Genomic DNA, 56,717 nt, shown 5'->3' with positions numbered 1-56,717 from the left:
CGCTGTCGGTCTCGTAGCGGCAGTGGCCGTCGTGCAGTCCGGCGACGATGCGGCGTACGGACTCCTCGGCGTTGTCCTGGACGTGGCCCATGTAGGCGTCCACGACGTCGGAGCCGAACTGGTCGGTCATGCGCCGCAGTTCGGCGATGCCTTTCTCGTTGGCGGCGATCTGGGCGCGCAGGTCGGCGAGGTTGGTGTCCGGGTCGCGGGAGGGGTACGGGGCGGAGGTGAGCAGGTCGCGGGTCTCGTCCTCGCGCAGTCGGCCGTCGCGGACGAGGGTCCAGTTGTCGAAGAGCACGCCCTCCTCGTGGATCGTCCGGCTGAAGGCAGGCATGGAGCCGGGGGTGATGCCGCCGATCTCGGCGTGGTGCCCGCGCGAGGCCACCAGGAAGCGCAGGCGGTCCGGTTCTCCTGCTTCGCCCTCGTCGAACACGGGGGTCACCACGGTGACATCGGGCAGGTGGGTGCCGCCGTGGTACGGGTCGTTGACGGCGTACACGTCGCCGGGGCGCAGTCTCCCCTCGTTGCGCCGCAGGACCTCCTTGATCGACTCGCCCATCGAGCCGAGGTGCACCGGGATGTGCGGGGCGTTGGCGATCAGGTTGCCCTCGGCGTCGAACAGGGCACAGGAAAAGTCGAGTCGTTCCTTGATGTTGACCGAGTGGGCGGTGTTCTCCAGGCGGACGCCCATCTGCTCGGCGATCGACATGAAGAGGTTGTTGAAGACCTCCAGCATCACCGGGTCCACCCGGGTGCCGACGGCGGTGCGTTCGGGGCGGGGGCTGCGGCGCGTGAGGACGAGATGTCCGGTGGGGGCCGCTTCGGCGCGCCAGCCGGGGTCGACGACGGTGGTGGCGTCGTCCTCGGCGACGACGGCGGGACCGGTGACGGTGTCGGCGGGGCGCAGGTCGGTGCGGCGGTACAGCGGGGCCCGCTGCCATCGCCCCTCGGCGTACAGGTCCACGGTGTCGGCGGGGTCCGGCGAGGTATCGCGGTGGCCGTCGCGCGGACCGGAACCCGTGGCGGGCGCGGCATCACCGGTCACGCCGGCGGCTCCGGTGGCCCCGGTGGCTTCGGCGGCTCCGGTGCCTTCGGCGGCTCCGGCTCCGGCGGCTCCGGTGGCTTCCACCGTGACCGTCTCGACGACGACGGGCTTGTCCATCGTGAAGCCGAACCGGGCCCGGTGGGCGGCGGAGAACGTCTCGGCCATGGCGGTCTCCGTGTCCAGGTCCACCGGCAGCGCCGCGTCCGTCCCGGCGTACCTCAGCAGGACGCGGGCCTGTGTGGTGATCGCGGAGTCCGGCGTTCCGTCGGCGCGCAGGGCTTCACGGGTACGGTCGGCCAGCTCCGCGCAGAGCCTCTCCACGCGCTCCCGGGCGGCCTCGTCGAGCTCCTCCTCCACCGACTGCTCGCGCATCGCGGTGGCGTCGGCCAGGCCGATGCCGTACGCGGAGAGCACCCCGGCGAGCGGGGGGACGAGGACCGTGTCGATGCCCAGGGCGTCGGCGACCGCGCAGACGTGCTGGCCGCCCGCGCCGCCGAAGCCGGTCAGGGCGTAGCGGGTGACGTCGTGGCCGCGCTGCACGGAGATCTTCTTGACGGCGTTGGCCATGTTGAGCACGGCGATCTCCAGGAAGCCCGCCGCCGCTTCCGCCTCGTTTGGCCGTCGCCCGGTGGCGCGCCCCACCTCGTCGGCGAGGGCCGCGAACCGCGTCCGCACCAGGTCGGCGTCGAGCGGGAGGTCGCCGCCCTCGCCGAAGACCGCCGGGAAGTGGCCGGGCTGGACGCGGCCGAGCATCACGTTGGCGTCGGTGACGGTGAGGGGGCCGCCCCGGCGGTAGCAGGCGGGGCCGGGGTCGGCGCCGGCCGAGTCGGGGCCGACGCGGTAGCGGCTGCCGTCGAAGTGCAGGACGGAACCGCCGCCGGCCGCGACGGTGTGGATGCTCATCATCGGGGCGCGCATCCGGACCCCGGCGACCTCGGTGCCCAGCTCCCGTTCGAACGCGCCGGCGTAGTGGGAGACGTCGGTGGAGGTGCCGCCCATGTCGAACCCGATGACGCGGTCGTATCCGGCCTGCCGCGATGTGCGGACCATGCCGACGACGCCCCCGGCCGGGCCGGAGAGGACGGCGTCCTTGCCTCGGAACCGGGCGGCTTCGCGCAGGCCGCCGTTGGACTGGAGGAACATCAGCCGGATGCCGTCGAGGCGGGCGGCGACCTCGTCGACGTACCTGCGCAGGACGGGTGAGAGGTAGGCGTCGACGACCGTGGTGTCGCCGCGCGGGACGAGCCTGATCAGCGGACTGACCTCGTGGGAACTGCTGACCTGGGTGAAGCCCGCCTCACGGGCCGCCTCGGCGACGGCCCGTTCGTGGGCGGGGTGGCGGTAGCCGTGCATCAGGACGACGGCGGCGCTGCGCAGACCGTCGGCGTGGGCGGCGCGCAACTGTTCCTGTACGGGGGCGAGTTCGAGAGGGCGTACGGTGCGGCCGTGGGCGTCGAGGCGTTCGGGGACCTCGATCACGCGTTCGTGGACGGACTCGGGCAGGACGATGTGCCGGTCGAAGAGGTGGGGCCGGTTCTGGTAAGCGATCCGCAGTGCGTCCCGGAAACCCTCGGTGATCAGGAGCACGGTCGGCTCGCCCCGTCGCTCCAGCAGGGCGTTGGTGGCGACCGTGGTGCCCATCCGGACGGCGGCCACCCGGTCGGCGGGCACCGGTTCGCCGGGGTCCAGGCCGAGGAGCAGCCGGATTCCGGCGACGGCCGCGTCGTCGTAGCGAGCGGGATCGTGGGAGAGGAGCTTGCGGGTGATCAGGCGGCCGTCGGGGCGGCGGCCGACCACATCGGTGAAGGTGCCGCCCCGGTCGATCCAGAACTCCCAGCGTCCGGTCATGGCGCCATTCTGTGCCCGCGCCCACGGGCTCGCAGGCCCGAAGCGTCCGCAAGGCATCTCGCGGGCATCTCGCGGGGCGCAACGTCCGTCGGGGGTTCAGTCCTCGAAGAGCGCTGCCAGTCGGGGCAGTCGGCGGCGGTTCGCGGCGGCGTCCTCGGCGTCCCAGCTCTCGCCCGCCGGGTCCGCCGGGCGTATGCGGTCGCGCAGCGCCGCCTCGACCGCGGCGTCGAGGGAGGCGGTCTCGCGACGGAGACGGTGGTAGGCCTCGGCGATCGGGGCGTTCAGGGACTCGTATCCGATCCAGCCGCGCTCTCCCCGGCTCATCCGGATCACCACCGGCAGTCCGGCCAGCGTGTCCGGATCGGCCACCGCCCGGGTGAAGGTCTCCCGGCCGAGCAGGGCGAGCCCGTCACGGAAGTCCATGAAGCCGTCGTCGCCGCAGCCGCCCTCGATGAGGTAGGCCGCGTTCCACAGGGGCCACCGGTAGGCGGACCGGTTCACGTCCACCGCGGTGACGGCGAAGGCCGCGATCCGCTCCAGCTCCAGGGAGGCGAGCACGTCGGTCAGGGCTCCGGGCAAGGGGTCGTCGGGCGGGTCCCGGTCGTCCGCCCGGTCCCCGACCGCGTCGCGAGCCCGCTCGACGAGCCCCCACCACTCGTTGATGTCCATGGGGAGAAGCCTAGGAGGAGGGTCTGACAACGCCCCCTCCTCCTCGGCTGCCGCGTCCTCCCGGGCCGCCGCGTCCTCCCGGACTGCCGCGTGCTCCCGGACTGCCGCGTGCTCCCGGACTGCCGCGTGCTCCCGGGCTCGTCCTCCCGGGCTCGTCCTCCCGGGCCCCCGCGGTCAGAGAGCCGGTGCGTCCGGCCCGATCCGGCTCCGTACCGCCGTCTGGACCTCGGCCTCCTCGGCCGGGTCGGCGGCGAGGCGGCGCAGGCGTTCGGCGACGCGGACGTCTCCGGTCTCGGCGTGCAGGGCGGCCACCTCGCGGGTGGTCTCCTCGCAGTCCCAGAGGCACTCCACCGCGAACCCGGTCGGGTAGGACGGGTCAGTGGCGGCCAGGGCGCGGGCGGCCCTGCCCCGCAGGTGCGAGGAGGACGTCTCGCGGTAGACGTGGCGCAGCACGGGCGCGGCGCAGCCGATGCCGAGGCGGCCCGCTCCGTCGACCAGCGTCCACAGCCGGGGGGCGTCGGGTCCGTCGCCGCGTACGGCCTCCCGCAGCGCGCCGAGGACTTGGGGAGCGTCCTGGGCGGTGCCTCGGCAGGCGAGCACTCCGGCGGCCGAGGCCCCCAGCGCGTCGGGGCGGTGGGCCCAGCGCCGGGCCCGTTCCACAGCGTCGTCGCAGGTCATCCGCTCGAAGGCGGCGATGGCCGTGTCGGCGACGGTGCGGGCGGGGCTGACGGCGGCGGCCTCGATGAGGTCGAGGACGGCGGGGTCGCCCGCCTCCGCGAGGTAGTGCAGGGCGGCGCAGCGGGCGCCTTCGGGGCCGCTGCGGGCGGCCCCGACGATCACGGGCAGGTCGTCGGGTCCGGCGACGGCGGAGAGGCAGCGGGCCGCGGGGACGTGCAGTTCGCTGCCGCGTTCCAGGGCCTGCTGGGCCCAGTCGAAGACGGCCTGGACGCTCCAGCCGGGGCGGGGACCCCCAGGGCGCATCTGGCGTTGCCATCGGTCGAACGAGCCCTGTTCGCCGGCGGCCCTGACCCGGGCGCCGACCGCCGCGCGCGGGTCGTCGGCCCACAGCCGCCAGGGGCGCGGCTCGAAGGAGTCCCGTACGGCGGCGGCGAGGTCAGCCGAGCCCTGGTGGGTGGCCGGGAAGCGGGCGAGGACGGGCAGCGCGAGGGAGCGCAGGCCGGCGTCGTCGTCGCGCAGGGCGAGTTCGTCCAGGGCCCAGGCCCAGTTGGCGCCGGTCGCCGCGTAGCGGCGGAGCAGGGCCAGGGCGTCGTCGCGCCCGTAGGAGGCGAGGTGGCCGAGGACGGACAGCGCCAGACCGGTCCGGGAGTCGTCGGTGTCGATGAGGTCGTCGGGATCGGCGAGGTGTCGCTCGATCTCCTCGATACCGCCGTCGAGGTCGAGGTAGAGGCGCGCGTAGTAGAGGGAGCGGTTCTCCACCTGCCAGTCGTGACGGGGGTCGCTCACGACGCAGTGGTTGAGAGCCGCGAGGGCCTCGGGGCGCGGTGCGGCGAGCGCGTGGAGCGTGCCGTCGCCGCGGCCCCTCTGCAACAGGCCGAGCAGGGTGCCGCTCGGCGCTATGAACGGATCGAACATGGGAGAAAGCCTCACATCAAGCTGTCGACGCAACCGGGACTGTGCAGTGCCCCGTGCCTCTCGGCACGTGGGGATGTCCGGGGGGACACCGTTACGCCGCGCAGTGACATGATCGGCCGACCGCCGTCTTTCGCCTGGTGTAGAGCATCTTCCTCTGCCTCTCGTCGGTGGCCCTGAGCGGGCCCGCGACGTCATGATGACCCAGCCATTTCGCCACCGCGACCACATTTACGACGGACCGGTCAGCGGAGCCCACGGCGGACGCGCGACGGGGCGCGCCCGCCGGCGTCTCACCGGGCACCGAAGCGTTCCAGCAGGTCGGTCTTGCCGAACATCCGGGCCGTGTCCAGCGCGGACGGCGTTCCCGCGGCCGGGTCGGCGCCGGCGGCGAGCAGCGCGTCGACGACGGCGTCCTCGCCCTTGAAGACGGCTCCGGCCAGCGGGGTCTGGCCCCGGTCGTTGGCCCGGTCCGGGTCGGCCTCACGGGCCACGAGGGCGGCGACCGTCCCGGCGTGCCCGTGGTAGGCGGCGAGCATGAGCAGCGTGTCGCCCCGGTCGTTGGTGAGGTTGGCGGGGACTCCGGCCTCGACGTACGCGGTGAGCGCCTCGGTGTCGCCGGCGCGGGCCAGGTCGAAGACCTTGGTCGCCAGCTCGACCACCTCGGGATCAGGGGTTTCGCTCATCGGACGGACCGCCTTCCTTGACTGCTGCCACGGCTGTCACCGCCGCGGTTGACCTGGTGGGGAGTACGGCACGGGACCGTACGAGTGAATCGACAGGGTACTGCTCCCGGGCCGACATGACCCGGCCCGGATACGGCAAGGGATCACCGCGGCTGATCCTGCCCGGCACGGACGAGGTGATGCCGCCCCTCGGGTGCCTACTTCTGTGAGCCAGTCAAGTGAAAGTGCAGGATATTCACTCGATTGCACCTTTTGTCATATAGATACTTCTCGTGATCCTGGAAGGACTCATGGTGACTGTCCCCTTCGACCAGGAGAGAACCACTCATGATCCTTTCCATCTCGGGCGTGGTACTGCTCGCCATCGTCGTCTTCCTGTTCTTCAAGAAGGACGGGCTCAAGGCCTCCCACGCCATCGTCTGCGCCCTGTTCGGCTTCTACCTGGCCGGCACCGCCATCGCCCCGAGCATCACGGCGGGCGGGGCGAGCCTCGCCGGCCTACTGGGCGGGATCAAGTTCTGACGCTCCGCGACCGCTCCCACCCCTACAGGAGACCGATGTGGCACGGCGACCACTCCCCCGCATTCTGAGCAGCGGCAGCGCTTCGATCACTCGCGGCAGAGAGATCGCGCGCACGGCCGCCGACAGCGCCACCGATGTCCTCCATCCGCTGATCACCGTGGTCCGCGGACTGCGGCTGCTGGCCGTGTCCGGCCGGCGGAAGTGGGTCGCGACGCCCAAGGAGCGGCGTGGGCCCAGGCTGCTCCTCGGCGCGGCCTGCGTGCTCGTGGTGGCGCTCGTCCCCTACGGGCCGATCCTGGCCCTGGTCACGGTGATGGGCGCTGCCGCGTGGAAGGGGCGGGAGCGGATCCCCGTGCGGACCGGGCCCGACGACGCGGAGACCGCGCGTCTGCGGTCGCTGTACGAGGCGCTCGTGCCGTACTTCTCGACGCCCGACGACCCCGATCCGCTGTTCGCCCACGGCGGCGACTGGGGGAAAGCCTTCGACGGGTACGCCTTCGACGCCGACGGGCGGCTCACCCGTCTGCGGGTCTCCTACCCCGCGTACTTCACGGACGGCGAGCCGGCCGCCCGCTCCCGGATCGAGCAGTTGCTCCACACCAAGTCCGGCCGGGGGCGCGAGTACCACTTCGGCTGGGACGAGGAGGCCAACCGTCTCGTCATGACCGTGCTGGACGCGCTCCCCACGACGATCGCCGCCCAGCGCTTCGTCACCGCCGCCGGTGAGACGGTGCTCGGCTTCACCGACCCGGACGCCGTCTCGCGCACCGTCCCCGTGCGCGACGGCGACATGACGGTGGACGCCTCGCCCGTGGTCTGGCGGACCGGCGGCCGCTCCACCGAACCGCACCTGCTGGCCGTCGGGCAGCCCGGCGGCGGCACCACGACCCTGGTCCGCTCGATCGCCCTCCAGGCGCTCCGGGACGGCGACGTCATCGTGGTCGACGGCAGCGGCACCGGCGAGTACGGCGCCCTCGCGGGGCGCGGCGGCGTCCTCGCCGTGGAGTCCGGCCTCGGCGGGGCGCTGGCGACGCTGGAGTGGGCGGCGCACGAGACGGAGCGCCGGCTGATCGCCGCCAACCGGGCCCGGCAGAGCGGCCACCCCGTGCCGGACGACATCCGGCGCCCGCTGTGGATCCTGCTGGACCGCCCCTGCGCGCTGGGCCATCTCGCGGCGGCCGACGGCAGGCCCGATCCGCTGGAGCTGCTCCGGATCCCGCTGCGGCACGGCCGGGCCGCCCAGGTCACCGTCGTGCTGGCCGAGCAGTTCGACGCGCTGGACACCCTCACCGAGACCGTCACGACCCACACGCGCGCCCGCGCGGTCCTCGGGCCGGCCTCCCGCGAACAGATCGCGGCCGTCCTCGGCGCCGAACCGCACACCACGCCGCCGCCCGAGGTCCCCCCGGGACGCGGTTACGTCCGCCTCGGCGCGGGCCCGGTCCTGCGGCTCCAGGTGCCCGCCACCCCGGACCCGTACGACGACGCCACGAGCGACGCGCACCGGCAGGCGGTGCTCGACCTGCTGCCCGACCGACACCCCCCGATGGAGGCGGCCCCGGCGAGGGAGCCCGCCGACGAGGGCCCCCCGACGGAGCAGGTCCCCGTGGCAGTGGAGGCGGCGGCCCGTCCGGGCGAGGCCGTGCCGGTGGAGGCGGTGGTCGCCGAGGCCAGGCCGTCCGAACCCCTGGCGCGGGCGCAGCCGGCGGGCGCCGAGAGCTGAACGGGGAGCACCGCCGCGGGCGGGAGGCGGACCATCGACGGTCCGCCTCCCGCCCGCGGGTGTCCGTGCCCGGCCCAGAAGGCTCAGGCCACGAAGCTGCGCGGGGCGTCGGCCCCCACGCCCGCCCCGGAACGCACCAGGTCCACCGCGGCGGCCAGCCGTACGGCCGCCTCGTCCGCGACGGGCCCACTGACCGTGAACGGCAGCCGTACGTACCCCTCGAAGGCCCCGTCGACCCCGAAACGGGGGCCCGACGGCACCCGGACGCCGACCCGTTCGCCGGCCACGGCCAACCGCGATCCGGAGAGGCCCCCGGTGCGCACCCACAGCGTCAGTCCGCCGCGCGGCACGGCGAACTCCCAGTCCGGCAGCTCCCGGCGCACCGCCGCGACCAGGGCGTCCCGGTTCTCCCGCGCCTGGCCGCGCCGGACCTCGACGGCCTGTTCCCAGCCGCCCGTGCCCATGAGCCAGTTGATGGCGAGCTGTTCCAGGACGGGGGTGCCCATGTCGGCGTAGGCGCGGGCGGCGACCAGGCTGCGGATGACGTCGGGGGCCGCGCGCACCCAGCCGATGCGCATACCGGCCCAGAAGGCCTTGCTGGCCGAGCCGACGGTCAGGACCGTGCTGCCCGCCGGGTCGAAGGCGCAGACACGGCGCGGCATGTCGATGTCGGCGTCCAGGCGCAGTTCGTTCATGGTCTCGTCGACGACCAGGACCGTTCCGGCGGACCGGGCCGCGTCCACCAGGTCCCGGCGCTGCTGCTCGTCGGCGAGCGCGCCGGTGGGGTTGTGGAAGTCGGCCACCACATAGGCGAGCCGGGGCGCGGCGTCCCGCAGCACCTGGCGCCAGCGGTTCATGTCCCAGCCGCCGAGCCCTTCCTCCATCGCGACCGGGACGAGGCGGGCGCCCGTCTCGCGCATCAGCTGGAGGATGTTGGCGTAACTGGGGGACTCGACCGCGATCCGTTCGCCGCGGCCCGCGAAGAGGTGACAGATCGCGTCGATGGCGCCCATCGCGCCGGTGGTGACCATGATCTGTTCGGGCATGGTCGGGATGCCGAGCGCGGTGTAGCGCTCGGCGATCATCTGCCGCAGGGCGGGCAGTCCGGCCGGGTAGTCGCCGTGCGTGTGGGCGTACGGCGGCAGCTCCTCCAGCGCCCCCTGGACGGCGCGGGTCAGCCAGGGCTCGGGCGCGGGCAGGGCCGCACAGCCCAGGTCGATCATCGAGCCGAGCGACTCCGGCGGCAGTGGTTCGAGACCGCGGGCGGGCAGCGGGTTGCCGGCCGGGACGGCGGTCCAGCTGCCGGCGCCGCGCCGGGACTCCAGGAAGCCCTCGGCGCGCAGCGCCTCGTAGGCCGCCGCGACGGTCGTACGGCTGACGGCCAGGGCGAGGGCCAGCTCGCGTTCGGCGGGGAGGCGGGCGGCGACCGGGACCCGGCCCTCCAGGACGAGCAGCCGCACCCCGTCGGCGAGCGCACGGTAGGCGGGCGGCTTGCGGCCGCCGGGTCCGATGGGCCGGGCCTGCTGCGACCCGAGCTGCCGGGCGAGCTGTGCCGCCCCCACCGTCGATGTCCACTGCGCCATAAAATTCAGTCCACCTTCCTCGGATTGGCCATAGTTGGTGACCGATCCCCTGCCACAGAGTGGCACGAAGCAGTCCACTACCACTACAGCAGGAGGCACGACGTGGCCAGGACCACCGGCCGGAGCACCACTCACCTCACCCGGCGGCTGGTCCAGCTGTACGTCGGCCTGACGCTGTACGGGGCGAGCTCCGCGCTCCTGGTGCGGGCCGAACTGGGCCTGGAGCCGTGGGGTGTGCTGCATCAGGGCCTCGCGGAGCTGACCGGGATATCGATCGGCGTGGTGTCGATCGTCGTCGGCGCGGTGGTGCTGCTGCTGTGGATCCCGCTGCGCCAGCGGCCGGGGCTCGGCACGGTCTCGAACGTCTTCGTGGTCGGGCTGGCGATGGACGGGACGCTCGCCGTGGTCGGCGACGTGGACGGGCTCGGGTTCCGCGTTCCCGTGATGGTCCTGGGCATCGTGCTCAACGGGGTGGCGACCGGGCTGTACATCGCCGCCCGGTTCGGGCCGGGGCCTCGCGACGGGCTGATGACCGGGCTGAACCGGGTCACCGGGCGTTCCATCCGGCTGGTCCGCACGGCGATCGAGGTGGCGGTCGTGGTGACCGGGTTCCTGCTGGGCGGCTCACTGGGGGCGGGCACGGTGCTCTACGCGCTGGCCATCGGCCCGCTGGCCCAGTTCTTCCTGCGGATGTTCGCGCTCCCCGAGCCCGCCGGACCGGGTGCCACCGTCGCCTCGGGCGAGCCGTCCACCCCCGCGCCGCCCGCCGGTTCCGGCCCCGTTGCCGACCCGGCGTCCGGGCAGGCCATACTGCCGCAGTGAATCCGAGCCACCCTTACCTGGACCACCCGGCGCCGATCGCCTTCGCCCATCGCGGCGGGGCGGCGGACGGCGTGGAGAACACCGCGACCGCCTTCCGCCGGGCGTCCGAGGCGGGCTACCGCTACTTCGAGACCGATGTGCACACCACGGCGGACGGCCGTCTCGTCGCCTTCCACGACGCGACGCTGGACCGGGTCACCGATGCCCGGGGCCGGATCTCCGCGCTGCCCTGGAGCGAGGTGCGCCGGGCCCGGGTCGGGGGCAGTGAGCCGCTCCCGCTCTTCGAGGAGCTCCTGGAGGAGTTCCCCAAGGCCCGCTGGAACGTGGACCTCAAGGCGGAATCGGCGCTGGAGCCGCTGCTCGGCCTGATCCGTCGCACCGATACCTGGGACCGGGTCTGCGTCGGCTCGTTCTCGGAGGCGCGGGTGGCCCGCGCCCACCGCCTGGCGGGCCCCCGGCTGGCCACGTCGTACGGGGTGCGCGGCGTACTGGGGCTGCGCCTGCGTTCGTACGGCATCGGGGCGGCGCTGCGCGCGGGCGCGGTCTGCGCCCAGGTCCCGGAGCGGCAGGGCGGCGTCCCGGTGGTGGACGCCCGCTTCGTCCGCACGGCGCACGCGCTCGGGCTCCAGGTGCACGTCTGGACGGTGAACGAACCGGAGCGGATGGCGGCGCTCCTGGACCTCGGCGTGGATGGCATCATGACCGATCACATCGAGACGCTGCGTACGGTGCTGAGCGAGCGGGGGGCATGGTCCTGACGCCCGGTCCGTCCACGTCCACAGGGGACGACCGAGGGGGCGCGGCTTGAGCACCGGGACCACAAAGGCCGATCCGGCCGGGCAGCCGCCGGACGACGGGACGGCGGCCGCCCGCAGACGCGAGCAGCACGGCTGGTACTTCTACGACTTCGCGTGCTCCGTCTACTCCACCAGCGTGCTGACCGTCTTCCTCGGTCCGTATCTGACGTCGATCGCCAAGGCGGCGGCCGATCCCGACGGGTTCGTGCACCCGCTGGGCATACCCGTGCGCGCGGGTTCGCTGTTCGCGTACTCCGTCTCGGCTTCCATCGTGGTGGCCGTCGTGCTGATGCCGATCGTGGGCGCGGCGGCGGACCGTACCGGGCGCAAGAAGCCGCTCCTGGCGGCGGCGGCCTACACGGGGGCCGCGGCGACTGCGGGGATGTTCTTCCTGGACGGCCACCGCTATCTGCTGGGCGCGTTCCTGTTGATCGTGGCGAACGCCTCCATCTCCGTTTCGATGGTCCTGTACAACGCCTATCTGCCGCAGATCGCCGAGCCGGAGGAGCGCGACGCGGTCTCCTCGCGCGGCTGGGCGTTCGGCTACACCTCGGGCGCCGTCGTACTGGTCCTCAACCTGATCCTCTACACCGGCCACGAGTCCTTCGGGCTCGCGGAGTCCGACGCGGTGCGGATCTGCCTCGCGTCGGCCGGTGTGTGGTGGGGCGCGTTCACCCTCGTACCGTTGCGCCGGCTGCGTGACCGCCGGATCCCGCCGGGCGGTGAGGGCGCGGTCGGATCCGGGTGGCAGCAGCTGAGAGCGACCTTGCGCGACATGCGGCGCCACCCGCTGACGCTCTCCTTCCTGCTCGCCTATCTCGTCTACAACGACGGGGTCCAGACGGTGATCTCGCAGGCCTCGCTGTACGGCTCCGAGGAGCTGGGCCTGGATCAGACGACGCTGATCGTCGCCGTGCTGCTGGTGCAGGTCCTGGCGGTGGCGGGGGCGCTCGGCATGGGGCGGCTCGCCCGGACGTACGGGGCGAAGCGCACCATTCTGGGATCGCTGGTGATCTGGACCCTCATCCTGATCTCCGCCTATCTGCTGCCCGCCGACGCTCCGGGGTTCTTCTTCGTTCTGGCGGCGGCGATCGGCCTGGTGCTGGGCGGCAGCCAGGCCCTGTCGCGGTCACTGTTCTCGCACCTGGTGCCGCGCGGCAAGGAGGCGGAGTACTTCTCCGCGTACGAGCTGAGCGACCGCGGACTGAGCTGGCTGGGGCCCCTGGTGTTCGGTCTGGCGTACCAGCTGACCGGCAGCTATCGCGACGCGATCATCTCGCTGATCGTGTTCTTCGCGCTCGGCGCGGTGCTGCTCGCGCGGGTCCCGGTGAGGCGTGCGGTGGAGGCGGCGGGCAACCCCGTGCCGGAACGGATTTAGACGTTGAAGTCAAAGGGCGGTAGTATACGTCTTTGGCCTGCCCGGGAGGACCGTTACTGCCAGTGGAAGCGACTCAACCGTTGAGTGACAACTTCCACCAGAGGTGACAAACCGGGCAAGCGCGGGTACTCAACCCAGATAAAGCAGCGGCACGACGGGCGACGCATGACCGGCAACGGGAATCTTTACCGCCGACCGGACGTTGACCGGATGACGACGACAGCGACATTTTGTCCTGTGGGCGACAAGCCCGGGAGGCACGATTCATGAGTGAGCGAGCTCTCCGCGGCACGCGACTTGTGGTTACCAGCTACGAGACGGACCGCGGCATCGATCTGGCCCCGCGCCAGGCGGTGGAGTACGCATGCCAGAACGGACATCGATTTGAGATGCCGTTCTCGGTAGAAGCAGAGATTCCGCCGGAGTGGGAGTGCAAGGCGTGCGGCGCCCAGGCACTCCTGGTGGACGGGGATGGCCCCGAGGAGAAGAAGGGCAAGCCGGCGCGCACGCACTGGGACATGCTCATGGAGCGGCGCACCCGCGAGGAGCTGGAGGAGGTGCTGGCCGAGAGGCTGGCGGTTCTGCGCTCCGGAGCCATGAACATCGCCGTGCACCCGCGGGACAGCAGGAAGTCTGCCTGACCGCGTAGTACCGCACAGCAGCACAGCACCAAGAGCCGCGGGCCGTGACACAGAACATGTGTCACGGCCCGCGGCTCTTGGCATACCCCCAGGCATGGTCCCGGCCGCAGGGCTCGCCGGCACGCCGGGAGCCCCCGTCAGGGCGTGAGGGGCGGGCGGGGGCCCCGGGGGTCGTCGTCGGGCCCGGACGGCGCCTGGGAGCCGTCCTCGCGGATGACCTCGCCCTGGACGACCTTTCCGTCCGGCCGGCCCATCCTGGCCTGCTGAAAGGCGTCCGAGAGGCCCCCGGGCGCCGCGGCCCGCATACGGCGCTCCAGCGAGCGCTCCGCGTACCGGCTGACCATGGTGCGCACCGGCGGCACCAGCAGGATCAGGCCGGCCGCGTCCGAGATCAGGCCGGGGATCAGGAGCAGCAGCCCGCCCAGCATCAGCAGCCCGTTGCCCCGGGAGCCCTTGCCGCCCGCGGGGGCGGCCGGCGGCGTGGCCGGGGCGCCGGGCTGCCCCGGCATCTGCTGGAGGGTCTCGGTCAGGTTCTTGAAGGCGCGTCGGCCCGCGCGCTTGATGACCGCGGCGCCGAGCACGGCCCCGGCCACCAGGATCAGCAGGACGACGAGGCCGCCGGCGGCCGAGGCGACCAGGGTCAGGAGCCAGATCTCCAGGACCAGCCAGGCGGCCAGGGCCAGCGGCAGGAATCTACGGGCGCGCGAGCGCCGGGGACGGGTCGGGGGCGGAGTGCCGGTCGTCATGTCCCCAGTGTGCCTGTACGGGCGTGCGAACGGCGTAAGCGGGTGATCATGAAGCCGGTCGGGCCGCGCCCACGTTCTAGAGGGTCTTGCGGCCCATGACCTTGTTCGCGCGGGAGCTGATGCCCCAGCCGGTGACCCGCCACAGCGCCTCGACGAGGATGTCCCGGCTCATCTTGGAGTCACCGATCTCCCGGTCGACGAAGGTGATGGGGACCTCGACCACGTGATAGCCCGCCTCGACCGCACGGCGGGCGAGATCCACCTGGAAGCAGTAGCCCTGCGAGGCGACCTCGTCCAGTCCGAGGCCGTCGAGCGTCCCGGTGCGGAAGGCGCGGTAGCCGCCGGTGACGTCCCGGACGGAGAGACCGAGGGCCAGCCGGGAGTAGAGGCTGCCGCCGCGCGAGATCACCTCACGGCTCTTGGGCCAGTTGACCACGCGGCCGCCCGGCACCCAGCGGGATCCGAGGACCAGGTCGGCGCCCTTCAGCGCGGTGAGCAGCCGGGGCAGCTCCTCGGGCTGGTGGGAGCCGTCCGCGTCCATTTCGACGAGCACGCCGTAGCCGTGCTCGGAGCCCCAGGCGAAGCCCGCGAGGTAGGCGGCGCCGAGTCCTTCCTTGCCCTTGCGGTGCAGGACGTGGACCTGGTCGTCGGCCGCGGCGATCTCGTCGGCCGCCTTGCCGGTGCCGTCGGGGCTGTTGTCGTCGGCCACCAGGATGTCGGCATCCGGGACGGCGGTACGCACCCGGTCGACGATCGGCCCGATGTTCTCGACCTCGTTGTAGGTCGGAATGATCACCAGAACCCTGCCGAGCGGGCCGAACTGCCTCTGACCGCCGTCGTTCACTACTGCCCCTTAGAGTCCGTACACAGGGGGACACCATATCCAGCGCACCGCCGTCGGGCGCCGACGCGGTCGCGCGGGCGCGTGGCGCGGCGCGGACAGACCCGTGGAACTGCGGACAGAACACGGGCCCGGGACCCCTCCGGGAGAAGACGCGGGACGAAGACGCGGGACGAAGACGCGGGAGAAGACGTGGGTGAAAGCGTCGGAACTTCGGATCGGGGCCCGGCGCGCCCTTCGGGCCGACCTGGGACCCGCTGGCTGCGGGTCGACCGAAAGCCGTTGTCTACTGAACGTCCGGGCCCCACCCGGGTCCCACCCTCCGTCCGGCTGCAACCTTCCCTCGCCCCCGAGGCGCGGGCGCTGAACCTGGCTGTCGGCGGTGGTGGGCCGGTGCGGCACACCACCTCATGACCCAGCGGCGTTCGACGACTGCGTGGAGGTTTAACCGGACGGACGTCCTGTGGTGGACCCGGCCGAACCTACCGGCCCGTGGGCGCTTTCTGTCAACACCCGTGCGACCTGCGACTTTTTCCGGAACCGCCTGGTCAGTACGGAAGGGCCGCAGGTGGCGGACCAGCGATCGGGCCATCGATCGGCGGTACGAAATGTCCCGACGTCACTCGTTCGGTCGCACGTAGACAGTTTGTCCGAAGACCACGGTCCGCAGGCAGACGGGAAGGTCGGCCCCGGGGGTGAGATCCGGCAGGCCGGGCGTGCCGGACCGGGGGTCGGTGGACCATCGGGCGACCCGGTCGTCGGGGGTCTGGACCAGGAGTTCGGCGGTGCGCCAGACGGCGTAGTCGGCCGGGGCGCCGGGCACCAGGATGCCCGCGTCGTCGCGGCCGACGGCCCGCCAGCCGCCGCGGGTGTGCGCGGTAAACCCGGCACGGACCGAGATGCGGTGCTCCGGGGTGCGGTGGTGGGCGGCGGCCCGCACGGTGCCCCAGGGGTCGAGCGGGGTGACCGGGCTGTCGGAGCCGAAGGCCAGCGGCACACCCGCCCGCAGCAGCGCCGCGTACGGGTTGAGGGTGGCGGCCCGCGCCGTACCGAGGCGCTCGGCGTACATCCCCTCCGGGCCGCCCCAGGCGGCGTCGAAGGCGGGCTGGACGGAGGCGGTGAGGCCCAGTTCCGCGAAGGCCGCGATCGTCTCGGGGGTGAGCATCTCGGCGTGTTCGACGCGGTGGCGGGCGGCCCGGATCCGGTCGAGGCCGAGCGCCCCCGCGGCGGACCGGATCCCGTCCACCACGGCGGTGACCGCGGCGTCGCCGATGGCGTGGAAGCCCGCCTGGAGGCCCGCCTCGGTGCAGGCGGTGACATGGGCGGCGATCCTGGCGGCGTCCAGGTGGGCGGTGCCGGTGTGCGGGTCGTCCGCGTAGGGCCGGTGCAGGCAGGCGGTGTGGGAGCCGAGGGAACCGTCGACGAACAGATCGCCGGCCGCGCCGATCGCGCCCAGTTCGCGGATGCGCCGGGCGTCCTTCTCGTCGGCGATCTCCTCGGCCCAGAGGCCGAGGACGCGGGGTCCGGGCCGCTCGGCGGCGAGGGCGAGGAGCGAGGTGAAGTCCTCCTCGTCGGAGATCTCCGGCCCCCCGCACTCGTGCACGCTGCCGATGCCGAGGGAGGCGGCGTGGTCGAGGGCGGCGCGCTGCGCGGCTCCCCGCTGGGCGGCCGGGAGCGCGCCGTGGGCGGCGGCCCGTACCGCGTGGTGGGCGTCGCCGGTGAGCGGCGCGTCGGGGTGATAGCCGGTCATCGCGGTGACGCCGGGGACGAGGTCGAGCAGAGCGGTCGTGACGATCGCGGAGTGCACGTCGATCCGCGGCAGGTACAGGGCCCGGCCGCCGGCCGCCTCGTCGAGTTCGGCGCGCGAGGGGTGACGCCGCTCGGGCCAGCGGGCGGCGTCCCAGCCGTGTCCGAGCAGAACGTCCCCGGCAGGGCGCCCGTTCGCGAACGCACGGACGAGGCCGAGGGCCTCGGGCAGGGTGCGGGCGCCGGAGAGGTCGAGCCCCGTCAGGGCCAGACCGGTGGCGGTGGTGTGCACATGGGCGTCGGTGAAAGCCGGGGTGACCAGGGCGCCTTCGAGGTCGACCACCTCGTCCACGCCGCTCGCGAAGGCGTCGGCGGCTCCCTCGGACCCCACCCAGGCGACATGGCCGCGTTCGACGACCATCGCGGTGGCGAACGGGTCTGCGGGGCTGTGGACGTCTCCGCCGCGCAACAGCACGGTGCGGTGTTCGGGGGCGCTCTGGGGGGCGGTGCTCTGGCTCATGGGACCAGTCTCGCGCCTGCCGGCCGCCGCCCGGTCCTCGGCCCCCTCCTCCGCGGCGGGCGGCCCGCCGCTCAGATACGCGGGGGCCGGGCCTCGTACGGGGTGGACAGGACGACGGTGGTCCGGGTGGACACACCGGCGAGCGTGCGGATCCGGGTGAGCAGGTGCTCCAGCTCCAGCGGGGTCGCCACGCGCACCTTGAGGATGTAGTTCTCGTCCCCGGCGACGCTGTGGCAGGCCTCCAGTTCGGGCACTCCGGCGAGCCGTTCGGCGATGTCGTCGGGTGCGCTCGGGTCGAACGGTTTCACCGAGATGAACGCGGTGAGGGGCAGCCCGACGGCCTCGGGGTCGACGACCGCGGCATAGCCGCGGATCACCCCGCGCTGCTCCAGTCGGCGGACGCGCTGATGAACCGCCGAAGTGGACAGGCCCGTGGCCTTGCCCAGGTCGGTGTAGCTCATCCGCCCGTCCTTGACGAGCAACTCAACGATCTGACGGTCCAGCTCCTCCATGTGGATCAACCTATGGCCCAGGGCGCCGCTCGGCACAGTCGCACGGGTCACGGTTCGGCACCTGCGGGCCGCATGTGACGAATGCCACATGCCCGCGGGTCGGTAGCGGGCCGCCTCGCGGTTATCGGGGATGCGCGGCGGGAAGTGCTTGCTGTGGTCGAGGCCGTGGCGCCTTGTCGGCCCACCCGAGGGGGGAATTTCCATGCAGAGCCTGAAGCTCACCGAACGTACCGAACCGGAGCCTGTTGATCCGGACGACGACGGTAGCGCCGACGCGTACGACATGTTCGAGATGGTCCGGGTGATCTGCCCGGACTGCACCCAGCCCATCGCGCTGCTGGCCGACGAGGACGTCCTGCCGGAGCACGCCCGGTGCCCCACACCGTGGAACCCGTTCGTCCTCACCGTCTGCTCCGGAACCGGCCGCGGCGTGAGCGACGCCCGGCCCGCGGACGAGACGCTGGAACTCCAGGAGCAGGAGGCGGGGCTGCTGTTGACGCTCCCCCAGGGACTCGACTGGCGGATGCAGCCCTTCTCGCACGCCGGGGGGTCCGGCTCCCGTCCGCTACGCGTGCCGGGGATGCGTCGCGAGGCCGCCTGACCCACAGGCCGTACACGCTGCCCGGCACCACGACGGCCCGGGTCCTGTCGTCGAACTCCCGTCGTCGCCCGGAGGGCAGGCAGGAGTTCGACGCCGCGGCGCCCGAGGCACCGCATCCGCCGGTCGTCGGCGACCGGGGGCGGCGTCCGCGAACGAGCGCTCGAATCGGCGTGGCAGTGACCCCGGCCCGCCCCGCCGCGTTGGCCCCGTATGACCACGCTGCATGCACCAGTCGGTTCGGGTCGCCGCCGGCTCGCCGCACCCCCGCCCGAAGAATCGGTTCCGCACCCGGGAACGCCCACACAGCCGCTGCCTCGCTCCACGGGGACCTCGCCCATGGGCGCCCCCGCGGACCCGCCGATCTACAGCGCGCTGCTCAGGCAGTGGGAGAGCGACGGCCGCACACTGCCGGGCCGCCGCGACCCGGAGTGGCGCCAGGCCGCGGCACTGCCCCCGTGGCCCGAGGCGCCGCCGCGGTTCAGCGCGTCTCGGGACCCGCGAGGTGGCGCGCGATGACCATGCGCTGGATCTGATTGGTGCCCTCCACGATCTGGAGCACCTTCGCCTCGCGCATCAGCCGTTCGACCGGGAAGTCGAGCGTGTAGCCGTAACCGCCGAGCACCTGGACGGCGTCGGTGGTCACCCGCATGGCCGCGTCCGTGCAGAACAGCTTCGCCATGGCGGCCTGCCGGGAGAAGGACTCCCCCGCGTCCCGCAGCCGCGCCGCCTCCAGGTACAGCGCCCGGCCGGCCTCGATCTGGGTGGCCATGTCGGCGAGCATGAACCGCAGCCCCTGGAAGTCCGCGATGGGGCGGCCGAACTGCCGCCGGTCCGTGGCGTACCGGACGGCCTCGTCCAGGGCCGCCTGGGCGACCCCGACGGCACAGGCAGCGATGCCGAGGCGCCCGGAGTCGAGCGCGGACAGGGCGATGGCGAAGCCCTGGCCCTCCTCACCGATGCGCCGGTCGTCGCCGACCCGTACGCCGTCGAAGTGGAGCTGGGCCGTCGGCGAGCCCTTCATCCCCATCTTCTTCTCGGGGAGAGCGGCGTTCAGCCCCTCGGCGTCGCCGGGGACGAGGAAGGCCGTGATGCCGCGGGGGCCCTCGACGCCGGTGCGGGCGAGCACGGTGTAGAAGTCCGCGACCCCACCGTGGGTGATCCAGGCCTTGGTCCCGGTGATGACCCAGTCGTCCCCGTCCCGCACGGCCTTGGTGCGCAGGGAGGCGGCGTCGGAGCCCGAGGCTGGTTCGGAGAGGCAGTAGGCGCCCAGCAGGCCGCCGGAGAGCATGGCCGGCAGGTGCGTGGCGCGCTGCTCGTCGGTGCCGTATCCGGCCAGGGCGTGGCAGGCGAGGGAGTGGACGCTGACGCCGAGACCGACGGTGAGCCGGGCGGCCGCCAGTTCTTCCAGGACCTGGAGGTAGACCTCGTAGGGCTGGTCACCGCCGCCGTGGGCGGAGTCGTACGGGAGTCCCAGGAGTCCGGCCTCGGACAGGAGGGTGAAGACCTGACGGGGGAAGACGCCCGTTTCCTCCTCCTCGGCCGCCCGGGGAGCGATCTCCTTCGACACGATGTCGCGGACGAGCGCGACGAGCTGCCGGGACTCCTCGGTGGGCAGACGGCGTTCCACCGGCTGCGGGGCACGGTCGGACATGACGGCGCTCTCCTCCCTGTCGGGCGTTGCGGCGGTCACTCGCTCGGGGTGGGAGAGGCGCCGCCGGGTGATCTCCCGGAAGTGGCCCGGGAAAAGACAGACTGCCCGGCCGATCCTGCCTTCCCGGGTCACGGGGGGCGCGGTGATCGGCTGTGGCGGGTTGAGTATGCCCGATCGAATGGCTCCCGTCACGGGGGGGGCAACCGCGCAGGCCGGAAGGCCCGCGACGGCCGCGAACCATCGGCGAATTGGTCCGAACCATTGGCCCGACTGCGTGCTCCGACGGTTCCACCGAACGACCATCGCGCCCATGTCACGTCGGGTGCTCCTGGCCGCCTCCGGTGCAACGGCGGAGGGCTTCCGCTCCGGTGCCGCGATCTCCACGCCGAGGGCCCTCGGCATCCCGCCGGAGAAGCTGCTGCCGGGCATCGGCTGAAACGGACGTCGAGGGCTGCGGGGTCCTACCGCGAGCGGGCCGTCACAGCAGGCCGAGCTGGGTGACGAGCATCGCGAACACGACCACGAAGGCCCAGCCGGCGATGTGCTCCATCAGCTTCGAGCCGTCCTCGGGACCGCCGGTGCGCGCGCGGCGGGCGTGGTGGGCGTTTCCTGCGGCGGTGGTCGCGGTCATGGCGTCTCGCTCTTCGTACGGCTTCGGCTGGGGTCCCCCGTGACCCGACCAGAGTGCCAGCACCCGGCGCCGCGGAGAACGAGATCCCGGTCACGGTCCCGGGCGGGCCGAGCCTCCGCGGGCGTCGCGCTCCGCAGGTACGGCAAGGAAATCGGGCCGGGACGGGCCACGCGGGCGGAAGCGCGCAGTGGGGCACGCCACACCGGCCCCGCCGCCCGGTGGCCCGACGGACCACCGGGAGCCGTCCTTCACTTACGGCCGACGCCCGCGTACATCGCGACGTCGGGCTCCGGTGTCTCGGCCCGCCACGCGGAGCACGGCACGACCCCGGGCTCCAGCAGCTCCAGGCCCTCGAAGTAGCGCGTCACGGCAGCCGGGGTCCGCTGCGTGAGCTTCGGTGTCCCGTGCTCGTTCCAGAACGCCACCGCCTCGTCGACGTCCGGCATGTCGGGGTGTGTGACCGTGTGGGACAGGACGAGGTAGCTGCCGGGGGCGAGCGCGGCCATCAGCCGGCGGACGACGCCGTACGACTCCTCGTCGTCCTCGATGAAGATGACGACGCCGAGCAGCATCAGCGCCACCGGCCGCGAGAAGTCGAGTGTCTTCGCCGCGGCCGCCAGCATCGCGTCGACGTCCCGCAGATCGGCGTCCAGGTAGTCGATGCGCCCCTCGGGCGTCCCGACCAGCAAGGCCTGGGCGTGCGCCAGCACGAGCGGGTCGTTGTCCACGTACACGACACGGGCGTCCGGCGTCACGCGCTGGGCGACCTCATGGGTGTTGTCGGCGCTGGGCAGCCCCGTTCCGATGTCCAGGAACTGCGTGATGCCCTCCCGCTCGGCCAGGTGCCGGACCGCCCGCCCCAGGAACAGGCGGTCCTCCTTGGCGTACGCACCGATCCCGGGGTGCAGCTCCCGGATCTCGTCTCCGGCCTGCCGGTCGACGGGGTAGTTGTCCTTGCCGCCGGTCCAGTAGTTCCATATCCGGGCCGTGTGCGGGCGGGATGTGTCGATGCGCGAGTTGAGGTCGGTCACCTCTTCAACATAGCGCGGCCCTCCGGCAACTCCTCTGCGGGCATGGCACTTTGGCCGCGCGCCCGGCGGGTGCGGCCGCGGGGCCGCACCCGCTCACAGCAGGCCGAGCGACCGCAGCACGCGCCACTGACCCGGTGTCGTCCGGGTCGGCCAGTAGACGTAACACACCCCGCCCGTACCGCTTCTGACCTTGCCGGCCGCGTCGTAGCGCTTGGTCCGCAGCCAGATGTTCTCCACATGGGAGAGTGCCGCTCACCACGCGACACCCTTCCACACAAACATGCAGGTGAGAGGCGTGGACCGCGCGAGCCACATTGGGGCAGGATGCTCGTCCCCTGGCCCTGACGACCCTCTCCGACGTCCGGCCGCCCGGTCCGGCGCAGCCTCCGGCGTCCTCAACTCCACCCAGCAGGTCGGCGGCTCGCTGGGCCTCCCCATCCTGGTGACCGCCTTCGGCACCGCCAGCCGCAACGAAGCAGACCAGCAGGTCCCGACCTTCCTCGCCCGGGCCGACCCGGCCGAGAAGGCCCTCTTCGCCCGCACCGGCCGGCTCCCGCCCGCCCGAGGCAACCAGATCCTCACCTCCGACGTCTCGGCCGACTTCATCGTCGCCGCCGCCTTCGCCTGGTCGCCCTTTTCGCCATCCAGGTCCGCCCCTCCGAAATAGGACGGCTCAAGGGCGGCGGGATGACGCCGAGCGGTTAGCCGAAATAACTCGGCCGTTCTATTTGTGATGCGCGCACCGACTTGTGAATTCCATGCCCATCCAAAGTTTTTCTCCTCTAGCTTGACCGCATGAGCGAAGATGACTCTCTTCCATCGGCTCCTCTGTGCGCTCTGGTGCCGGACGAGGAGTGGGCGCGACTGGCGCGATATCCGGAGCAGACTTACCTCGCGGGCCGCGCCCTGCTGCGGCAAGGGGACCAGGGGACGCATGTGCTTGCCCTGGTGGAGGGGCTGGTGAAGGTCGTCAGGACGGAGCCCGACGGGCGGCAGCGAGTGCTCGGTTTCCGAGGGCGGGGCGAGATCCTGGGGGAGATGGCTCTTCAGCCCGGTAGCGTCCGGATGGCCGACGTGCGGGCGCTGAGGAAAAGCAGGGCATGCATTGTGCCCGCACAGGATTTCCATCGCTTCGTCCGGGAGAACAAGCTCGCACGCCCCATTTTTGAATTGGCCTGGAATCGTATGCGCGAACAGGTCGAGCTGTGCGAGGGGGCTGTTCACGAACGTCTCGCCCTGGCCCTGCTCCGCTTGGTCGCAGCCGCCGGTGGAGGGAAGCCCTGCTTCTCACTCACGAGGGAGGAGCTGGCCCAGCACATCGATGTGGGCCGCAAAGCCGTCAGCAAGGCGCTCGAACGGCTCGGCCCCGACTGCGTGAGAGTGGGAAACCGCCGGATCGAGGTGGTCAGCGTGGAGGGCCTGCGCAAGGCGGCCGGCGGCCACGTGGGCGGCTAACACCTCCCGTCGAGGATGTGGCCCACATCACCCCTTATCGGGTCCTGCGGAACGGAACGGCTACCCGCCCGCTGTGAAGCTCGGCGTGCTCGACACCGCACGCGACAGCGTTCCCGCTCGGCCCGAGAGCGGCCGGGCGGGCTTCACGGAGGAGTGACATGCCCGAGTTCAGCAGCGCCCTGCCCCAGCAAATCGCCGCCCCGTACACCCACAGCCGGCCGCTGCCTCCCTACCGGGGCATTCTGGCTGTCGACGCGAAGGACTTCACGGGCCGCCCGGCGATCGAGCACGAGGCCGTCAGCCGGGTCCTCCCCGAACTCCTCAAGACCGCGCTACTCAGGTCCGACCTCGGAGACCTGTGGGAGGCCCGTACGTTCCCGGCCACCATCGGGGACGGCTATGTCTTCGGGTTCGACCCGGCACACATGCCCTTCGTCATCCACCCCCTGCTGCTCGCCCTCCAGGAAGTTCTGACCGAATTCAACGTCCTCTCCTACGGGGCGGTGCCGATCAGGCTCCGCGTCAGTCTGCACGTCGGCCCGCTGCCGGAGACCGGGGACGAGTTCGGCGGCAACGGCACGGCGCGCAATGACACCCACCGGCTGCTCGACTCGCGCCCCGTCAAGGCCGTGCTCACCTCTCACAACGAGAACATCACCCACGTAGCGGCCATCCTCTCTGAGCGGTTCTACGAGGACGCGGTCGCCGGCGGGTACACGGGGCGCCACCCCGACCACTTCGTGGAGGTGGCCGCGACGGTCGAGGGCAAGTCGTTCTCCCGACGGGCATGGCTCTACGTCCCCCAGCCCTCCGGCCCCCTCTACGAGGGCACTCCCGTCGACAGCGCCGCTCCGGAGCCTGTACGGGAGCCCTCCCCGCGGTCCGCCGAATCGCCAGGCGACGACATGGCGGCCCGCCGCACGGATGCCATCGCCGCCCCCCGCGGCAACATCAACACCGGTACCGTCCACGGCGGTCAGAGCGTGCGCAATCACCACGTGGCCGGTGATCACGTGGCGGGCGACCGGATCGCCGGTGATTACGTAGAGGGCCACAAGATCGGCAAGATCCGCCGCTTCCAGGGCGACCAGGTCCGCAGCGAGAAGCGCCAGGGGCGCAAGTGACGGGGGACGGGAGGGTGGGGGCGGCCGGGCTGCCCAGTCCCGGACTTCTGCCCGAGGACGGGGCTCCGCGATCCGAAGCGGAGTACGACATCACCGAGTTGATCGGCGGGGCCAAGGAGTGGGCGTCCATCATCTACGCCCCCGGAGGGAACATCAACAACGGCTCCGTGTACGGCGGGCAGGGCGTACGCAACGGCTCCGGGCCTGAAGGGCGGCTATGGGAAAGCAGGGTGCGCGAGGGGCCGATCCCGGACATGGAGAGGGAGGCCGCCGCGCACGGTTTCGCACGCCCCGACTGGTTCGAAGCAGCCCTCGCGAAGCTGAAGCAGGGGCCCCTGTTCCTCGCCGGCCGGCCAGGAACAGGCCGTCGTACCGCAGCGCTCAACCTGCTAAGGGAGAACTGCGGGGCTGATGCGCCGCTGCGGGCGCTGGACGGCGTCACCGAACTGGACCGCTGGAAGCCCACCGACGCCTCGGCGCGGGGCTACCTGATAGACGGGCTGTTCCCCTGCCGGCCGCTTTCCCCGGTCATGCTGAGAAACGTGCGGGAGTTACTCAAGAAGGCCCATGCGTGCATGGTGATCGTCCTGCCCGACGACACGGCCCTGCTGCACCGCCTCGAACGGGACCTCCACATCAGCCCCACCGTGTGCTCCCCGCCGTCCCCCTCCCTGGTGTTCGGCAGCCGCTTCGAGGCGGTGGTGCCGGACCGATGGGAGCGGGACCGGCTGCTGTCCGCGTTCGCCGACCGTCATGACCTGGGCGAACTTCTGGTGCCGGAGCTGGTACCCGCTGAAGTGGTGGAGCTGGTGACGGCCCTCGTCGAGGCCGACGGCGATCCGGAGGCTCTCGGCGACCTGGGACTCCGGCTGAGCTACCGGGCCGAGCGGGAGGTCCCGGAGCTCATCAAGAGCTTGTGCGACGAGCCGGAATCGCTGGCCTTCCTGCTGGCCGTTTCGGTCTACGAAGGACTGGACCAGCAGATCGTCAGGAATGAGGCCGACCGGTTGACGAAGCTGGCGGGCGACCGGCTGACGGCGGTGCTGCCCGGCGCAGACGTCGATGGGGCCGCGAAGCCGGACCGGCCCAATCCGAAGTTCGTCTTCCGGCACTCCCTGACGGAATTGCTGCACGCCGTGCGCGCGGTTCGCCAGGACCGCGAGATCCGAGCGGAGGGAGCCTACTCGCGCAGTGTGGAGGCTGTGGCGTTCATCAGGCATCGACAGGCCGAAGCCGTTCTCAGACATGTGTGGCGCGAGTACGGGCAGTTGTCAGAACTGCTCGTCGAATGGTTGCGGGATGTGCCCCGCTCCGGCGGGCTCGCCGGACCGGCGGGCCGGGCCATGGGACGGGTGGCAAGCTGGGGCGGCGGGCACAACGCCCTGGTGCACCTCCGGGAGCTCGCCCGGTCGGACCGCGCGACCAGTCGGCTCGTCGTGGCGAACGCGCTGGGCGTCGCGGCCGAGGACCCCGTGCTCGTCGCCGAGATTCGTTACCGACTGCATCACTGGAGCACGGCGACCGACTTCCGTCTCAGGACGACGGTGGCGCACGCGTGCGGCGAGGAATTCGGGCTGGCCCGCCCCGACCTGGCCCTGCGGCTCCTTCAAAGTCTCTTCCGCGCGGCACAGGTCCGGAAGGAGGAGGAGCACCGGGTGAAGGTGGCGGTGGAAGCGGCGATCCTGCGGCTTTTCCAGGCCGGCAACGAGGCGAAGGTATTCGGCTTGCTCCGGAAGTGGCTGGACGACGAGGGGTACGACCAGGAGCAGGTGCTCTCGCTCTTCAGCCGCATGCTCTGGTCTCCCCAGTGGTTCATGAGGAACCTCGCCCTGTGGACGCCGGAGGCGCAGGTGCTGGCCGACCTCACGGGCCGCGCCCTGAACACGGAGAGTTCCTTCGAAACGACGTGCAGGACATTGCTGCGCTGGGCGGAGTCGGGCCAGTGGGACGACGAACAGTTCCGGGCCGTCGAGAACCTGTTCGCGGCGATGGCCCGGTCCATGCGGTCCGGTGAATTCCGATTGTTCGTGGAAATGGACCAGGCGGGTGCGAACGGCTGGCCCGGCCTCGTCACCGCCCGCGACGCGCTCCATCGGTGGCGGACCGGCGTGCACAGGGAGGCGGCATGAACGACGACACCACCGACCGCCTCTTTCACCGGCTGGACAGGCCGCCCTGGCGGGAGATCCTCGGCCACCGCTGGTCCGCGTCCAAGGACTGGGCACTGGTGCTCAGGGACGAGGCGGGAGAGTACTCCTTTCTCGGCCGTCGAGGGGACCCGGAGGGTTCCAGCGCCTATCCGTCCCTGGCGGACGAGGCCCCCGCTCCCCACCTGAGCAGGAAGTACAACGACGTCTTCCGGGTGGACACGACGGAGCACGTGGACACGCGGGCGGTCGGCCTCCCCACGGTCTACGGTACGGAGTCGGTCGACCTGTGGGTCTCCTGGTGGGTCCACGACCCCGTACTCGTCGTCCGTGCGAGGAGTCTGCACGGCTGGCACCTGGTACGGACCCATCTCGCCTCTGTCCTGCGTTACTTGGCGGATGCGCAGGACGCCTCCGGCAACGGGCTGGGGGCACCGGAGATCATGCAGCATCTCGGTCTGCCGCAGCGCCTGGAGGAACACGGTCTGAGCTACCGGGTGTTCGACGTGCGGCTCCGGGAGAACGGTGAGGAGCTGCTTCTCGGCGGACGGGAAAGCGACGGGGTCCGTTACTCCTGGACGGCCAGCCGTCGGGGCGAGTACGAGTTCTGTCTCCAGGCCCTCCACGCCGGCCCGGTGTCGCTGGCGGCACTGTGGTTGCTTCGTCACCCCGAAGAGGTGCGGCAGGTCCTGGACTGGGCGGTCGGCCACCAGGATCTGCTGAATCCGCCGCGTTCCGACTGGCAGGAGGAGCTGGCCTCCCTGCTGGGCACATTGACCGAACAGGAGCGCAAGGAGCTCTCCAGCCTGCTGCGTGACCGGATCGGGGCGCTCGGGAGGCCAGTTCCCGGCGAGTACATCTGACTTTGGGAAGTATATTCGAATATTGAATTTCTGAGCGGGTGTGTCGCCTTTCGGTGACACACCCGCTCTTCTTCTCCACGCCGTTCCGTAAACCCATTCCGTGTGTGACTGGGGTTACTCGATTCCTGGTCCTCCGGAGCTGATTCGGGGATGAGTCCGCGGGAATCTCGACGTGTCCGAAAGGAGGGCGGCCGCACGATTCCCGGGCGCCCACGGAAGGAAAGGGCGACATGCGACCAGAGGAACCCCAGGCCCCGGACAATGTCCTCGCGTTCCGCCGGCGACGAGAGACCACAGGCCCGGCACACGAGCCCGAGGCAGCCCCGGACGCCGCTCCCCCTGTGGCGACCTCCCCCGCGACGGTGCTGAACGCCGAGCGCGGCATCATCAACACCGGCACCGTCCACGGCGGTCAGCACGTCACCACCGTCGGACTCTCCGGCCACACCGACGGAGGAACCGATGGCGACAGCTGATCTCCCCAGCGAGACCGAGCCCGAGACCGATTTCGCCGAGTTCGCGATGGCTCTGGCGGGTCGGGGGCCGGCGATCTGGGCCCCCAACGGCGTCATCAACACCGCATGGCTGACAGGCGGCCAGCACCAGCGGCTCGCGCCTTCGGCGGAGAGCGGCGCGGTCCCGAGGCCGGTACAACAAGGCCCTGTACGGGCGAAGCATGTGCAGGCGGCGCGGCGGCGCTTCGTGACGCCGCCCGGCTTCGAGGAAGCCCTCACGGTGCGCGAATCCGGCATCGTGGTGCTCGTCGGCGAGGCCGGGACGGGGCGGGAAACACACGCGCTCAACTTGCTCGCGCACGGCCACGAGGCCCCCGTGCTCATCCAGGTCGACGGAACGGCCAGCCTCTCCCGGTGGTCGCCGCGCGCCCAGGGCGTGGACGGATACCTGGTGACGGAGCCCGCGGATCCCTTCGCGCTCCGGGCGTGGGACCTGGCCCGCCTCGAAGGGCTCCTGGCGGAGGCGGGCGCCCGCCTCGTCATCGTCCTGGTGGAGGCCCCCGGCCTGGTGGGCGCGCTCGAGGACCACCTCGGCGTGCCGGTCGTGCGCCACCGGCCGCCGGACCCCCGGAAGGTCTTCACCACCCACCTCGCGGACGGCTGCCCCGACGAGGCGGTACGCGTCCGGTTGCTGCAGGCCCTGGCACCCGGCGATCTCGACGAGTTGTTGCCCGACGGCCTGCCGCCACGCCACGCCGCACAGGCCGCGGACACCCTACGGCGCCTGGGTGCGGCGGGCGGTCCGGTCCCGGGGGAGCTCATGCGCACCCTGGCCGGGGCCGAGGGCCCGGAGATCCTGGCCCGCGCCCAGCGCGATCCCGCCCTCCTGGCTTGTCTGCTCTCCCTCGGCGTCTACGGAGGGCTGCACCGTGCCGTCGTCATGGAACAGGCGCGGGAACTGCTGCGGCTGGCAGGCCCGGACAGAATGCGGGGTCCCGGCTCCTACCATCATCCGGGCGAGGGCCCCCCGCCAAGGCCACCGGACGAGGTCCTGCGGATCCTCGGAGCCCATCGCGTGAGCCGCGCCGATGACGAGGCAACCGACACGGTGTCCTTCTTCTGGCCCGCCGTGAGCGGGTCCGTGTGGGAGAGCCTGTGCCGGGGCCGAGCGGACCTCGTGCCGGTGGTACACGCCTGGCTCGCCGACCCCGGTCCGGAGGAGGACCAGATCGAGCGGGCCGGCCGGGCCGTCGCCGCTCTGGCGGAGGCCACGAGCGGCCAGTCCCTGGAACTGCTGCCCGCGCTGGCCTCCACTCCGGCCCTTCCCGCCCCGCGAGTGGCTGCGCGATGCCTGGCGACACGCTTCCGGGACCGGGCGGTGGCACAGACGGCGGCCAACCTGCTCGACCTGTGGAGCGTCACGCCCGAAGCCCCCTTGAAGCACGCTGTGGCGTACGCCTGTGAGCAGGCATTGCGACTGCTGGAACAGCTCACGGAGACCCTGGGCGCCGGGCCGGACGACCTCTCCGTCTTCGAGGCTGCCAAGGGGGCACTCGTACGACGCTTCAACAGAGGCGACCACACCACCAGGTTGACCGTCCTGCACCGGATGCGGGACTGGGCGCGGACCGACGCCACGGCCGGCCTGCTGACCGCCCGTGCATTTCCCGTCCTGGCCCGCACCGACTTCCTGTGGTGGAGCGGACGGGCTCTGGCCCGCGCCAGGTCGGCGGCGGTCGCCGTCCACCTCGTCGGACACTCCCTGAACGAGTCGGTCGCCTTCTCCAGCATGGGAGACGCCCTGCTCACCTGGTGCGCCGGGGCGGCTGGCGCCAAGGGTCGGTCGCGGGCGGTCGCCCGGCTCCTCGACGGGCTGGTGACCGCCCGGGAGCCGGGCTTCCTCCGCTGGCTCCTGGCCGTGGAAAGAGGCCCGGACACGATGCCCGGCAAGGTACCCGCCGCCCGCGCACTGAAGACCTGGCGAGACAACACCCCGGCCCCACGGGCCGGTTGAACAGGAGGCAACCCATGACTTTCTTCTCTCGCCACGGCATCCTCACCACCGTCGAGCGCCGGTGGGCCGACAACGACCCCACGCCCCAGCTGCGTTTGTTCGACGGCACGGAACCGGCGGGCGTACCCCTTTCCCTGGACCGGGCCCGCGCGTTGCTCTACGACCGCACCGCATGCTCCCTGGCACAGGCTTCCCTGTGGCACCAGGTTGCGGAGCGCTTCCGGGCCGGAGGGACCGACTGGCGGGAGGCGGTGGTGTGGCTGGGACTCCAGGGGTTGCGCCGCAACGCGTCCCGGATCACCTCGTGCCGCCGTGCCGACCGCGAGGACGTCGAGGCGGAGCTCGTCACCTGCTACCTCGAAGAGCTGGCGAAGCTGGACCCGCGGGACCCGGAACCCGGGAGGACGGTGCTGCGGTCGGCCTGTTCCCGCACCTGGGAAGTCTGGCGCGACACGCACCGCGAGAACACGGTGGAGGACGTGGAACGCGCAGGCGGCGCTTCCCCCGGCGCGGGCAGCGACGACGTCTGGCGGGCGGACTACGACCCGGCCCCACGCTGGTCGGGGCTCTCCGCGAGCCTGCGGATCTCCGTACCCGCGCACCGTGTCGAAGGCGTACGGATCGGCGCTCTCGCCAGCGCCTGGGGCGTGGCTGGTACGGCCACGAGCATCGGGCACTCCGGCCGAGGCCGCCGGGTCGCCGCCCTCTCCCTGCGCCGGGTCGGGAGGAAGGGATGAGCGGCCACCACAACACCCCCCTCACCTTCCGAGAGATCTTCGACCTGCCGGTGAGCGTCGACCTGCGCACGGCGGCCCGGGCGTTCGGTATGTGCATGGGCACCGCCTACCGGTTGGTCGCCCGTGACGAGTTCCCCTGTCCCACCGTGCCCGTCGGCCGCCGCCACCGGGTGCGGACCGTGGAACTGCTGGCCGCGCTGGGCATCGAGGAGCGTCCCGTCTTCGCCGACGAGATCGCCGACGGCGTGGCACTCACGCTCTTCGACTGACCCCTTTCCCGCCCTGCCGGACCACCACCGAAAGGAATCCACCATGCCCACTTGCCTCGTCATCGACGGGACCGCGACCACCACTTTCTCCGCCGCCTCCTGCCTCCCGGAGGCGCGGCACCAGTCCGCCGTCCTCCACGAGGAGATCGTGCGCCCGGTGTGCGAACAACTCGGCCTCACCCTGCTGAGGGCGGGCAGCCTCGCCGAGGCCGGCCTGCCCCTGGACCAGCTGCTGCACCTGCTCACGGAGGCGGACGTCGTCGTCGCGGACCTCGGGGGTTCCGACCCGGAGCTGGCCTTCGCCTTCGGCGCGCGCCACGCGCTCGGCCGGCGCACCGTCCACGTCACCCAGGACGCCGAGTGCCGTCCCGCCCCCGGGGCGGCACTCCACCTGGCCTTCCCGTCCCACCCGGGCGGCACCGCCACTGCCCGGAAGCAGCTGTTGGAAGCGCTGGAGGCGGACCCGCTGCGGACGGACGGCCCTCCGATCGAGACAGGCTCCGCCACCGGAGCGGAAAGCGGCCCCGACGAGAACCTCCCGGGCATGTTCGATCTGATCGTGGAGGCCGAGACCCAGATGGAGGCGCTCGCCGACGACATGGCCGACGTGGACGCGGCCATGTCGGACGTCACGGAGCTCATGATGCTCCTTGGGGAGGAAATGACCCAGGCCAACCACTCCGGGGCCCCGGCGAGCAAGAGGATGGCCGTGGTGAACCGTCTGGCCAAGGCCATCGAGGGACCGACCGGAGAACTGGAGGCCGCGGCGGACCGCTTCGTCGAACGTATGCGTTCCTCCTACACTGCCGTCCAGGTATTCCTGGACTGGCTGGCCACCACTCCTCCCGCCGAATGGCCGGAGGACGCGGAGGAAGCGCTGGAACAGATCGCCTTGATGGACTGGGGTGCCGAGATCGAATCGGCTTCCGTCCAGGAAGGCATGGCCATGATCAACATGCTGGGTGTCGCCAGCCGCCTCATGCGCCGCCCCGCACGCAGGATCACGTCGGCCTTCCGGAACATGCTCCACAGCATCGCCATGATGCAGGAACTGCACTCCAAGGCAGTGGGGTTGCGTCGCTCATGAACAGTGCCGCCGCGGCGCGGCCCCTGGGACCGTCGAACTCGCCTACCATCACGGCGCTGTCCGACGTCGAGCCGAAAAGATCGAGTGTGCTTCCCCTAGCTCAACACCATGCGGCAAGTGGTGGGTTCGTTCGTCCTGGCGACCCTGGGTGACGGTCTTCGGCACCGTGAGCCGCAACGGGGAGGCGGGGACCTTGGTCTCCGCCTCCCCCGCCCGGGCGGCCCCGCGCAGCAGGCCGGATTCACCCAGGACCGTGACCACGACGAGTGGCGTGTCCATCCACGAGGTGTCCCGCTGGCTCGGACATCGTTCGATCAAGGTCACGGTGGACCGGTACGGTCACCTCACTCAGGACGGTCAGGAGCGCTGCCCGTCAGGTCGCTGAGAGGGCCGCGGGGCCGCACCTGCTCACAGCAGGCCGAGCGACCGCAGCACGCGCCACTGACCCGGTGTCGTCCGGGTCGGCCAGTAGACGTAACACACCCCGCCCGTACCGCTTCTGACCTTGCCGGCCGCGTCGTAGCGCTTGGTCCGCAGCCAGATGTTCTCCCATTCGCGCCGCCGGTAGACGCGGCGTACCGCGTCGTTGTCGGGGGATGCGGGGTCGTTGGCGATGACGTCGCCCTCGGGGGTGAAGCCGATGACCGTCATCAGATGGCCGGCCGTTCCGTATCCGGCGCCGGTCAGTTCCTCCTTGAGGAAGGACTGGGAGGTGATGACCGGGATGCCGGCGCGGATCAGCCGCTCAACGTCGGTGAGCGAGCCGAGCCGGGTGACGACGGCGTTCAGGTCGCGGTACGTGGCGGCGTAGGCGGCGTTGAACGGCCAGTTGCCGCAGCCCGCGTACGCGTAGTCGTAGGTCTGGCGGGCGGCGTGGCAGACCTGGGGGTCGGGCAGGCCAGGCTTGACCCAGGCCAGGTCCTCGGCCGTGGGACGGCGGCCCCAGTGCTCGATGATCATCTGCGACGAGGTGGGGCTGCACCACGCCTCACCGCCGTTGTCGTACTCGGGGTACTGCCCGATGTGGACGTTCTGCGAGTAGCGGGGCACCGGCAGTTCGCGCGCGAGCGCGGGGGTGCTCGCGGGCACGGTGAAGCGGTCGGGCACGTCGGAGGCCATCGCGCCGACCCGCCAGACGGTCGGGGTGAGGCGGCTGCCCGGGGCGCGGTACAGCGTGAGCCGCAGCCGGTAGGAGACCAGGCGGACGCCGCTCGCGGGATCGTCCACGGAGAAGGTGTCCGTCCACACGGAGCTGTACGGGTCGCCCTGGCCGTCGACGGACGTACGGCGGATGTCGCCGTCGCCCGCCGCCCAGCGGCCCATCACGAACCAGGGCGTCGCGGCGCCGTCAGCGTAGACGCCGCTCAGCTCGACCTGGATCCAGGTGCCGGCCGGGGTGCGGGCGTTCCAGGAGGCGATCACCTCGGTGGCGGGGACGGCCGAGCGGTGCACCGGGGAGGTCCAGGTGGCGTAGTCCCAGGCGGCCGTCCTGCCGGTGTGCGGGTCGGTGTAGTCCGTGCGGCCGGCCGGGACGCCGATCACGACGCCGGGCCGGGGTCCCGGAAGCACCCGGGTTCCGTCGCCGGTGCCGAAGCGCCAGTCGGTGTAGGTGTGCCAGAAACGGTTGTCCACGAGGGGCCCCAGGGCTCCGGAGGAGCCAGTGGGCGAGGTCGGGGCGGCGGACGCGGACAGGGTGGATCCCACCGTGCCGGCGGCTGCCGCCGCGGCGAGCGCGGCGGTCAGAACGGTTCTGCGCGAAGTCGGACTGGTCATGGTCGTGACCCCCGGTCGGATGCGGAAGGTGGTCTGCGAGTGCCGTGCGGTGCGCCAACTATCCCGGTTCGCGGCCGGATCGGGCCAGTGTTCGGCAGTCGCCGCCGAGCCGAATATGGGTCTGGACCACTGGCGTGACCTGCGGTGCACCCCGGGCGCCTCCGTGCCGGAACGTACCCTGGAGCCATGGACGACCTGGCCCGCCACGCCGATGACCTCGCCGCGCTGCCCCCCTCCTGCGGGCCGGTGCGGCTCGTCGCGGTCGACGGGCACGCCGGTTCGGGCAAGAGCACCTTCGCCGCCCGCCTCGCGGCGGCGCTGGGCGGCGCGCCGGTCCTCCATCTGGACGACCTCGCCACGCACGAGGAGCTGTTCGGCTGGACAGGACGGCTGCGGGAGCAGGTGATCCTGCCCCTCGCACGCGGCGAGAGCGCCCGCTACGCCCCGTACGACTGGACGGAGCGGCGCTTCGGCCCGGCGCGGACCCTGGAGCCGGCGCCGGTGGTGCTGGTGGAGGGGGTCGGCGCGGGGCGCCGTCAGGTGCGGCCGTGGCTGGCGGCGCTGTGCTGGATGGAGTTGGACCGGGAGGCGTCCTGGGAGCGGGGCCGGCGGCGGGACGGGACCGGGCTCACCGAGTTCTGGGACGGGTGGACGCTCGCCGAGGCCCGGCATTTCGCCGAGGATCCCTCACGGCCGTACGCCGACACTCTGGTACGCCAGTTGCCGGAGGGGTACATGTGGCTGGCGGGGCCCCGTGCGACAGCGGGAGTGAACCGAACCGTCACGCACGGTAGCCGGAACGTCCCGCCATACTGAGCAGTCGGAAATCGGCCCGGAAGTGCCCCAACTCCGCTTGACCGGGGGGCCTTACTGGTCTTACGTTCTCATTGTGCGGCTTTTCGGAGCCCCCATGGACGCGAAGCCCCCGGTTGTTCCCCCGTGATCGGGGGCTTCGCCCTGTGCTCCCCACGCCACCCCGGCGACCACGCAGAGCGATTCACTCACCCTGGGTCACCGCCTCAGAGGTCGGCCATCGGGCGTCCGCCTCCCCGTGCGCGGGTACGATGCACCTCGGTGTGGTCAATTCCCTTCCTCCACGCCGTGATTCAGCACGCTCCGGTGGGCATGCTGTGCGGGCGGGACATCCTGGGGGCACGGTTTGTGGGGGACCTGATGGACATCGGCACACAGGGCGCTGGAGCCCCTGCCGACCTCGCCTGGCTGCGTGGCATGGACGCCTACACGATGGGCGCCTACCCGCAGGCCGAGGAGGAGTTCAGAGCCGCGGTGCGGTTCGATCCGGGCATGGCGGACGGCTGGCTCGGCCTCCACGCGCTCCGCATCGACACCACCACGGCCCTGTTACGCATGTACCGGCACCGCGATCGCTTCGGCGAACAGCGCGCACGCCACCGACGTACGCTCAACTCCTGGTACTGGCTCGGCTGGTGGGTGCAGCCGGTGCTGGAGAGCCGGCGCGATCTGCTGCTCGCGCACGCCTCGCACTGGCTGGACGGACGCCATGTGCCGGAGCTGGACCGGGCGTTGGCGGGGCTGCCGCCGGTGGACGCGGATCCGCAGGTGCGGTTCCTGCACGCCTGCCGCTCCTATCTGGTCAAGGACTGGGAGCAGTTGGTGCGCTGCACCGAGCAGCTCGTCGACGATCCGTTGCTGGGCATCGAGGCGGGTCTGTTCGGCGGGATGGCGCGGGTGCGGCTGGAGATGTTCGGGCAGGCGGAGCCCCTGCTGTCGGCCGCGCTGATGCGCTGTCGCAGCGAACAGCCGCAGCGCAAGGAGTTGCGCTACTGGCTGGCGCGGGCCCACGAGGGCACGGGGCGCAGCGCGGCCGCCCTGCCGCTGTACCGGGCGGTGCACCGGGTGGACCCGGCCTTCATGGACACCTCCGCCCGGCTCGCCGCGCTCGTGGAGGGCGACGGGTACGACGAGTCGGCGGACCTGGCAGCCGTGACCCTGACCGGTTTCGGTTCGGGTGCGTCGGGGGCGGGGGCGCAGTCGGAGGGCGACGCGCTGCTCGGCGCCGATCCGGTGGACGGGCGGGAGTCCTGGCCGATGAGCGACCCGGGGCTGCTCGGCGACGAGCCGGCCCTCGGCCCGCCCGCCCCCGTCGAGGGCGCCCGTCGGACCAAGGCCCGGAAGCCGCCGCCCTTCCCGGCCGGGCCCAGCGATCCGGCACTGCTGGCCGACGCGCTGGCGCAGTTGGAGCGCATGGTCGGTCTCGAACCGGTCAAGCGGCAGGTCAAGGCGCTCTCGGCGCAGTTGAACATGGCCCGGCTGCGGGCCGAGCAGGGCCTCCCGGTCCAGCCGCCGAAGCGTCACTTCGTCTTCTCCGGCCCCTCCGGCACCGGCAAGACCACCGTGGCGCGCATCCTGGGCCGGGTCTTCTACGCCCTCGGGCTGCTCGGCGGCGATCATCTGGTCGAGGCCCAACGATCCGATCTGGTCGGGGAGTTCCTGGGGCAGACGGCGGTGAAGGCCAATGAGCTGATCGACTCGGCCCTGGGCGGGGTGCTGTTCGTCGACGAGGCGTACAGCCTGGCCAACTCCGGTTACAGCAAGGGCGACGCGTACGGCGACGAGGCGCTCCAGGTCCTCCTCAAGCGGGCCGAGGACAACCGGGACCATCTCGTCGTCATCCTCGCGGGTTACCCGGAGGGCATGGACCGGCTGCTCGCCACCAACCCGGGGCTCTCCTCCCGCTTCACCAGCCGGGTCGACTTCCCCAGCTACCGGCCGCTCGAACTCACCGCGATCGGGGGCGTGCTGGCCGCGGAGAACGACGACGTCTGGGACGAGGAGGCGGTGGACGAGCTGCGCTCGATCAGCGGTCATGTGGTGGACCAGGGCTGGATCGACGAGCTGGGCAACGGCCGTTTCCTGCGGACGCTGTACGAGAAGAGCTGTGCCTACCGGGATCTGCGGCTCTCCGGCTGTCCGGGCGAGCTGACCCGCCAGGACCTGTCGACGCTGCGGCTGGCGGACCTGATGCAGGCCTACGGCGAGGTGCTGTCGGGGCGCGGTCCGGTGGGCCGGGGCAAGCAGGAGCCGGGCACGGGCTGACGGCCGCGCCGGGCGTCCGCTCCCGGCGCGGCGTCACCTCACCTCAGTGCACGAGACCTCAGTGCACGAGGGCCCCGGGCGCCGGAAGGTCCGGCGCCTTCGGCGCGTCCACCGTGCGGCGGGGCACCGAGACCGTCCGGTGGGCCGGGTCGCGCACCTCCCCCACCAGCGTCTCCAGGACGTCCTCCATGGCGACCAGGCCGAGGACCCGGCCCGAGGCGTCCGCGACCTGCGCCAGGTGCGTCGCGGCCCGGCGCATCACGGTCAGGGCGTCGTCCAGCGGGAGTTCGGCCCGTACGGTCGCCATCGGGCGCCAGATCTGCTGTGGAACCGCGCGGTCGGCGTCCTCCAGTTCCAGGACGTCCTTGACGTGGAGGTAGCCCAGATAGGGGCCGCCGCCGTCCGCGCAGACCGGGAAGCGGGAGAAACCGGTGCGCACGGTCAACTCCTCGATCCGGCGGGGGGTCACCGACGGGTCGACCGTGACCAGGGTCGCCCGCTCCAGCAGGACGTCGGCGACGGGCCTGCTGCCCAGTTCGAGGGCGTCCTCCAGGCGTGTCGCCGCCTCCGGTCCGAGGAGCCCGGCCTGTCCGGAGTCCTCCACGAGCCGGTTGAGCTGCTCGCTGGTGAAGACGGCCTCCACCTCGTCCTTCGGTTCGACGCCGAACAGCCGCAGCACGAGGCCGGCGCAGGCGCCGAGCGCGGTGGTGACCGGACGGCAGAGCCGGGCGAAGGCGACCAGACCGGGGCTCAGCCACAGTGCGGTCCGCTCCGGTGCGGCCATCGCCAGGTTCTTCGGGACCATCTCGCCGATGACCAGGTGCAGGACGACCACCGACAGGAGCGCGAGGGCGAAGCCGAGGGGGTGGACGAGCCCGTCGGGGACGTGCGCCGCGTGGAAGACCGGCTCCAGGAGATGGGCGAGCGTCGGCTCGGCGACGGCTCCCAGGGTGAGGGAGCAGACGGTGATGCCGAACTGGGCGGCGGCCATCATCTGCGGCAGGTTCTCCAGGCCGTGCAGGACCGTGCGGGCCCGGCCCGAGCCCTGTGCGGCGAGCGGTTCGATCTGGCTTCGGCGTACGGAGACGAGGGCGAACTCGGCGCCGACGAAGAAGCCGTTCGCCAGCACGAGGAGGGCGGCGAGGAGGAGTTGGAGCATGCTCATCGCGCGGCCTCCAGCAGTGCCGGTGCGGCCCTGTCCGGCAGCGGTTCGGGCGCCGGCGGGTCGGGCGCCCGGGTGAAACGGACCCGTTCGGCGCGGTTGTGGCCGACCTGGCGGACGGAGATCCGCCAGCCGGGGAGTTCGGCCCGGTCGCCGGGGGCGGGGATGCGGCCCAGCAGTCCGGCGACGAGCCCGGCGACGGTCTCGTAGGGCCCCTCGGGCACGTCGAGTCCGCTGCGGCGCAGGGTGTGCACCCGGCAGCTGCCCTCGGCGTCCCATACCGGGCGGCCGTCCTCGCCGGGGGCGGCGGTCAGCTCGGGGCGGCCCGCGCCCTCGGCGTCGTGCTCGTCGCGGACCTCGCCGACGAGCTCCTCGATGATGTCCTCCAGGGTGACGACGCCCGCGGTGCCGCCGTATTCGTCGACGACCACGGCTATCGGCTGTTCGTGGCGCAGCCGCCGCAGCAGCGCTTCCACCGGAAGCGTCCCGGGCACCAGGAGCGGGGGGACGGCGATCCGTCCGGCCGGGGTGCGCAGGCGCTCGGGGGCGGGGACGGCGAGGGCGTCCTTGAGGTGGACCATGCCGATGACCTCGTCGATGCGGTCCCGGTAGACCGGGAAGCGGGAGAGGCCGGTGGCACGGGTGAGGTTGAGGACGTCCGCGGCGGTCGCGGTGGAGTGCAGGGCGCTGACCTTCACCCGGGGCGTCATGACGTGCTGGGCGGTGAGACCGGCCAGCGCGAGGGTCCGGACGAAGAGGTCGGCGGTGTCCTGTTCCAGGGCTCCGGCCTCGGCGGAGTGCCGCGCCAGGGAGACCAGCTCGCCCGGGGTGCGGGCGGAGGCCAGTTCGGCGGTGGGCTCGACGCCCAGAAGCCGCACCAGCCGGTTGGCCAGGGCGTTGAGGAGGGTGATCACCGGTCGCAGGAGCGCGGCGAAGCGGGCCTGCGGTCCGGCGACGAAGCGGGCCACCTGGAGCGGCCGGGAGACCGCCCAGTTCTTGGGCACGAGTTCGCCGACGACCATCTGCACGGCCGAGGCCAGGAGCATGCCGACGACGACGCCGACGCCCGGGACGGCCCCCGCGGGGAGTCCGGCGGCGGTGAGGGGTCCGGCGAGCAGCTGGGCGAGGGCCGGTTCGGCGAGCATGCCCACCACCAGGGAGGTGATGGTGATGCCGAGCTGGGTGCCGGAGAGCTGGAAGGAGAGTTCGCGCAGGGCTTCGACGACGGTACGGGCCCGTCGGTCGCCTTCGGCGGCGGCCCGTTCGGCGTCGGGCTTCTCCACGGTGACGAGCCCGAATTCGGCCGCCACGAAGAATCCGTTGGCGAGGATGAGGAGAAAGGCCGCTGTGAGGAGCAGCAGGGGGGTGGTCATGAGGCCGCCGCCTCCGGGGAAGGGGCGGCGCAGGTACTACCGGACGATCCGTCCATTGCTGGAGGGAGTCACTCCTTGGGTCGCAGGGAAGCCCCGCGGGCCCGGGATGGGGCCGTGGAACGGGCGGGGCGGGGCGCGCGGGGCGCCGCCGCCCACCAGAGTAGACAAGAAGGCCCCGCACCGGGCAGGGGCACAGAGGCTTTCGGGTGACCTCGGCCCGGGCAGGCTCTCAGCCGGCGGCCGGGGTGTCGTCGCTCCCGGAGCCGCGCGACTCGGCGAGGGAGCGCAAGGCGCGGGCGTCTCGGATGGCCTGCTGCTTGGCCAGGCCGGGCTGGATGCCGAGGGCGGGCAGGCTCGTTCCGTCGCTGAGGTCGAGGTAGACCCAGGGGTCGCCGGAGCGCAGGTTGACGCGGAGGATCTCCTCCCACGCCAGCCTGCGGGTCAGGGTGAGGTTGACGACGGTGACCCCGGCCTCGTCGGCGGTGACCTTGGGCCTGCTGAGCAGGGCCAGGACGCCGAAGAAGAGCGCCGCGACGAAGACGAAGGTGATCCGCTCCCCCGGGTTCAGCCGCTCCAGCATCAGCGCGATGACGGTGATGACGACGAACATCGCCAGGCCCGTGCTCAGCAGGACCACCCGGGTGAGGGTGGGCCGGAAGGTGACCGGCAGGGTGGGCTGTTCGGGCCTGGGCGCGGACATACGGGTCTTCTCTCGGGGGGTGCGGGCGGGCCGTGACCGTCAGAGGCGGCAGGCGTGGATGGCCGTGGTGAGGATGGCGCGGGCGCCGAGCTCGTACAGGTCGTCCATGATCCGCTGGGCCTCCTTGGCGGCGACCATGGAGCGGACGGCGACCCAGCCCTCGTGGTGCAGCGGGGAGATGGTCGGCGACTCCAGGCCCGGGGTGAGGGCGACGGCGCGCTCCAGGTGCTCGACGCGGCAGTCGTAGTCCATCATCACGTAGGACCGGGCGACCAGGACGCCCTGGAGGCGGCGGAGGAACTGCTGCACCTTGGGGTCGTCGGCGGGGGCGCCGTTGCGGCGGATGACGACGGCCTCGGAGGTCATGATCGGGTCGCCGATCACTTCGAGTCCGGCGTTGCGCAGGCTGGTGCCGGTCTCCACCACGTCGGCGATGATCTGGGCGACGCCCAGCTCGATGGCGGTCTCGACGGCGCCGTCGAGGTGGACGACGGAGGCCTTGACGCCCGCCTCGGCGAGGTGGGCGGCGACGATGCCCTCGTAGGAGGTGGCGATCGTCATGCCGTCGAAGTCCTGCGGGCCCGCCGCGGTGCCGGGCTTGGTGGCGTAGCGGAAGGTGGAGCGGGCGAAGCCGAGCTGGAGGATCTCCTCGGAGTCGGCCCCGGAGTCCAGCAGCAGGTCGCGGCCGGTGATGCCGATGTCGAGCTTGCCGGAGCTGACGTAGATCGCGATGTCGCGGGGGCGGAGGTAGAAGAACTCGACCTCGTTCGAAGGGTCGACCAGGACCAGTTCCTTCGACTCCTTGCGCTGCTGGTAGCCGGCCTCATGGAGCATCGCCATCGCAGGCCCGGAGAGTGAACCCTTGTTGGGGACGGCGATGCGCAGCATGAGGTCGGCTTCCTTCGTGCGGAGGGAGTGTGCGGGCGGTTTCGCGGTGGTGTCGCCCGGGCCGGGCCCGGGCGACGGCGCTGAGGTCGGCTCAGAGATGGGCGTAGACGTCGTCGAGCGAGATGCCGCGGGCGACCATCATCACCTGGACGTGGTACAGCAGCTGGGAGATCTCCTCGGCGGTGGCTTCCTTGCCCTCGTACTCGGCCGCCATCCAGACCTCGGCGGCCTCTTCGACGACCTTCTTGCCGATGGCATGCACGCCCTTGCCCACCAGTTCGGCGGTGCGGGAGGTCGCGGGGTCGCCCTCGGCGGCCTTGAGCTGGAGCTCGGCGAAGAGCTCTTCGAAGGTTTTGTCAGCCATGATGGTCCTCAGAATACGGGGTCGTGGGAGGGCACTCAGCGCCAGGGTTCGTTGACGGTGCGCAGCGTGGCCGCGGTGGCCACGGCGGCGGTGACCGCTTCGTGCCCCTTGTCCTCGTTGGACCCTTCGAGGCCGGCCCGGTCCAGCGCCTGCTCCTCGGTGTCGCAGGTCAGTACGCCGAAGCCGACGGGAACACCGGTGTCGACGGTGACCTGGGTGAGGCCGAGGGTGACGCCCTGGGAGACGTACTCGAAGTGGGGGGTGCCGCCCCGGATGACCACGCCGAGGGCGACGATCGCGTCGTAGCCGCGTCCGGCGAGCACCTTGGCGACGACGGGCAGCTCGAAGCTGCCCGGGACGCGGAGGAGCGTCGGCTCGTCGATGCCCAGCTCGCGCAGGGCGCGCAGGGCGCCGTCGACGAGTCCGTCCATGACCTTCTCGTGCCACTGGGCCGCGATCACGGCCACGCGCAGGTCGCCGCAGTTGCGTACGGACAGTTCGGGTGCACCCTTGCCGCTCATGTCTCTCCTGTTGCTGGTTACGTGGTGTTCGGTGGTACGCGCTACTGGTTGGCGCAGGTCGACGCGGGGGCGCCGTCCAGCCAGGGCAGGTCGTGGCCCATGCGGTCGCGCTTGGTGCGCAGGTAGCGCAGGTTGTGCTCGCCGGCCTGGACGGGCATGGGTTCCCGCCCGGTGACGGCGAGGCCGTGGCGGACGACGGCGGCGGTCTTGTCGGGGTTGTTGGTCATGAGCCGCAGGCTGCGCACGCCGAGGTCCGCGAGGATCTGGGCGCCCGCCGCGTAATCGCGGGCGTCGGCGGGCAGGCCGAGCTCCAGATTGGCGTCGAGGGTGTCCACGCCACGCTCCTGGAGTTCGTACGCGCGCAGCTTGGAGAGCAGGCCGATGCCGCGTCCCTCGTGGCCGCGCAGGTAGACGACGACGCCCCGGCCCTGCTCGGTGATGCGCCGCATGGAGGCGTGCAGCTGGGGGCCGCAGTCGCAGCGCTGGGACTGGAAGATGTCGCCGGTCAGGCACTCGGAGTGGAGCCGGACGAGGACGTCCTCGCCGTCGCCGATGTCGCCGTGGACCAGGGCGACGTGCTCGACGCCGTCGACGCTGGAGCGGTAGCCGTACGCGGTGAAGTCGCCGAACGCGGTGGGCAGCCGGGTCTCGGCCTCGCGGCGGACCGTCGGCTCGTTGCTGCGGCGGTAGGCGATCAGGTCCTCGATGGAGATGATCGTCAGGCCGTGCTTGCGGGCGAAGGGGATCAGCTCGGGCAGCCGGAGCATGACGCCGTCCTCGCCCGCGATCTCGACGATGGCCCCGGCGGGGCGGAGTCCGGCGAGCCGGGCGAGGTCGACGGCGGCCTCGGTGTGGCCGTTGCGGGCGAGGACGCCACCGGAGCGGGCGCGCAGCGGGAAGATGTGGCCGGGCCGGACGAAGTCGCCGGGGCCGGCGACGCCGCCCGCGAGCATGCGCAGGGTGGTGGCGCGGTCGGCGGCGGAGATGCCGGTGGTGACGCCGTGCGCGGCGGAGGCGTCGACGGAGACGGTGAACGCGGTCCGCATCGACTCGGTGTTGTGCTCGACCATCTGCGGCAGGTCGAGGCGTTCCAGCTCGTCGCTCTCCATGGGCGCGCAGATCAGACCGCGGCACTCGCTCATCATGAAGGCCACGATCTCCGGGGTGGCCTTCTCGGCGGCGATGACGAGGTCCCCCTCGTTCTCGCGGTCCTCGTCGTCCACGACGACGACGGGCCGGCCGGCGGCGATGTCGCGGACCGCCTGCTCGACCGGGTCCAGGGAGAGGTTCTCGGGGAGCGGTCCGTGGTCGGGGTGCAGCCAGGTGGGCTGGGCAGTCATGCCGTGGCTCCTTCCAGAGCGGGTGTCCGCGTGCGCAGCCACCAGTCGCGCATCCCCCACAGGACGAGGGCGCCGTAGATGACGTAGACGAAGCCGGAGAAGGCGAATCCGTTGGCGAAGTTCAGCGGGACGCCGACGAGGTCGACGAGCAGCCAGGCGAACCAGAACTCGACCATGCCGCGGGCCTGGGCGTACATCGCGACGACGGTGCCGACGAAGATGTACGCGTCCGGCCACGGGTCCCAGGACAGCGACGGGAAGGCGGTGAAGAGACCGCCGACGGCGAGGGTGCCGAGGGCGGCGGCGCCGATCAGCACGCCGCGCTCGCGCCAGGTGGCGAAGCGGACGGCTATGGAGCCGTCCTGGGCCTGCCGCTTGCCTCGGTTCCAGGACCACCAGCCCCACAGGGCGACGACGATGACGACCAGCTGCTTGCCCGCGCTGCCGGAGAGGTGCGCGGAGGCGAAGGCGACGAGCAGGATCACGCCGGAGAGGAGCTGGGCGGGCCAGGTCCAGATCGAGCGGCGCCAGCCGAGGGCCAGGGCGATCAGGCCGACGAGGTTGCCGATCATGTCCGACCACTTGATGTGCTGGCCGAACACGGTGAAGGCCTCGGAGTTGAGCCAGTTCGCCGCGTTCATCGCGGGTCCTGTCCGGCCCGGTCGCCGAGCAGCCGCTCGACGTACTTGGCCAGCACGTCCACCTCCAGGTTGACCGGGTCGCCGGGCTGCTTGCGGCCGAGCGTGGTCAAGGCGAGGGTGGTGGGGATGAGGCTGATGGTGAAGTGGTCGGCCGCCGCGTCCACGACGGTGAGGCTGACGCCGTCGACGGTGATGGAGCCCTTCTCCACGACGTACCGGGTCAGCTCGGGCGGCAGGGAGACCTTGACGAGCTCCCAGTGCTCGGAGGGGGTGCGCTCGACGATGGTGCCGGTGCCGTCCACGTGGCCCTGGACGATGTGTCCGCCGAGCCGGCCGCCGAGCGCCATCGGGCGCTCCAGGTTGACCCGGGAGCCGGTGGTGAGCGCGCCGAGGCTGGAGCGCTTCAGCGTCTCGGCCATCACGTCGGCGGTGAACTCGCCGTCGGCGGTGTCCACGACGGTGAGGCAGACGCCGTTCACCGCGATGGAGTCGCCGTGCTTGGCTCCCTCGGTGACGACGGGGCCGCGCAGCCGGAAGCGGGAGGCGTCCGCCAGCTGCTCGACGGCGGTGACCTCACCCAGTTCTTCGACAATTCCGGTGAACACTCAGTTTCCCTTCCGAGCAGGGGCGGGGACGGCGGTGATGCGCAGATCGGGGCCGATCGGCACGGTCTCGGTCACATCGAGGCGCAACGCCTCGGCGATCGTGGTGATTCCGGCGCCGGCGAGGGCGGCGGGGCCCGCGCCGAGCAGCACCGGGGCGAGATAGCCGACGACCTTGTCGACCTTTCCCGCGGCGACGAACGCGCCGGCGAGGGTGGGGCCGCCTTCGAGGAGTACGGAGAGGACGCCGCGCTCGCGCAGGGCCCCGAGGAGGGCGTCGAGGTCGAGGCCGGGTCCGGCGGTGGCACGGGGCAGGCGCAGGACGGCGGCCTCGGGAAGGTGGCCGGCGGGGGCGTCGTCGGCGACGGCGACCAGGGTGGGCGCGGTGTCGTCCAGGACCCGGGCGCCGGGCTTCACGGCGGTGGCGTTCGTGTCGACGACGACGCGCAGCGGCTGGGTGACTCCGTCGATGCCGCGTACCGCCAGGTGGGGGTCGTCGGTGCGGGCGGTGCCGGAGCCGACGAGCACGGCGTCGGCCTCGGCGCGCAGCCGGTGGACGTCGGCGCGGGCCTCGGGCGAGGTGATCCAGCGGCTGGTGGCGTCGGCGGCGGCGATCCGGCCGTCGAGGGTGGCGGCGTACTTCCACAGGACGTACGGCCGCCCGAGGCGCACCGAGGTCAGCCAGGCGGCGTTGCCCGCCTCGGCCTCCTCCGCGAGGAGGCCCTGTTCGGCCCGGATCCCGGCGTGGCGCAGGGTGTCGCCGCCGCCCGCGGCCCCCGGGTTAGGGTCGGCGACCGCGTACACGACGCGGCTGATCCCGGCGGTCAGGAGGGCCTGGGAGCAGGGGCCGGTGCGGCCGGTGTGGTCGCAGGGTTCGAGGGTGACGTAGGCGGTGGAGCCGCGGGCCCGCCCGCCGGCCGCGCGCAGGGCGTGGACCTCGGCGTGCGGCCCTCCGGCGCGCTGGTGGAAGCCTTCGCCGACGACGGCTCCGGCGGCGTCGGTGATCACACATCCGACGACCGGATTGGGGCTGGTCGAGCCGAGACCGCGCGCCGCGAGCGTGATCGCTCGGCGCATGGCGGTGATGTCGGCTGCGGTGTCCACCGGGTCCTCCTGCCTCTTCGGGCACGGACTCCGGGGCCTGTCGATGACGACAGATAGAGCGGCTCACCAGCAAAAACGCCGAAATCCCGAGAACGGGAACGCCAGGAACGCACGGCATCACGGGAGACTCCCGGCCATGCGTCCGCCGACGGCGGCGTACCGATGACGACCCGCCGCGCACTGCCTCCCATCCGGACTTTCACCGTCGGTCCAGGAATCTCACCTGGTCAACCGGCCGCTGGCTGCGGACGGGTCGCGGACTATAACCGCCGGTTCGGAATTGCACCGACCCCGGAGTGCGCTGCTACTGGTACGGAACCAGTCTGCCACGGACGCCTCACGGCCATGCGGGTGAGCACTGTGGGCTGGGTCACAGGAAACGTGGCGTGAATCCGTTGGCGAGAACCCGACAACGTAGTCATCGGGGCGCCACAGGGAAGCCACAGGAAAGCCGCAGGGAACCCGTCGGGAAAAGTTGACGCTTAAAGGTCCAGACCTATTGACGCACTGGTCTAGTCCTCTTAATCTCTGCGTCACCTCCGAGGTTCGGTCCGGCGGTGTGCGCACACCAGGACCCCGACACGACCCACCCCCTTTTGCCAGTTGTGTTCTGCCGACCTCCCCAGGAGGAACGACCACATGCTGTCCCCCACCCGAGCGAGAGCCACCCTGCTCGCCGCCGGCGCCGCCGTCGCCGGACTGCTGATGAGCTCACTCGCCGCAGGTCCGTCGGCCGCCGCCGACCAGACCTCCTGTCGCCCCGACGGGCTTTACCAGACCCCCGGCGTCGACGTCCCCTACTGCTCCGTCTACGACGCCGACGGCCGCGAGATGATGGGCGCCGACCACAAGCGCCGCGTGATCGGCTACTTCACCAACTGGCGTACCGGCAAGGACGGCAAGGACGCCTACCTGGTCCCGGACATCCCGTGGGACAAGGTCACGCACCTCAACTACGCCTTCGCGCACGTCGACGGCTCCAACAAGCTCTCGGTCGGCCCCGACAGCGCCGACAACGCCTCCACCGGCATGACCTGGCCCGGTGTCGCGGGCGCGGAGATGGACCCGGCGCTCCCCTACAAGGGGCACTTCAACCTGCTGACGAAGTACAAGAAGAAGCACCCGAACGTGAAGACCCTGGTCTCCGTGGGCGGTTGGGCCGAGACCGGCGGCTACTTCGGCCCCGACGGCAAGCGCGTCGACTCGGGCGGCTTCTACTCGATGGCGACCAACGCCGACGGCTCGGTCAACCAGAGCGGCATCAACACCTTCGCCGACTCGGCCGTCGACTTCATCAAGAAGTACGGCTTCAACGGCGTCGACATCGACTACGAGTACGCGACGACCATGAAGGACGCGGGCAACCCGCTGGACCACACGCTGTCCAACGGCCGCCGCGCCGGGCTGGTCAAGGGCTACGACGCCCTGATGAAGACGCTGCGCGAGAAGCTCGACCGCGCGGGCGCCGCCGACGGCAAGCACTACCTGCTGACCGTCGCCGCCCCCTCCTCCGGCTACCTGCTGCGGGGCATGGAGACGTACCAGATGCAGAAGTACCTGGACTACGTCAACATCATGTCCTACGACCTGCACGGCGCCTGGAACGAGTACGTCGGCCCGAACGCCTCCCTCTACGACGACGGCAAGGACGCCGAACTGGCGCAGGCGAGCGTGTACTCCACCTCGCAGTACGGCGGCACCGGCTACCTCAACACCGACTGGGCCTACCACTACTTCCGCGGCTCGATGCCGGCCGGCCGGATCAACATCGGCCTGCCGTACTACACCCGCGGCTTCAAGAACGTGCAGGGCGGCACCGACGGCCTGTGGGGCAAGGCGGCCACGACCGACTGCCCGGCGGGCGCGGGGCTGACCAAGTGCGGTGACGGCGCTGTCGGGATCGACAACCTCTGGCACGACAAGGACACCAACGGCAAGGAATCGCCTGCCGGTTCCAACCCGATGTGGCACGCGAAGAACCTGGAGAAGGGCATCGTCGGCGACTACGTCACCGACTACGGCTTCCCCGCGAACACCCAGCTGACCGGCACGTACGTCCGCAAGTACGACTCCACGCTGGTCGCGCCGTGGCTGTGGAACGCCCAGAAGAAGGTGTTCCTCTCCACCGAGGACGAGCAGTCGGTGAAGGCCAAGGCCGACTACGTCGTGGACAAGGGCATCGGCGGCACGATGATCTGGGAGCTGGCGGGCGACTACCAGTGGAACGCGGCCAAGGGCCAGTACGAGACCGGCTCGACGCTGACCGCCGCGATGTACGACGCCTTCAAGTCGGCGACCCCGTACGGCGCGAAGCGCTCCACGATCGACCTGCCCACCCAGGCCGTGAACATCGACGTCTCCTTCGGACAGTTCCCGCTGGGCGACTCCAACTACCCGATCAGCCCCAAGCTGAAGATCACCAACCGGACCCAGGCCACGCTGCCGGGCGGTACGGAGTTCCAGTTCGACTACTCCACCTCCGCCCCGGCCAACGCCAAGGACCAGTCCGGCTTCGGCACGACGATCATCCGCAGCGACCACACGGCGGCCAACAACATCGGCGGCCTCAAGGGCGACTACAACCGCGTCTCGCTGAAGCTCCCGGCCTGGCAGACGCTGGCCCCGGGCGCCTCGGTGGAGCTGGACTTCGTCTACTACCTGCCGACCTCCACGCCGTCGAACTGGACCGTGACCTTCGGCGGGAAGTCCTACTCCCTCGCCGGTGACCTGGCGCGCGGCACCACCGTGGTCGAGCCCGGCACGGGGACCAACCCCACCCCCACCCCGACTCCGACGCCGGACCCGACCGGTCCGACGCCGACCCCGACCCCGACCCCGACGCAGCCGGGTGGCACCTGCTCGGCCCCGGTCTGGAACGCGGCCACCGAGTACGGCGGCGGCTCCACCGTGAGCCACGGCGGCCGCCAGTGGAAGGCCTCGTGGTGGACGAAGGGCGAGACGCCCGGATCCGCCGGCCAGTGGGGCGCCTGGAAGGACCTCGGCGCCTGCTGAACCCTTCTCCGACCGCCCGGTGGTGAGCGGCTCCACCCCTCCGTTCACCACCGGGCGACCGGCCCCGCCGTCCCCGGCCCCGGCGTCCACCGCCGGGGCCGGGGGCGTTGCCGGGGCGGGGCAGCTGACCGGCCCCGGACGCTTTCCGGCGGCCCGGACCCCGTTCTGGCAGGCTGGCACCATGACGACGATTCTGGTCACCGGCGCCACCGGAACCCTCGGCCGGCAGGTCGCGGAGCGGCTGCGCACCGAAGGGGCCGACGTCCGCGGGCTCAGCCGCCGCTCCCCCTCGTACGCCGTCGATCTGCGCGACGGCAAGGGCCTGGACGCGGCGGTCGAGGGGGCGGACGTGATCGTCCACTGCGCCACGACCCCGCGCGGCGGCGACGACCGGGCGGCGGGGTTCCTCATCGACGCGGCGGAGCGGGCCGGGACGCCGCATCTGCTCTACATCTCGATCGTGGGCGTGGACCGGCTGCCGCTGGGCTACTACACGGTCAAGCGCCGGGTGGAACGGATGATCGAGGACTCCGGTCTCGGCTCGACGATCCTGCGGACCACACAGTTCCACGACCTGGTCCTGCGCATTCTCTCCGGCGCGGCGAAGCTGCCCGTGCTGCCGGTGCCCTCCGGTGTGCGGGTCCAGCCGGTCGACAGCGGCGAGGTCGCCGACCGGCTGACGGCCCTGGCGCTGGGCGGACCGGCCGGCCGGGTGCCCGACCTGGGCGGCCCGGAGGTCCGCGGGCTCACGGAACTGGCCGGGACGTTCCTGCGGGCCACCGGACGCAGGCGGCGGGTGGTACCGGTCCGGCTGGCCGGCAAGGCGTACGCGGGCTACCGGCGCGGCGACCACCTGGCGCCCGGGCACGCCACGGGGACCGTGACGTTCGAGGAGTTCCTCGACCACCGCCACCGCCACCCGGCCTGAGCCGGACCGGCCCGCCGACACCTACGCGGAGCTGTGGGCCGGCCGACGCCAACGCGGAGCTGTGGGCCGCCGGTCAGCCCTCCGGCGCGAAGAGCGCGTCCTGCGCCGCGTCCCGGGCGGTGATCAGCGCACCGCGCAGCACGGCCCCGTCACCCAGCGAACCGGCCCGGACGTCGGTCCGCAGGGGTGACATCGCGGCCAGCCGCTCCTCGACCCGGGCGGCGAGCGGGGGGCCGCCCGCGTGGCCCACGGCCCCCGCGAGCAGGACGCAGCCGGGGTCGAGCACCGAGACGACGGCGGCGGCGCCGAGGGCGAGGCGGTCCGCCAGCTCCTTCAGGAAGGGCTCGCCCGCCTCCCCGGCTCCCAGGGCGGTCCGCACCGCGTCCACGGCCGCCGCGTCCTCCCGGCCGCCGGTCACCGCGCCGGGGTCCACGAGGCCGTGCGCGACGGCGAGTTCGCACAGCGCGGCGGAGCCGGCCAGGGAGTGGAAGCCGCCCTCGCAGTTGACCGCCGAGGGCGGCCCGCTCACGCCGGGGACGGGGAGGAAACCGATCTCGCCCGCGCCGCCGGACGCCCCCTGACGCAGCTTGCCGTCCAGCATGACGGCGGCCCCGATCCCCTGGCCGAGCCAGAGCAGGACGAAGGTCTCCCGGTCGCGGGCGGCGCCCGCCCGGTGTTCCGCGACGGCCGCGAGGTTGGTCTCGTTCTCCACCAGGACGGCGGCGGGAAGCCGCCGCTGGAGCTCCCGGACCAGGCCTCGGTGCCAGGCGGGCAGGCCGGTGGTGTCGCGCAGTTCGCCGGTGCCGGGGTCGATCAGCCCCGGCGCTCCGACCCCGACGCTGTGCAGCGGGACGGACCCGGCCGCGCGGGCGGTGCGCTCCAGAAGGGCGACGGCCCGCTCGACGGCCGGCTCGGTGCCGGTGTCGCTGCCGATGGGCAGGGAGCCCTCGGCGAGCGTGGCCCCCAACAGGTCGGTGACGACCACGCTGACGCTTCCGAGCCGTACGTCCAGCGCCGCGAGATGGGCCCGGTCGGCGACGATCCCGTACAGCCGGGCGTTGGGTCCGCGGCGGACGGCCCCGGACTCGCCCACGACCTGGATCAGCCCGGCCCTCTGGAGTCGTTCGACGAGGTCGGCGACGGTCGGGCGGGAAAGTCCGGTCAACGTCTTGAGCTGGGTGGCCGTCAGCGGGCCGTCCTGCTGGAGCAGCCGCAGGGCGAGCCGGTCGTTGATGGCCCGAGCCGTGCTCGGTGATGCGGGCATACCGAGATCCTTCCAGATCGCCGCCCCGCCGCTTGCCGGGGCCGGGCCGCACAGTGGCGGCTATTTATCAGGCAGGGTTCCTGATAGTTTACGGCCCGCATCGTCGCACGGGGCGCCGGGACCGCCGGCATCCCAGAATTCCCAGGGGAGAGACACGACGGCATGAGAGACGACCCGACCGTCACGGTCTACAGCACGGAGCAGGTGAAGCGGGCGCGGATCGCCATCGCCGCGGTCTTCACCGTCCACGGGGCGGTGACCGGCAGTTTCGCGACCCGGATGCCGTGGATCCAGGACCACGCCGGAGTGAGCGCGGGCCAGCTCGGGCTGGCGCTGGCCTTCCCGGCGATCGGCGCGTCGATCGCGATGCCGCTCGCCGGCCGGATCAGCCACCGGTTCGGCGCGCGGACCGCCCTGCGGGGGCTACTGGCCCTGTGGACGCTGGCGCTGATCCTGCCCGCGCTCGCGCCGGGCCTGGTCACGCTGTGCGCGGCGCTGTTCGTCTACGGGGCGACGGCCGGGATGTCCGACGTGGCGATGAACGCCCTGGGCATCGAGGTGGAGAACCGTCTCGACAAGTCGATCATGTCGGGCCTGCACGGCATGTGGAGCGTGGGCGCGCTGATCGGTTCGGCGGCGGGCACCGTCGCCGCGCACACCGCGACCGACGCCCGGCTGCACCACGCCATCGCCGCCCTGGTGCTCACGGCTCTGGGGCTGATCGCCTGCCGGGGCGTCCTCGATCTCCGGAGCCGCCCGGACGAGGAGCCGCCGCCACGTTTCACGGTGCCGCCGAAGTCGGCCCTGATCATCGGGGCGATCGGGTTCTGCGCGGTGTTCGCGGAAGGCGCCAGCCTGGACTGGTCGGCGGTCTACCTGCGGGACGTTCTGGACAGTTCGCACGGTCTCGCCGCGGCGTCCACCACGGCGTTCACCCTGACGATGGCCCTGGCCCGGATCGCCGGAGACCGGATCGTCGACCGTTTCGGCGCGGTCCGCACGGTGCGGACCGGCGGGCTGATGGCCACCGCGGGCGGGCTGCTGGTCGTGTTCTCGCCCTCCCCCGCGGCCGCGATGTGCGGCTTCGCGCTGCTGGGCCTCGGTGTGGCGGTCGTGGTCCCGCTGGCCTTCGCGGCGGCCGGGCGCAGCGGGCCGAACCCGAGTCAGGCCATCGCGGGCATCGCCACCATCACGTACACCTCCAGCCTGATCGCCCCCTCCGCGATCGGCTCGCTGGCCGAGGCCACCTCGTTGGTGGTGTCGTTCGGCGTGGTGACCGTGCTTGCCTTCGGCCTGGTGCTGGGCGCCGGGGTGCTGCGATCGGCCGACCGCAAGGTCACCGGATCGGCGGCCGGAAGCGGTACGACGACGAAGAGCGCGGCCGGGAGCTGACCGGGCGGGGCGGCGGCACGCACAGGTGCTGCGGCGCGGGACGCGGTACGGCGGCGCGCGGCGGGAGGCCTCCGCGCGGGCACCCTCCGCCGCACCATTACCATGGCGCTGATCTTTTCCGCAGGTGAACACCGAACACCGGGTCGCAGACCGGCCGGCACACCGAGCAGACCTTCAGGGAGCAACCATGAGTCTCGGCGTGCGCTGGAGACTGCACGGCGACGGGAAGAACCTCGCACCGGGCGAGATCGTGAGGCCGGACGAACGGCTCACCTGGGGGCGCACCGCCGGTCTCGGGGCCCAGCACGTGGTCTCGATGATCGGGGCCTGCTTCGTCGCCCCGATCCTGATGGGCCTGGACGCCAACCTCGCCGTCATGGCATCCGGTGCGGCCACCATCCTCTTCCTGCTCATCACCCGTGGCCGCATTCCCAGCTATCTCGGCAGCAGCCTGTCGTTCATCGGCGTGGCCGCGGTCATCCAGACCCAGGGCGGCGACGCGGCGACCCTCACCGGCGCACTGCTGGTCGTCGGCGCGGTCCTCTTCCTGTGCGGGGCGGCCATCCGCGCCCTCGGCGCCCGTGTCATCCACGCCCTCCTGCCGCCGGTGGTCACCGGCGCGGTGGTCATGCTGATCGGCTTCAACCTGGCTCCCGTCACCGCCGGCACCTACTGGCCGCAGGACCAGTGGACCGCGCTGCTCACCATGCTCTTCACGGGCTTCGCCCTCGTCGTGCTGCGAGGCTTCTGGTCCCGTATCGCGATCTTCCTCGGCCTCGCCTTCGGCTACCTGGTCTCCTGGGTCTTCGACCGCGTCTTCGGCAAGATCCACTCCCCCGCCGGAGGCACCGAACCGGTCGACCACTGGCGCCTGGACCTCTCGGGGGTGGCCGAGGCCGACTGGATCGGCCTTCCCACCCTCCACGCCCCGAGCTTCTCGCTCTCCGCGGTGCTCGTCGCCCTGCCCGTCGTCATCGCGCTCATCGCCGAGAACGCCGGACACGTCAAAGCCGTGGGCGAGATGACCGGCGACCCGCTGGACGACAAGCTCGGCACGGCGATCATGGCCGACGGCGCGGCCACCGTGATGGCGACGTCGGTCGGCGGTCCCGCGACGACCACGTACGCCGAGAACATCGGCGTCATGGCCGCCACCCGCGTCTACTCGACCGCCGCCTACTGGTGCGCCGCCGGCTTCGCGATCCTGTTCGGTCTCTGCCCCAAGTTCGGCGCCGTCGTGGCCGCCATCCCCGGCGGCGTCCTCGGCGGGATCACCGTCATCCTCTACGGCATGATCGGCCTGCTCGGCGCCCAGATCTGGGTCCGCTCACGCGTCGACCTGTCCAACCCGCTCCACCTCGTGCCCGTGGCCGCGGGGCTCATCGTGGGCATCGGCAACGTGAGCCTGAAGCTCACCGACAACTTCGAGCTGAGCGGCATCGCGCTGGGCACGCTGATCGTCCTCGTCGGCTACCACGCCCTTCGAGCCCTGGCTCCCGCCCACATGAAGGCCGAACCGCCGCTCACCGATCCGGACAACCCGGGGTACGACCGGGGTCTGCCGGGCGGGTCGTGAGCGCGGACCGCGCGGGTGGGCCGGGACGCCCGAGGTGACTCCCGCGGCCGACTTCCGTCGGAGGTGCCGCATTGGCCGGATTCAAGGGTGCGGTCTAGAGATCTCCTGACTCCGCGCCGAGGCGCGGGATCAGTACTGTCGGGAGCCCCGGGAAGCAGCAACGAATCTGGAGTCACCGTGCGCATCAGCGTCTGTATCCTGCCCGACCGCCCGTTCCGGGAAGCGGCCGCGAGCTGGCGGCACGCCGAGGAGCTGGGCTTCCACGCCGCCTACAGCTACGACCACATCACCTGGGCCGGACTGCCGGACAGCGCCTGGTACGGGGCGATGCCCACGCTGGCGGCCGCCGCCGGGGTCACCTCGCGGATCAGGATCGGCACGCTGGTGACGTCGCCGAACTACCGCCACCCGGTGCCCCTCGCCCACGACGTCGTCACGCTGGACGCCATCAGCGAGGGCCGCTTCGTCCTCGGCTTCGGCGCCGGCTCGCCGGACGCCGACGCCTTCGTGCTCGGCCAGGGCGAGCGCGGCAAGGGCTGGTCGGTGCACGAACGCGGCGGCCGGTTCCGCGAGTCCGTGGAACTCCTGGACCGGCTGCTGACCGGAACGCCCGACGGCCGCAAGCGGACGACCTTCCTCGGCCGCTACTACGAGGCCGTCGACGCCGGACTGGAGCCGGGCTGCGTCCAGCGGCCGAGGGTGCCCTTCGTGCTGGCGGCGAACGGCCCGCTGGGGATGCGCACCGTCGCGCGGCACGGCGCCTCATGGGTCGTCACCGACCAGGGGGACCTGCCCAGGCAGGAGCGGACCGCGTCCTGGACCTGGTCGGTGCTCGCGCGGCGTATGGAGCAGCTGGACGAGGCGTGCGAACGGGAGGGCCGCGACCCGAAGTCCCTGGACCGTACGCTGCTGACCGGGTTCTCCCTGCTGCCGACCACGGAGTCCGCACAGGCGTTCGCGGACGTCTCGGGGCGGTGCGCCGAGCTGGGGTTCACCGAGATCGTGGTCCACTACCCGCGCGAGTCCGGGTTCTTCGCGAGTCCCCGCCACGTCATCGAGGAGATCGCCCCCGCCAACGGCTGAGCGCCCCTGCCGCGCCTCACGACCCTTCCGGCCCCGTCCACCGCGATCGTGGGCGGGGCCGGGCCCGTACCGGAGGCCGCAGCGCGCGGACACCGCTCAGAGCAGGCCGTGCAGCCGCAGGTCGGCCACGCACTTGGCGAGGTACGGAGGCGAGAGCGACGGCACCCGCCCCTCCCCCACCCCGAGGGCGCCGACCGCCGTGCTGAACCGGGTGGCCGGCACGGCGGAGCCCGCCCTCGGTACGCCCGGCCGGGCGTACGCCCGCATCAGCGGCAGCAGCGACAGCCGGCGCTGGTGGTCGGGCAGACCGCGCAGAGCCGCCTCGGCGCGCATGTGCCACTGCCGATGGTCGTCGAACCGGGCGATCGGGTGGCCCGCGTCGATCAGCCAGTCCACGAACTCGTCCCAGGAGATCCCGTCGTCGTGGGCGTTGACCGCGTTGTAGGTGACGTACCCGTCCTCGTTCCCGGCGCTGAGCGCGGTGATCGCGGCGGCGGTGAAGTCGACCGGCAGACCGCTGTAGTGCGCCCGCGAACGGCCGCCGTCCCGGTCGAGCCGGTAGAAGGAGCGCGGCGCCATGTGGGTCGTGAGGACACTCAGGAGCAGCCGGCTGAACCGGTCGGTCAGGTTCAGCCCGCCCGGCAGGCTGCTGTGGGCCAGGATCATGTCCGGCCGGAACACCGTGACCGGCAGCCCTTCCCTCTCGTGCGCCTCGCGCAGCAGGACCTCGCCCGCCCACTTGCTCGTGGCGTATCCGTTCGCGTCGGAGTCGTCCAGCGGCCGTACCGGGGACGCCGTGCGGATGTCGGCCGTCTCGTCGAGGAACGAGCCGTCGGGCAGCATCGCGGCCGCCACCGTCGACACATGGGCGAACCGCTTCGCCCGGCCGGTGAGCGCCAGCCTGATCAGCTCCGCCGTCGCGGCGACGTTCGGCGCGAACAGGCTCCGGTACGGCAGGACATGGTTGACCAGCGCCGCCGCGTGCACGATCTGGTCGGTCTGTTCGGCGAGCGACTCCCAGGCCGTCTCCGCCAGGCCCGACCGTGGCGCCGACACATCGGCGGCCAGGACTGTCAGATGCCGCTCCGCGGCCGCGTCGAACCAGTCGGCGGGGTCGGCCACCGCGGCGCGCAGGCATGCGAGCACACGCTGCCGTGCGGCCCCGTCGTCGGTGGCCCGGGCCAGGCAGGTCAGCCGGCCGCCCGTCTCGCGGACGCGCCGCAGCCAGTCGACCGCCAGGAACCGTCCGAGATACCCGGTCGCCCCGGTGACCAGGACATTCCCGACGGAGGCCGGGCCGGGCCGCGCGCCGCGCCCGGCGGCCGGGAGCCGCCCGTCGAGGAAGCGGTCGAGAGTCAGATCGGCGGCCCTCACCTCGTGCGCGTCGCCTCCGTGCACCGAGGCGAAGGTGGGGCGCGCCTCCCGGGCGTCCCGGGCCGGGCCGAGCCGCTCCGCTATGCGGGCCAGCGTCGAGGAGGGCTGGAGGACGACCTGGATGGGCACCTCCTCGTCGAGGATCTGTTCGAGGACGGTCGAGAAGGTGTGTGCCGACAGGGAGTCGCCGCCCAGATCCGTGAAGGCGGCCTCCGCCCGGACCAGCGACGAGGGGCAGCCGAGGGTGATCTGCGCGGCGGCGCGGACCGCGTCCAGCGGCGTGACCTTCCCGCCCGCGGCGCGCAGTGCCGCGATCTGGCCCGCCCGGCCGGCCGCGATGTCCGCGTACAGCCGCTCCAGGCGCGGTGCGTAGCGCTCCTTCAGGGCGGGCCGGAGAATCTTGCCGGCCCCCGACAGCAGCCCGTTCGCCACCGTGAACGGCTGCCGCTCGACGACGACGTCGTGCGGGATCTCGTACGCGTGCAGGCCCGCACCATGGGCGAGTTCCCGCAGGGAATCCAGGACCGCGGTCCGTACGGCGTCGTCGTCGGCCCGTCCCAGGCGCTCGGCGTCGGGGACCACCACCGCCAGCGGGAACGCCTGCTCGCTGCTGCCGTACACATAGATCTGCGCGATGTGCGGGCTCGTCGCGTACAGCGCCTCCAGACCGGACACGGCGATGAACTCGCCCTGGGACAGCTTCACCACGTTGTTCATCCGGTCGACGTAGACCAGACGGCCCGGCGCGGTCTCGGCGAAGACGTCGCCGGTGCGGTAGAAGCCGTCCTCGTCGAAGGCGCGGGCGGTG

50 protein-coding genes, 1 pseudogene and 1 riboswitch (2 of these 52 cut by a window edge) are annotated in these 56,717 nt (G+C 72.1%); of the genes and pseudogenes, 25 read left to right on the top strand and 26 right to left on the bottom strand.

From position 1 onward, the window contains the following. The 4 genes from D581_RS0128845 to D581_RS0128830 all read right to left on the bottom strand — a co-directional run. On the bottom strand, nucleotides 1-2,893 hold the 5' portion of the coding sequence (locus D581_RS0128845) for a hydantoinase B/oxoprolinase family protein (RefSeq protein ID WP_018960619.1). It extends 800 nt beyond the left edge of the window; the window shows 2,893 of its 3,693 coding nt (coding positions 1-2,893); its start codon is at nucleotides 2,891-2,893; the stop codon falls past the left edge of the window. 96 nt (nucleotides 2,894-2,989) lie between these two features. Beyond that, on the bottom strand, nucleotides 2,990-3,562 hold the full coding sequence (locus tag D581_RS0128840) for a DUF4240 domain-containing protein (RefSeq protein ID WP_018960618.1): 573 nt from the start codon (nucleotides 3,560-3,562) through the stop codon (nucleotides 2,990-2,992). 174 nt (nucleotides 3,563-3,736) lie between these two features. Further along, nucleotides 3,737-5,155 carry a hypothetical protein gene (locus D581_RS0128835; protein WP_018960617.1) on the bottom strand — a complete coding sequence of 473 codons (1,419 nt, stop codon included), beginning with the start codon at nucleotides 5,153-5,155 and terminating at the stop codon, nucleotides 3,737-3,739. Between the two features lie 290 nt (nucleotides 5,156-5,445). After that, a complete protein-coding gene (locus tag D581_RS0128830) occupies nucleotides 5,446-5,838 on the bottom strand; it encodes an ankyrin repeat domain-containing protein (RefSeq protein WP_018960616.1) in 393 nt (130 codons plus the stop codon). Between the two features lie 327 nt (nucleotides 5,839-6,165). On the opposite strand from D581_RS0128830, the gene D581_RS0128825 reads away from it, so the two are divergent. Together D581_RS0128825 and D581_RS0128820 are read left to right on the top strand one after the other, a co-directional pair. Then, nucleotides 6,166-6,360 (top strand): hypothetical protein, encoded by a 195-nt coding sequence (locus D581_RS0128825; protein ID WP_003970432.1) that lies wholly within the window; start codon nucleotides 6,166-6,168, stop codon nucleotides 6,358-6,360. 37 nt (nucleotides 6,361-6,397) lie between these two features. After that, on the top strand, nucleotides 6,398-8,083 hold the full coding sequence (locus D581_RS0128820) for a membrane protein (RefSeq protein ID WP_018960615.1): 1,686 nt from the start codon (nucleotides 6,398-6,400) through the stop codon (nucleotides 8,081-8,083). A gap of 83 nt (nucleotides 8,084-8,166) precedes the next feature. On the opposite strand, the gene D581_RS0128815 is transcribed toward D581_RS0128820, so the two are convergent. After that, complete coding sequence (locus tag D581_RS0128815) at nucleotides 8,167-9,666, bottom strand: SCO1417 family PLP biosynthesis transcription factor (protein ID WP_018960614.1); 1,500 nt, start codon at nucleotides 9,664-9,666, stop codon at nucleotides 8,167-8,169. A 102-nt stretch (nucleotides 9,667-9,768) separates the two neighbouring features. Here D581_RS0128815 and yczE point away from each other — a divergent pair, with 102 nt between their 5' ends. The 4 genes from yczE (at nucleotide 9,769) to D581_RS0128795 (ending at nucleotide 13,304) form a co-directional block, all read left to right on the top strand. After that, nucleotides 9,769-10,488: a membrane protein YczE gene (yczE, locus tag D581_RS0128810; protein ID WP_018960613.1), complete on the top strand. Its 720-nt coding sequence runs from the start codon at nucleotides 9,769-9,771 to the stop codon at nucleotides 10,486-10,488. Continuing rightward, nucleotides 10,485-11,246, top strand: a complete 762-nt coding sequence (locus D581_RS0128805; RefSeq protein WP_018960612.1) for a glycerophosphodiester phosphodiesterase family protein — start codon at nucleotides 10,485-10,487, stop codon at nucleotides 11,244-11,246. The genes yczE and D581_RS0128805 overlap by 4 nt, the downstream gene beginning before the upstream one ends. A gap of 46 nt (nucleotides 11,247-11,292) precedes the next feature. Beyond that, on the top strand, nucleotides 11,293-12,663 hold the full coding sequence (locus tag D581_RS0128800; RefSeq protein WP_018960611.1) for an MFS transporter: 1,371 nt from the start codon (nucleotides 11,293-11,295) through the stop codon (nucleotides 12,661-12,663). A 266-nt stretch (nucleotides 12,664-12,929) separates the two neighbouring features. After that, entirely contained in the window at nucleotides 12,930-13,304 is a 375-nt protein-coding gene (locus tag D581_RS0128795; RefSeq protein ID WP_003959706.1) for an RNA polymerase-binding protein RbpA, read from the top strand. Nucleotides 13,305-13,441: 137 nt separating this feature from the next. On the opposite strand, the gene fxsA is transcribed toward D581_RS0128795, so the two are convergent. From fxsA to D581_RS0128775, 4 genes are all read right to left on the bottom strand, one after another. Continuing rightward, a complete protein-coding gene (gene fxsA, locus D581_RS0128790) occupies nucleotides 13,442-14,050 on the bottom strand; it encodes an FxsA family membrane protein (RefSeq protein WP_018960610.1) in 609 nt (202 codons plus the stop codon). A gap of 76 nt (nucleotides 14,051-14,126) precedes the next feature. After that, a complete protein-coding gene (locus D581_RS0128785) occupies nucleotides 14,127-14,894 on the bottom strand; it encodes a polyprenol monophosphomannose synthase (RefSeq protein ID WP_018960609.1) in 768 nt (255 codons plus the stop codon). Between the two features lie 616 nt (nucleotides 14,895-15,510). Beyond that, nucleotides 15,511-17,157, bottom strand: coding sequence for an amidohydrolase (locus tag D581_RS0128780; protein ID WP_018960608.1), 1,647 nt, complete (start codon nucleotides 17,155-17,157; stop codon nucleotides 15,511-15,513). A 71-nt stretch (nucleotides 17,158-17,228) separates the two neighbouring features. Continuing rightward, the gene (locus D581_RS0128775; RefSeq protein WP_010057405.1) at nucleotides 17,229-17,669 is read right to left on the bottom strand and encodes an Lrp/AsnC family transcriptional regulator; all 441 of its coding nucleotides are present in this window, start codon (nucleotides 17,667-17,669) and stop codon (nucleotides 17,229-17,231) included. A gap of 202 nt (nucleotides 17,670-17,871) precedes the next feature. On the opposite strand from D581_RS0128775, the gene D581_RS0128770 reads away from it, so the two are divergent. Next, complete coding sequence (locus D581_RS0128770; RefSeq protein WP_018960607.1) at nucleotides 17,872-18,270, top strand: hypothetical protein; 399 nt, start codon at nucleotides 17,872-17,874, stop codon at nucleotides 18,268-18,270. A 478-nt stretch (nucleotides 18,271-18,748) separates the two neighbouring features. Here D581_RS0128770 and D581_RS0128765 read toward each other — a convergent pair whose 3' ends face one another. Further along, entirely contained in the window at nucleotides 18,749-19,921 is a 1,173-nt protein-coding gene (locus tag D581_RS0128765; protein ID WP_018960606.1) for an acyl-CoA dehydrogenase family protein, read from the bottom strand. Nucleotides 19,922-20,231: 310 nt separating this feature from the next. On the opposite strand from D581_RS0128765, the gene D581_RS1000000142295 reads away from it, so the two are divergent. Then, nucleotides 20,232-20,357, top strand: a complete 126-nt coding sequence (locus D581_RS1000000142295) for a hypothetical protein (RefSeq protein WP_469224540.1) — start codon at nucleotides 20,232-20,234, stop codon at nucleotides 20,355-20,357. Between the two features lie 42 nt (nucleotides 20,358-20,399). Here D581_RS1000000142295 and D581_RS1000000140945 read toward each other — a convergent pair whose 3' ends face one another. From D581_RS1000000140945 to D581_RS1000000141400, 3 genes and pseudogenes are all read right to left on the bottom strand, one after another. Further along, nucleotides 20,400-20,552 (bottom strand): SCO1431 family membrane protein, encoded by a 153-nt coding sequence (locus tag D581_RS1000000140945; protein WP_018960604.1) that lies wholly within the window; start codon nucleotides 20,550-20,552, stop codon nucleotides 20,400-20,402. A gap of 248 nt (nucleotides 20,553-20,800) precedes the next feature. Next, nucleotides 20,801-21,583: an SAM-dependent methyltransferase gene (locus D581_RS0128750; RefSeq protein WP_018960603.1), complete on the bottom strand. Its 783-nt coding sequence runs from the start codon at nucleotides 21,581-21,583 to the stop codon at nucleotides 20,801-20,803. A gap of 93 nt (nucleotides 21,584-21,676) precedes the next feature. Further along, nucleotides 21,677-21,817: pseudogene (locus tag D581_RS1000000141400) on the bottom strand (peptidase C39 family protein); the annotation flags it as partial. Nucleotides 21,818-21,878: 61 nt separating this feature from the next. On the opposite strand from D581_RS1000000141400, the gene D581_RS0128740 reads away from it, so the two are divergent. From D581_RS0128740 to D581_RS0128690, 10 genes are all read left to right on the top strand, one after another. Next, a complete protein-coding gene (locus D581_RS0128740) occupies nucleotides 21,879-22,250 on the top strand; it encodes a hypothetical protein (protein WP_026291001.1) in 372 nt (123 codons plus the stop codon). Nucleotides 22,251-22,378: 128 nt separating this feature from the next. After that, on the top strand, nucleotides 22,379-23,038 hold the full coding sequence (locus D581_RS0128735; RefSeq protein ID WP_051114655.1) for a Crp/Fnr family transcriptional regulator: 660 nt from the start codon (nucleotides 22,379-22,381) through the stop codon (nucleotides 23,036-23,038). Between the two features lie 158 nt (nucleotides 23,039-23,196). Continuing rightward, nucleotides 23,197-24,162, top strand: a complete 966-nt coding sequence (locus tag D581_RS0128725) for a hypothetical protein (protein ID WP_018960600.1) — start codon at nucleotides 23,197-23,199, stop codon at nucleotides 24,160-24,162. Next, on the top strand, nucleotides 24,159-26,291 hold the full coding sequence (locus D581_RS0128720) for a hypothetical protein (protein WP_026291000.1): 2,133 nt from the start codon (nucleotides 24,159-24,161) through the stop codon (nucleotides 26,289-26,291). The genes D581_RS0128725 and D581_RS0128720 overlap by 4 nt, the downstream gene beginning before the upstream one ends. Then, nucleotides 26,288-27,172, top strand: a complete 885-nt coding sequence (locus D581_RS0128715; protein ID WP_018960598.1) for a hypothetical protein — start codon at nucleotides 26,288-26,290, stop codon at nucleotides 27,170-27,172. Before D581_RS0128720 ends, D581_RS0128715 begins: the two co-directional genes overlap by 4 nt. 230 nt (nucleotides 27,173-27,402) lie before the next feature. Continuing rightward, nucleotides 27,403-27,648 carry a hypothetical protein gene (locus D581_RS1000000140940; RefSeq protein WP_026290999.1) on the top strand — a complete coding sequence of 82 codons (246 nt, stop codon included), beginning with the start codon at nucleotides 27,403-27,405 and terminating at the stop codon, nucleotides 27,646-27,648. After that, nucleotides 27,635-29,641 carry a hypothetical protein gene (locus D581_RS0128705; protein ID WP_018960596.1) on the top strand — a complete coding sequence of 669 codons (2,007 nt, stop codon included), beginning with the start codon at nucleotides 27,635-27,637 and terminating at the stop codon, nucleotides 29,639-29,641. Before D581_RS1000000140940 ends, D581_RS0128705 begins: the two co-directional genes overlap by 14 nt. A gap of 14 nt (nucleotides 29,642-29,655) precedes the next feature. Beyond that, a complete protein-coding gene (locus tag D581_RS0128700; protein WP_018960595.1) occupies nucleotides 29,656-30,378 on the top strand; it encodes a hypothetical protein in 723 nt (240 codons plus the stop codon). Next, nucleotides 30,375-30,647, top strand: a complete 273-nt coding sequence (locus D581_RS0128695) for a DNA-binding protein (protein WP_018960594.1) — start codon at nucleotides 30,375-30,377, stop codon at nucleotides 30,645-30,647. The genes D581_RS0128700 and D581_RS0128695 overlap by 4 nt, the downstream gene beginning before the upstream one ends. A 43-nt stretch (nucleotides 30,648-30,690) precedes the next feature. Further along, a complete protein-coding gene (locus tag D581_RS0128690) occupies nucleotides 30,691-31,734 on the top strand; it encodes a hypothetical protein (protein WP_018960593.1) in 1,044 nt (347 codons plus the stop codon). 408 nt (nucleotides 31,735-32,142) lie between these two features. Here D581_RS0128690 and D581_RS0128685 read toward each other — a convergent pair whose 3' ends face one another. Then, nucleotides 32,143-33,507, bottom strand: a complete 1,365-nt coding sequence (locus tag D581_RS0128685) for a peptidase C39 family protein (RefSeq protein WP_018960592.1) — start codon at nucleotides 33,505-33,507, stop codon at nucleotides 32,143-32,145. Between the two features lie 186 nt (nucleotides 33,508-33,693). On the opposite strand from D581_RS0128685, the gene D581_RS0128680 reads away from it, so the two are divergent. Next, on the top strand, nucleotides 33,694-34,323 hold the full coding sequence (locus tag D581_RS0128680; protein ID WP_018960591.1) for a hypothetical protein: 630 nt from the start codon (nucleotides 33,694-33,696) through the stop codon (nucleotides 34,321-34,323). Between the two features lie 357 nt (nucleotides 34,324-34,680). After that, nucleotides 34,681-36,585 (top strand): AAA family ATPase, encoded by a 1,905-nt coding sequence (locus tag D581_RS0128675; protein WP_026290998.1) that lies wholly within the window; start codon nucleotides 34,681-34,683, stop codon nucleotides 36,583-36,585. A gap of 58 nt (nucleotides 36,586-36,643) precedes the next feature. On the opposite strand, the gene D581_RS0128670 is transcribed toward D581_RS0128675, so the two are convergent. The 10 genes from D581_RS0128670 to ribD all read right to left on the bottom strand — a co-directional run bounded on the left by D581_RS0128670 (nucleotide 36,644) and on the right by ribD (nucleotide 45,280). After that, nucleotides 36,644-37,750 (bottom strand): hemolysin family protein, encoded by a 1,107-nt coding sequence (locus D581_RS0128670; protein ID WP_018960589.1) that lies wholly within the window; start codon nucleotides 37,748-37,750, stop codon nucleotides 36,644-36,646. Next, nucleotides 37,747-39,120, bottom strand: a complete 1,374-nt coding sequence (locus D581_RS0128665) for a hemolysin family protein (protein WP_018960588.1) — start codon at nucleotides 39,118-39,120, stop codon at nucleotides 37,747-37,749. The genes D581_RS0128670 and D581_RS0128665 overlap by 4 nt, the downstream gene beginning before the upstream one ends. Before the next feature lie 229 nt (nucleotides 39,121-39,349). Further along, entirely contained in the window at nucleotides 39,350-39,820 is a 471-nt protein-coding gene (locus tag D581_RS0128660) for a PH domain-containing protein (protein ID WP_018960587.1), read from the bottom strand. A 39-nt stretch (nucleotides 39,821-39,859) separates the two neighbouring features. Then, on the bottom strand, nucleotides 39,860-40,708 hold the full coding sequence (gene hisG, locus D581_RS0128655) for an ATP phosphoribosyltransferase (RefSeq protein WP_018960586.1): 849 nt from the start codon (nucleotides 40,706-40,708) through the stop codon (nucleotides 39,860-39,862). Nucleotides 40,709-40,799: 91 nt separating this feature from the next. After that, entirely contained in the window at nucleotides 40,800-41,072 is a 273-nt protein-coding gene (locus D581_RS0128650) for a phosphoribosyl-ATP diphosphatase (RefSeq protein WP_018960585.1), read from the bottom strand. Between the two features lie 35 nt (nucleotides 41,073-41,107). After that, nucleotides 41,108-41,593 carry a 6,7-dimethyl-8-ribityllumazine synthase gene (ribH, locus tag D581_RS0128645; protein ID WP_018960584.1) on the bottom strand — a complete coding sequence of 162 codons (486 nt, stop codon included), beginning with the start codon at nucleotides 41,591-41,593 and terminating at the stop codon, nucleotides 41,108-41,110. Between the two features lie 41 nt (nucleotides 41,594-41,634). Next, the gene (locus D581_RS0128640; RefSeq protein WP_018960583.1) at nucleotides 41,635-42,933 is read right to left on the bottom strand and encodes a bifunctional 3,4-dihydroxy-2-butanone-4-phosphate synthase/GTP cyclohydrolase II; all 1,299 of its coding nucleotides are present in this window, start codon (nucleotides 42,931-42,933) and stop codon (nucleotides 41,635-41,637) included. Continuing rightward, the gene (locus D581_RS0128635) at nucleotides 42,930-43,574 is read right to left on the bottom strand and encodes a nicotinamide mononucleotide transporter family protein (RefSeq protein ID WP_018960582.1); all 645 of its coding nucleotides are present in this window, start codon (nucleotides 43,572-43,574) and stop codon (nucleotides 42,930-42,932) included. Before D581_RS0128635 ends, D581_RS0128640 begins: the two co-directional genes overlap by 4 nt. Then, nucleotides 43,571-44,179, bottom strand: a complete 609-nt coding sequence (locus D581_RS0128630) for a riboflavin synthase (protein WP_018960581.1) — start codon at nucleotides 44,177-44,179, stop codon at nucleotides 43,571-43,573. The genes D581_RS0128635 and D581_RS0128630 overlap by 4 nt, the downstream gene beginning before the upstream one ends. Next, nucleotides 44,180-45,280, bottom strand: coding sequence for a bifunctional diaminohydroxyphosphoribosylaminopyrimidine deaminase/5-amino-6-(5-phosphoribosylamino)uracil reductase RibD (gene ribD, locus D581_RS0128625; protein WP_018960580.1), 1,101 nt, complete (start codon nucleotides 45,278-45,280; stop codon nucleotides 44,180-44,182). It abuts the gene before it with no gap. Between the two features lie 173 nt (nucleotides 45,281-45,453). Further along, a riboswitch (FMN riboswitch) is annotated at nucleotides 45,454-45,584 on the bottom strand. Between the two features lie 335 nt (nucleotides 45,585-45,919). On the opposite strand from ribD, the gene D581_RS0128620 reads away from it, so the two are divergent. After that, nucleotides 45,920-48,292: a chitinase C-terminal domain-containing protein gene (locus D581_RS0128620; RefSeq protein ID WP_018960579.1), complete on the top strand. Its 2,373-nt coding sequence runs from the start codon at nucleotides 45,920-45,922 to the stop codon at nucleotides 48,290-48,292. A gap of 181 nt (nucleotides 48,293-48,473) precedes the next feature. Then, a complete protein-coding gene (locus D581_RS0128615; protein ID WP_026290997.1) occupies nucleotides 48,474-49,220 on the top strand; it encodes an SDR family oxidoreductase in 747 nt (248 codons plus the stop codon). Between the two features lie 73 nt (nucleotides 49,221-49,293). Here D581_RS0128615 and D581_RS0128610 read toward each other — a convergent pair whose 3' ends face one another. Then, the gene (locus D581_RS0128610; RefSeq protein ID WP_018960577.1) at nucleotides 49,294-50,484 is read right to left on the bottom strand and encodes an ROK family transcriptional regulator; all 1,191 of its coding nucleotides are present in this window, start codon (nucleotides 50,482-50,484) and stop codon (nucleotides 49,294-49,296) included. Between the two features lie 162 nt (nucleotides 50,485-50,646). Between D581_RS0128610 and D581_RS0128605 the strand changes: the two genes are divergently transcribed. The 3 genes from D581_RS0128605 (at nucleotide 50,647) to D581_RS0128595 (ending at nucleotide 54,535) form a co-directional block, all read left to right on the top strand. After that, nucleotides 50,647-51,876 (top strand): MFS transporter, encoded by a 1,230-nt coding sequence (locus tag D581_RS0128605; RefSeq protein ID WP_018960576.1) that lies wholly within the window; start codon nucleotides 50,647-50,649, stop codon nucleotides 51,874-51,876. A gap of 187 nt (nucleotides 51,877-52,063) precedes the next feature. Beyond that, nucleotides 52,064-53,452: a uracil-xanthine permease family protein gene (locus tag D581_RS0128600; RefSeq protein WP_018960575.1), complete on the top strand. Its 1,389-nt coding sequence runs from the start codon at nucleotides 52,064-52,066 to the stop codon at nucleotides 53,450-53,452. Nucleotides 53,453-53,629: 177 nt separating this feature from the next. Then, nucleotides 53,630-54,535: an LLM class flavin-dependent oxidoreductase gene (locus D581_RS0128595; protein ID WP_018960574.1), complete on the top strand. Its 906-nt coding sequence runs from the start codon at nucleotides 53,630-53,632 to the stop codon at nucleotides 54,533-54,535. 96 nt (nucleotides 54,536-54,631) lie between these two features. Here D581_RS0128595 and car read toward each other — a convergent pair whose 3' ends face one another. Further along, nucleotides 54,632-56,717: the 3' portion of a carboxylic acid reductase gene (gene car, locus D581_RS0128590; RefSeq protein ID WP_018960573.1), read on the bottom strand. It continues 1,430 nt past the right edge of the window; the window shows 2,086 of its 3,516 coding nt (coding positions 1,431-3,516); its start codon lies off the right edge, out of view; it ends in the stop codon at nucleotides 54,632-54,634.

It is taken from the genome of Streptomyces sp. CNB091 (assembly GCF_000377965.1).
The sequence above is the reverse complement of the archived record's forward strand: the minus strand, read 5'-3'. Positions and strand labels throughout refer to the sequence as shown.

Coding starts and splice junctions, on each gene's coding strand:
- D581_RS0128770 (WP_018960607.1), top strand. CDS start 17,872: ATGCAGAGCCTGAAGCTCACCGAACGTACCGAACCGGAGCCTGTTGAT.
- D581_RS1000000140940 (WP_026290999.1), top strand. CDS start 27,403: ATGCGACCAGAGGAACCCCAGGCCCCGGACAATGTCCTCGCGTTCCGC.
- D581_RS0128700 (WP_018960595.1), top strand. CDS start 29,656: ATGACTTTCTTCTCTCGCCACGGCATCCTCACCACCGTCGAGCGCCGG.
- D581_RS0128695 (WP_018960594.1), top strand. CDS start 30,375: ATGAGCGGCCACCACAACACCCCCCTCACCTTCCGAGAGATCTTCGAC.
- D581_RS0128705 (WP_018960596.1), top strand. CDS start 27,635: ATGGCGACAGCTGATCTCCCCAGCGAGACCGAGCCCGAGACCGATTTC.
- D581_RS0128635 (WP_018960582.1), bottom strand. CDS start 43,574: ATGAACGCGGCGAACTGGCTCAACTCCGAGGCCTTCACCGTGTTCGGC.
- D581_RS0128725 (WP_018960600.1), top strand. CDS start 23,197: ATGCCCGAGTTCAGCAGCGCCCTGCCCCAGCAAATCGCCGCCCCGTAC.
- D581_RS0128825 (WP_003970432.1), top strand. CDS start 6,166: ATGATCCTTTCCATCTCGGGCGTGGTACTGCTCGCCATCGTCGTCTTC.
- D581_RS0128680 (WP_018960591.1), top strand. CDS start 33,694: ATGGACGACCTGGCCCGCCACGCCGATGACCTCGCCGCGCTGCCCCCC.
- D581_RS0128690 (WP_018960593.1), top strand. CDS start 30,691: ATGCCCACTTGCCTCGTCATCGACGGGACCGCGACCACCACTTTCTCC.
- D581_RS0128600 (WP_018960575.1), top strand. CDS start 52,064: ATGAGTCTCGGCGTGCGCTGGAGACTGCACGGCGACGGGAAGAACCTC.
- D581_RS0128650 (WP_018960585.1), bottom strand. CDS start 41,072: ATGGCTGACAAAACCTTCGAAGAGCTCTTCGCCGAGCTCCAGCTCAAG.
- D581_RS0128670 (WP_018960589.1), bottom strand. CDS start 37,750: ATGAGCATGCTCCAACTCCTCCTCGCCGCCCTCCTCGTGCTGGCGAAC.
- D581_RS0128795 (WP_003959706.1), top strand. CDS start 12,930: ATGAGTGAGCGAGCTCTCCGCGGCACGCGACTTGTGGTTACCAGCTAC.
- D581_RS0128815 (WP_018960614.1), bottom strand. CDS start 9,666: ATGGCGCAGTGGACATCGACGGTGGGGGCGGCACAGCTCGCCCGGCAG.
- D581_RS0128605 (WP_018960576.1), top strand. CDS start 50,647: ATGAGAGACGACCCGACCGTCACGGTCTACAGCACGGAGCAGGTGAAG.
- D581_RS0128610 (WP_018960577.1), bottom strand. CDS start 50,484: ATGCCCGCATCACCGAGCACGGCTCGGGCCATCAACGACCGGCTCGCC.
- D581_RS0128780 (WP_018960608.1), bottom strand. CDS start 17,157: ATGAGCCAGAGCACCGCCCCCCAGAGCGCCCCCGAACACCGCACCGTG.
- D581_RS0128735 (WP_051114655.1), top strand. CDS start 22,379: ATGAGCGAAGATGACTCTCTTCCATCGGCTCCTCTGTGCGCTCTGGTG.
- D581_RS1000000142295 (WP_469224540.1), top strand. CDS start 20,232: ATGTCACGTCGGGTGCTCCTGGCCGCCTCCGGTGCAACGGCGGAGGGC.
- D581_RS0128620 (WP_018960579.1), top strand. CDS start 45,920: ATGCTGTCCCCCACCCGAGCGAGAGCCACCCTGCTCGCCGCCGGCGCC.
- D581_RS0128665 (WP_018960588.1), bottom strand. CDS start 39,120: ATGACCACCCCCCTGCTGCTCCTCACAGCGGCCTTTCTCCTCATCCTC.
- D581_RS0128835 (WP_018960617.1), bottom strand. CDS start 5,155: ATGTTCGATCCGTTCATAGCGCCGAGCGGCACCCTGCTCGGCCTGTTG.
- D581_RS0128840 (WP_018960618.1), bottom strand. CDS start 3,562: ATGGACATCAACGAGTGGTGGGGGCTCGTCGAGCGGGCTCGCGACGCG.
- fxsA (WP_018960610.1), bottom strand. CDS start 14,050: ATGACGACCGGCACTCCGCCCCCGACCCGTCCCCGGCGCTCGCGCGCC.
- D581_RS1000000140945 (WP_018960604.1), bottom strand. CDS start 20,552: ATGACCGCGACCACCGCCGCAGGAAACGCCCACCACGCCCGCCGCGCG.
- D581_RS0128685 (WP_018960592.1), bottom strand. CDS start 33,507: ATGACCAGTCCGACTTCGCGCAGAACCGTTCTGACCGCCGCGCTCGCC.
- D581_RS0128615 (WP_026290997.1), top strand. CDS start 48,474: ATGACGACGATTCTGGTCACCGGCGCCACCGGAACCCTCGGCCGGCAG.
- hisG (WP_018960586.1), bottom strand. CDS start 40,708: ATGCTGCGCATCGCCGTCCCCAACAAGGGTTCACTCTCCGGGCCTGCG.
- D581_RS0128675 (WP_026290998.1), top strand. CDS start 34,681: ATGGACATCGGCACACAGGGCGCTGGAGCCCCTGCCGACCTCGCCTGG.
- ribH (WP_018960584.1), bottom strand. CDS start 41,593: ATGAGCGGCAAGGGTGCACCCGAACTGTCCGTACGCAACTGCGGCGAC.
- D581_RS0128830 (WP_018960616.1), bottom strand. CDS start 5,838: ATGAGCGAAACCCCTGATCCCGAGGTGGTCGAGCTGGCGACCAAGGTC.
- D581_RS0128765 (WP_018960606.1), bottom strand. CDS start 19,921: ATGTCCGACCGTGCCCCGCAGCCGGTGGAACGCCGTCTGCCCACCGAG.
- D581_RS0128715 (WP_018960598.1), top strand. CDS start 26,288: ATGAACGACGACACCACCGACCGCCTCTTTCACCGGCTGGACAGGCCG.
- D581_RS0128660 (WP_018960587.1), bottom strand. CDS start 39,820: ATGTCCGCGCCCAGGCCCGAACAGCCCACCCTGCCGGTCACCTTCCGG.
- D581_RS0128640 (WP_018960583.1), bottom strand. CDS start 42,933: ATGACTGCCCAGCCCACCTGGCTGCACCCCGACCACGGACCGCTCCCC.
- D581_RS0128775 (WP_010057405.1), bottom strand. CDS start 17,669: ATGGAGGAGCTGGACCGTCAGATCGTTGAGTTGCTCGTCAAGGACGGG.